The organism is Acinetobacter sp. YH1901134 (assembly GCF_013416965.1).
Taxonomy (GTDB): Bacteria; Pseudomonadota; Gammaproteobacteria; order Pseudomonadales; family Moraxellaceae; genus Acinetobacter; species Acinetobacter amyesii.
The window spans coordinates 1-46,446 of record NZ_VPEW01000022.1; the positions used below are offsets into that span (position 1 = coordinate 1).

The window sequence follows — 46,446 nt, forward strand, 5'->3', positions numbered from 1 at the left end:
AGAAGTGAAACCTCTTAGCGCTGATGGTAGTGTGGGGTTACCCATGTGAGAGTAAGTCATCGCCAGCTCATTATTCGAAAACACCCCCTGATATCTCAGGGGGTGTTTTTTTATGTGCGGAGAAAAGGGGGGAAAGAAGAAAAGCAGAAGAATAGAATAGGAAAATGAATAAGTTAAAGTGACGAATAAATGAATATTTCTGAATCAAATATAAAGTTAATAGTCTTCAATATTTCTATAAAGTTTATTGATCCGCTGAAATAATTGATTGCGTTGCAGCTTTAAGCATATATAAGATTTGGCCTAATAAAATGTCCTTATCTGTCAATGCTACAATAATCATGGGATGATTTTGTGCAGCAACAGATGCAAGTATCGCTTTTCCATTTTCGGCATCTAAGGTTATATTTTGACAACCGACCAAATGAATTTCTTTAATAAATGCTGACACCATTGCAAGGATAGAGCTGCTAACCGCAGCTAACTTGCTATTGTTATATTGCCCACGTTTGTAAACACTTGTTAGCTCAAATCCATCTGTTGAACACACCATGATGAAATGAACGCCTCGTGCATTGTTAATAATATTATTTATTAGTTCACGGGCATGTTGTATTAACTCATTCGAAGCGGTGCGTTTTGTGACATTAAACATTGATAACTCCTTATGCGGTAATGTAGTGATTTACTTCGATTGAGGTAATTAAAGCTTCAAGTAGCAGTAAAACGTCAGATTTTTTGCGACAGTCAATAAAGAATAGGGGCGAATATAAGTCCTGACTAATCAGCCAATCTTTGTAGATAGCAGTATTCGTTGAACTTGTGATTTCGTCTGTATGGGTAATTCCAATGGCTATGTTATCTGTATAGTTTTGGAAGGTTTCTAAGTAGCTTTCGAGTTCACTTAGGGGATCATTAACATTATGATCAATCAAAATAATTGCACCGATTGCGCCTTGACAAATCACAGGCCAAATAAAATCAAAACGACTTTGTCCAGGGGTACCATATAAACCTATTTTTAAACCATCTTCTAAGGTCACTTCTCCGTAGTCGATACCTACTGTAGTTTCAAGTTTTTGATGGCTGGTTTGATCTGTATTAAACGCCTCGGTCAGTAGAACTGGGATATCAGAAAGTGAACGGATCGCTTCAGTTTTTCCAGCACCCATAGAACCAGCAAAGACAATTTTATAATGCTGAAGAATCATGTTTGATGTCCTATTCTAAAATCCAAATTTACGGCGTAATTTACGAAAGAAGTTTTGCACAAAGTTCTTTTCTTCTGTTGGTTCATGCGTTTCAGGTGGCGTGTAATGTTTATCCCAAAGATTTATTTTTTTAATATTCAGTGATGCCATATTCGCAGCAATGAACTGCCGAACGGTGCTGAGGGGTATATCATATTGTTCTGCAATCGTTGATATCTTTGCGCCCTGTATAAAGCATGCAGAAAGTTGAAAAATTTGTTTATGAGATAAATGTTCAGCAGGTTTTGGCCAGCTTAAAATTCGAAAATGGCCATCTTCAGGAACTGTTTGGTAAAAATTCGGAGTTTGCCAAAATAGATTCCATATCCAGTCTTGAAGGATGACGGGGTGCTTTCGACTTACATGGGTCATATCTTCAATTGATGCGAAATCATATTTAAAACTAGCATCTGTGTGTTGAAGTTGACGCTCGAGGTTGAGCCAAGCTATATTTTGCGCGGTATCGATTACCGCTATTGTGCCTAGATCATCATATAGGTGTAATTTTTCATGATTATCTTCTGCATACATTTTTTTGAAGTAATCATCCTCCAAATTAAAATCGCTAAAGCTCTGGATTTGATCATGCTGAGCATGCTCTATGGATTCGTTAAGGCCATTATGGCTGACGAGATGTTTATCAATCCATTGATTGAGCTCTTGATTGTCGTCCACGGGAAGGAACAGCGTATTGTTTCTAACGCGCCCTGATTGTTGGTTGTCTTTCGAGATCTTGAGCCAAGGTAAAGCGCGGCGAGTTAATATTTTTTGAATTCCTTCGGTGTCAAAAAAACGCTCATGAATAAATAAGCAATCGAGATTCACATCAGATGCACTTTTCCATTGGATATTAAAGTGCTGTGGAAAAATTGCGTAAAGCTGATGTTTGAGTTGATCTGAATCATGAATACTTAATCCTGCAATGCCGATATTGATATATTGCTTATTCATGGTGTTCCTCGACTAATTTTATTCAAACCTGTAAAACATTTTGGGAATAAAAAACCCTCTTATTGGCATAAGAGGGTTGGGTGAAATTAAGCAAAATCTAAATTTTTTTCATAGGTTTTTAATTCGTGTCGAGCCATGGCTAGGTTTGCTTTGGCACGATCAAGTACTAAATATAAGAACACGGATTCATTATTTTCCAGTGGACGAATCAAGTGATACTGCTTTCCTAAGGTAATTAAAATATCGACAATGTGATCATCTAAATTGAGTGACTGAGCGACACGTCTTTTGGAGCGAACCACTTCAGTATTTCCAGCAGCTGCTAATTCTAAATCAATATCTCCACCGCCTTGTGTCGCCATAGCTAGGCCACTTTCACCGTCTACCAGTGCCGCTGCATGAAAACCGTCGATTGTTGTGAGTGATTCTAATGAAACTTTAGCCATTTTTATGCCCCTCTTTTAGGTTATACATGATTATTATTTGTAGATATTTAGGTAATTAAACTAGCGTTTTTAACTACATAATTTAATTATAGGAAGCGTAAGGGGCTTTGCAATAAAATTAATTTTTTGCCTTAAAAGGATAATATTTTCTAAATATAGCGTTAAGTTTTAGGATTTAAAAAATGTGATTTAATTTGCTATATATATTTTTTATGTATTTTAGAACTTTATTTTTGATATAAAATTTACCAAAAATTCAAATGTAATATTTTGTAAATGGTGTGACAAAACTCAATTTTTGCAGAATAAAGCTGACCGATTTACATAAAGAAAACAAAAAGTGATCTAAAGGCGTGTAATTTAGAATATTCGATTTAAAAAAACCTGCTTAAAAAGCAGGTCATTGTTTTAGACAAATGAAGCCACTTAAGAAAAAATATTACAAGCTGCAGATGCCAGAATCCATAAAATCACCACTGCAACGATAGGCTCTACAATTTTTGACCAAGTTGGCACTTGTACTTCAGTTGTCACATCTTCTTGAGTATGTTGTTGATTAACCATTTGATTGAACTCCTTCATTGATGCTTCTAATGATATCTCTTCTTGCAGATTTGGTTTAGAACCAAGAAGCTCTGTTAGGTTGTTTGTTGACCAAACCCAATCATCCGCTTGACCAGAAAGGTGTTCAATTTGTCCATTGAGTAATTCTTGAATGCTTTGTGGTGAGTGTGAGCCGGTATCATGAAGTTGCTTTAATTCATTTAATTGTAAATGAAAAATTTCAGTTGTTAGGTGTTCAAGTTCAGAGCGTTCTAATATTGATGCATTCGATGGATTGGTGGTCAGATGGCGTGAAACTTCTTGAATATAGAGTTCATCAGGATGAGTAATTTCTTGATAAACCTTTTGAGCATTATTGCGGAGCTGATGAATCAATTCACCTAAAGTTAATGCATTAATTTCACGTATATGTTGACGTTTTTCTTCACGATTTAAATGACTTAAAAGCGTAGGCTTTTGAGATTCTATTTGTTCGACAAAATATTGTACTAAATCAAAAGCCATTATTCGCTTCCTTATTCTTTAATCGAGCAACCTTAAACCTGGTTTTTTCTTCGGCTGCTCTTGTTGTTCTTGGTCGTTTGATTTTAAAGCATTTTGATCATTCTGAATACCTTCATATTCTTGAGGATCGAAGAACATGCCTTGACCATTTTCACGTGCATAGATACCTAGAACAGCAGAAAAGGGGATATAGAGGTTTTGCGAAACGCCACCAAAGCGTGCAGAGAAAGTAATCGTCTCATTGCTCATGTGTAGCGCATGCGTTGCATGAGGTGCGATATTCAGGACAATTTGGCCATCTTGGATATATTGAACTGGCACCATCGTACCATTCTGTGTCGCATCAACAAGTAGGTACGGTGTAAGTTGATTGTCACAAATCCATTCATAAAGTGCCCGTGTTAAGTATGGACGCGTTGGAGTGAGTTGTAGTTCTTGTTCAGACATAATGCTTACTCGAATATTAATGGGAAATTAATTTTTTGCTAAAAGCTCGCTATAGCGATTTTTTTCCTGCAATGTCATTGATTTGATAAATGCAGGACGGCTAAAGATGCGTTGGCAATAGAGAAATATAGGGCGGCATTGCTGTTTGGGAAGCTCAATCCCCATGGCTTTTAGGCGCAGAAATACAGGTGCGAGCATACAGTCTAACATGCTAAATTGTTCAGACATAAAATAAGGATAATGCTGAAACAAGGGGGTTAGTGAAATGAGTGTATCACGCAATTGTTTTTGTGCTTTTTGCTTGGCTTTTTCATTGAGGGTATCGGGATGGCGAAGCATAATATCGGCAAGTCTTAACCAATCTTGTTCGAAGCGCCATACATATTGACGTTGCTCTGCACGAGGCATGGGTGCATCTGCATACAGTTTATTTTGACGATATCGGTCATCCAGATATTCGGCGATAATACTGCTGTTATAGAGTTTTAGGCCATTTTCAATCATCATCGGAAGTTGATTGTAGGGATTTAAACTTGCAAGATCTTCGTCTTCATCATCAGCAATAATTAAATTATGTTTGATTTGCTTCTCTGCAAGTACATAACGTATCCAGTGTGAGCGAAAGTCATCCGCATGACTGTAAAGCGTAATCCCTTGGAGAGGTGCATTTTCGACTGACATAATCCGAGACGATGAGAAATGAATAAGATAGGATACTAAAATTAGACAGTAAAATCACGGGGACTTTAGCAATATCAATGCAGCTACAGTGAAAATTACAGTTTTGTTTTATTTGATTTTATCTGATAGCTTTTCATGTCATTCATTTACCTGATCGTCACCGCATGATGACCATTGCACTTGTAAAAAAATTATTATTTTTAGCTGCTGTTATTTTTATGGGCATTGGCTTTTATACGGCACTCGCTGGAGGTTATGCCTCTGATTATGGAGCAGAGGATGATAGCCTAGAACAACAAAGCAAAATGACCATCTGTACAATTACACTAACACTGTCAGTTATATGCTTAATTGCGAGTTTTAGTCTTTTTGTTTATCGGATCGTTATTCTATTTGCATCATCTTCATAAAAATTAAGACATAAAAAAACCTTGGCATAAGCCAAGGTTTTTTGTCCGATTCGGTAAACGAATTAACGTTTAGAGAATTGAGGACGTTTACGAGCTTTACGTAAACCAAGTTTCTTACGTTCAACTTCACGAGCATCACGAGTAACGAAACCAGCTTGACGAAGAGCAGGTTTAAGAGTTTCGTCAGAAGCAATCAATGCACGAGTAATACCGTGACGGATAGCGCCTGCTTGACCACCGATACCACCACCAGCAACAGTGATGTAAAGGTCATATTTCTCAGTAGCTTCTAAAAGCTCAAGTGGTTGGTTAACAACCATACGAGCAGTTTCACGACCGAAATATTGTTCTAAAGAACGGTTGTTGATTACGAGTTTACCAGTACCAGCTGATAGGAAAACACGTGCAGTTGCGGTCTTACGGCGACCTGTACCATAGTTAGTAGCCATGTGCTGTATCCCTTAGATGTCCAAAACTTGTGGCTGTTGAGCAGTATGTGGATGCTCAGTACCAGCGTACACTTTCATTTTCTTGATCATTGCATAACCAAGAGGACCTTTTGGCAACATGCCTTTTACAGCACGTTCGAAGATTTCTTCTGGTTTGTGAGCAACTAATTTTTCGAAATTAGTTTCACGAATACCACCAGGGAAACCAGTGTGGCGATAATATTTCTTATCAAGTGATTTTTTACCAGTCACTTGAACTTGCTCAGCATTGATAACAACGATGTAGTCGCCAGTGTCAACGTGAGGAGTATAAGAAGTTTTGTGCTTACCGCGTAAACGACGAGCGATTTCAGTCGCAAGGCGACCTAAAGTTTTGCCAGAAGCATCAACAACGTACCAGTCGTGTTGAACTTCAGCTGGCTTAGCGCTGAGAGTTTTCATTAAACCACTACCTATTATAGTTGGTTTGGACTATGGAAGCTGTCCAAACAAAAGGAGACGCGATTCTATACGAATACGTGAAGAATCACAAATGAAAATATAAAATTTCAAGCGCTGTATTGTAGTATATTTCTTCAGCAATAAACAGCAGATAATCCAGAAATTATAAAAAAAAACGGATGAAAGTAAATCATGTCGAATTCTAATCTGTTAAAAAACACATCTGAACCCTCATTCTGGCGGCAATGGTTGCAATTAATGGGCTTATATAGCGCCTTAGTTTTAAGCCCAACTTTTTTGTATTTGGTGTATTTGCACGGGGCGGATGGTGCGATCATCGTTTTGTTAATGATGCTCACTTTATTTTTCCTTAGTTATTTATTGGTTTATCTGTTGATTGGATTATTGCTTCTGGGTGGTATGTCTTTTTGGCTGATAACGAAGTACCCGCAACATGTGTCAGCCGTTCAGCGCGGCATTGTAATTCTTATTGCATTGATTTGGATCATTGGCATTTCAGGTTTTGCTTTCGATTTCATTCCATACAATGTCGCAAAACGCGCTTATTTTTGAGTTTTAGTCCGATATTTTTAGTCAATAAAATTAGGTCTGTCATGTGCATCACACAGTATAATAATGCTATTGCACACACAGGATAGACCCATGCTGCCTTTATATATCACGAGCGGTGAACCCGCAGGTATCGGACCTGATATTTGTTTGAGCTTAGCCAATCGAATAGATGAAAGGCCACTTGTGGTTCTTATTGATAAAGATTTGCTGATCAAGCGCGCTCAACAGTTAAAGCTCGAAGTTGAACTGATTGACTATGTTGGGCAGGAGGGTTCGGCAGCTCTAGGTCAGCTTTATGTGGAACATGTACCTGTAACTACACCTGTTATTGCAGGTCAGTTAGATGTGAATAATGCAGCCTATGTGTTGGAACAATTACGTCGTTCTGCAGATTATGCGATGTCTGGCAAAAGTGTAGGTGTTGCAACTGCACCTGTGCAAAAGTCGATTATTAATGATGCCGGTATCCATTTCAGCGGACATACGGAGTTTTATCAAGAATTTGCAGGCGTTGATCGTGTCGTGATGATGCTTGCGACCAAAACGCTCCGTGTCGCATTGGCAACTACACATTTACCGCTTCGTGATGTAGCCGATGCCATTACTCAAGAACGTTTGCATCAAGTCATTGATATTGTAATTCATGATTTAAAAACCAAATTTAAAAAAGATCATCCGCATATTTTAGTCTGCGGTTTAAATCCGCATGCGGGTGAAGATGGCTATTTGGGCATGGAGGAGATTGAAGTGATCAATCCGGTGCTAGAGCGTTATCGCGCTCAAGGGGTGAATATGAGCCTGAGCTTACCTGCTGATACCTTATTTACCCCTGAAAATTTAAAAGATGCCGATGCGGTTTTGGCGATGTATCACGATCAGGGCTTACCTGTGTTAAAGTCGCAGGGCTTTGGCGAAGCCATCAATATCACTTTGGGCTTACCGTTTATTCGGACTTCAGTGGATCACGGCACAGCACTGTCACTGGCTGGAACTGGTCTTGCTAAAAGTTCGAGTTTACAGGTGGCGGTTGATTTGGCTTTAGAATTAGCACGTGCGAAAAATAACGAAACTTAATAATAAAGGTTTGAATTTTATATGAATAATTGTAAAAAATTATCAAAAATAAAACAGGAAAATAACAAGATGCTTAGGGCGAAATCGATCATTCGCCCATTTTTTGGGATTGCGTTAGCGTTGATGCTGTCAGCATGTTCAACGCTCGCTACAGATCATCATTTTTGTGAATTAAAAGTATTATCGCTGCAAATTCCAAAACAGACGGAAGGATTTATACGTTTTGCATCACCGGGTGCCGTGGATGGCTTTAAACATAATCAGCAAAAATTTAATCAAGCGCTGACCGCGATGCATAAAAAATATGCGAATCGTGGCGGTGCTGATAAAATGCTTCAAGATGGACAGGCAATCAATGCTAATATTGATCTGCTTGTACAGCATCAAAATAGCCTGAGTGCGCTATATGAATATCAACTTCTTGTAAGTGAAACCATTCCAGGTATTCAAGCTGAATATAACCTTCTGGCTGATATGATGGCTAGAGCAAACAATTCAGCTATTCAAGCAATGATTGCCAAAAATCAAGTCTATATTGCGGGACGACTGTTGGATTCTTTGCTGAAGTTAACTGATGTGAATTCTATTCATCCAGACGATTTAGATGACTTTTTAGCAGATTTTGAAACTTTCAATATTTATTTGAAGGCTCAACTGAATGGTAATCCCGAACTGGGTGTAGAGCGCGTAAACAATGCTGAAATGCGTGAAAGTTTGCTCTCCATTCAGGCTGAAACTGAAGAAATGATGAAATCTGAAACAATGGCTTTGTTGCAACAAAGAGAGCCATTGCTCAGTGTAATTAAAGCGGCTCGGGATAATGTGACCAAGTCCGAAGAAATTTTTGCTCGCTTGAGTGAATTTGAATCAAGTCAGTAATCGTTGTAATAAACCTATGCGGAGAATTTTATGTATCAAATTAATGCCCTAAACCCAAAAGATGAAGGGCATCACACGCGTAAGCGGTTTGGACAGAATTTCTTACATGATCAACGTGTTATTGCCAAAATTGTACGTTCCGTAAATCCGCGTACTGGTGACAATATTGTCGAAATTGGTCCCGGTCTTGCTGCGCTTACATCGCCTTTAATTGGTGAATGCGATGCTCTAACTGTGGTTGAGCTGGACCGTGACTTAGCTGCAGGTTTGCCGGGCCGTGTGCCGCATCCTGAGCGCTTGACCATTGTTGAAACCGACGCGCTGAAATATGACTTTACCGAGCTGTTTGCCGAAGGCCGTCCTCTGCGCGTGGTTGGCAACTTGCCGTATAACATCTCGACTCCGCTGCTGTTTCATCTCTTGGAGTTTGGCGACAAAGTCAAAGACATGCACTTCATGCTGCAAAAAGAAGTCGTGGACCGTATTACCGCTTCACCGAATACTAAAGAATACGGCCGTTTATCGGTGATGATCCAATACTTCTGTAAACCGACGTTTTTATTTGAAGTGCCGCCGGGTTCGTTTAATCCGCCGCCAAAAGTCACCTCTGCGGTATTCCGTTTAGAGCCTTATGCCGTTAAACCGATTGTGGCGAAAAATGAAAAAGCGCTTGCGCGTTTGGTTTCACATGTCTTTACTCAACGCCGTAAGACGTTACGCAACAGCTTAAAAGGCATGTTGGTTGAAGATGGTTTTGAAAATGCAGGGGTTGATCCAATGGCGCGTCCTGAAACCCTAACACTTGCAGAATTTGTCGCATTAGCAGATCAAATGGTGGCTTAAATAATTATGACTCGCAATATTCGCTATAACTATGTCATTGGTGATGTTCAAGGCTGTTTTGAAGCATTAAAAGCTTTACTGAAAGAGATAAAGTTTGATGCAGACCAAGATTTTATATGGTTTGCCGGTGATCTCGTCGCACGGGGTGAAAACTCGATAGGCGCTTTGCGGTTCATCAAAAAATTAGTGGATAGTGAAGTTGCGGCGACGGTACTGGGCAATCATGATCTGACTTTGCTGGCATGCGCTCGCGGTATTAAGGATATCAATCCTAAAGACAATATCGATGATGTGATTCACGCTTTAGAAAGTGATGATTTGATTGATTGGTTACGCAAGCAGCCGCTGTGTCTATTTCCGAATGAGCAAACCATTTTGACTCATGCGGGTATTCCTTTGAATTGGACTGCGCAGCAAACCGCTGATTTGGCAAAAGAAGTGGAAGCGGTGATTGGTCATGACGACTTTGATGTGGTCGATGCGTTTCTTCAAGTGATGTACGGTAAAGAGCCGAACCTATGGTCGGATGATTTGTCTGGTCATGCGCGCTTACGTTGTATTACCAACTATTTGACCCGCATGCGCTTAACCGATGCAGAAGGTCGTTTAGAGTTCAGTTTTAAAGACTCACTCGATGACCCTATGCCGAAGGGTTTTCAACCATGGTTTGAGTTTGAGTCACAAGCAGCGCAGACCCATCAAATTCTTTTTGGTCATTGGGCCGCTTTACAAGGAAAAAGCATTTCAGCAAAAATCCAAAATGTGGATGGCGGATGTGTTTGGGGCAATCAGTTGATGGCCTATCGTTTAGAAGATCAGCACATGTTTGCGGTCGATAATCCTGTGATGTAAGTATTTAAAAATAAAAAAGCCGCATTGATGCGGCTTTTTTATTGGTGTGAGGATTAGTCTAAACGAATCCAAGTTTGGTTACGACCTAAGACTGAAACGCCAATACTTGCACGGATCGAAATACGTTTTCCTGTGCTGTTTAAGCGCACTTTAGCATCATAAACTTTGCCAGAAAGAGGGTCGATAATACGACCTTTTTCATAATTATTTGTATTATTAATCTGCTTTAAACCTTTAACAATTTCCATGCCGAGAATCGGTTGGTTGGTATAAGGCGCAGGGCACTTATTACAGTTTTTTTGTGGTGTATAGCCAGGACGTGGTGTAATTTTAATAATTTTACCGGTATAGGTATTATTGGATTCTTTGTGAATCGAAATAATCGCTTTGGCCGCTCCTGTTTTATCGTCAATTTGTTGCCACGTGCCAGTAATGTCATTTGCAAATGCGACATTCATCAATCCGAATGTGCAAAGGCTGAATAATATTTTTTTAAACATAATCGCTTTTCCCCTAGAAGCGTGATTTATGAGCACGTATGTTAGAAAGTTTACGAGAATAGTCAACTTTATTTTTAAAATAATTTGAATATCTTAGGCATAAAAAAACCGCCATGGCGGCGGTTTTTATAACATTGAACTTATTCTTGGCGAATCCAAGTTTGGCTACGACCGAGTGCTGATACACCCATATAGCCACGCAGCGTGAGACGTTTTCCGCTGGCATTTAAGCGAACTTTTGTGTCGTAAATTTTGCCAGAAAGTGGGTCAATAATACGGCCTTTGTCGTAATTATTGGTCCCTTCAATATGTTTTAAACCAGTTAACACATCAAGGCCTAAAATCGGTTTGTTTTTATAAGGTGCAGGGCAGTTTACGCAGGTGTCACGTGGCGTATAACCCGGACGCGGCGTCACTTTAATGATTTTACCCACGAATGTTCCATTACTTTCTTTACGGATTTCAATAATGGCTTTTTGTGAACCTGTTTTATCATCAATTTGTTGCCAAGTCCCTGAAAGGTCTTGAGCAAAAGCTGAACCACTCATTACAGCAGCTAAGAATAAGAGGCTCACTTTTAATTTTTTCATCAGATATTCCCTGTAGGTGGTTCACCTATATCAAATCAATTTACTGAATAAATTTAAAATTTATTCAACGCGAATCCATGTCTGTGTACGACCAATCGCGGAAATCCCCAGATATCCACGTAAATGTAAGCGCTTACCATTGGCAGAAATTTTGCCTTTTAAGCTGTAAATTTTGCCTGCTAAAGGATCAATAATTTTTCCTTGAGAGTAGGTATTTTCACTTTCAAGTTTCAGCCCCTTAAATACATCCATCCCTAAAATAGGCTGGTTGGTATAAGGTGCAGGGCAATTCACACATTTTTCCTTTGGTGTATAACCCGGACGTGGCGTCACTTTGACAATTTTGCCGGTATAGGTGTCTTTGGCATCTTTTCGAATTTCGATCAGTGCTTTAGGCGAACCGGTTTTATCGTCAATTTGTTGCCAAGTCCCTGTAAGATCTTGAGCATAGAGTGCAGAGCTTGTTACTACAGCACCGAATAATGCAGCCCATTTCAAACTTTTTTCGATCATATTAATAATCCTTTATCAATACACTTTGTGAGGGTTTATTGATCATACTAGGTAATATCTGAACTTAGAGCAACTACTCTAAGCATAAATATTTACATTTTATTCGGGAAAGTTGACATGTTGCACAAAAGTGACTTTACCAAAAATGTAACATCCACAGCACATCATTCAATGTGTTGTGGCGTACCCTTGAATTTATATTAAGTTTATTTTTTATACAAAACAATCATTTAAAAGTGATTGCTCAGTCACATATTTTGTAGATAGAGTATGAAAGTTGGCAACCAGATTGCTGTGAAGACTGCATTTACCGCCATGCCAAATGCCGCATAGCGCCCAGCAATGCTGCCGCGCTGCCAAGCTTGAGCTGTGCCAATCGCATGTGCAGCAAGTCCTAAGGCGAGTCCTGATGCACGTTCATCATGAATATTTTTGAGTATGATGGGTGAAAATGCTGCGCCAATCACCCCTGATAAAATCACAATCAAAATCACCAAAGGAATCGGGGAATGCAGCAGCGTCGCAATGTTGATGGCAATTGGGGTGGTCACTGCCCGTGTAGCAAAAGCCATAATGGTTGGATCTGACAAATGCAGCAAATAAGCCAGCCCCATAGGGAGGGCAACGGCACTGATACTGGCAAAGACTAAAATCCCGCCCACGGCTTTTAAAGGTAAATCATCGTAGCGCATCGCTGCTAAAGGAATGGCCAAGGCCACTGTGACATAGCCGAGTAAGTTATTGAACAGTGGATTCACCTGTGCCATATAACTTTCATAGGAAATGCCAAAAAGATAGAGCATACCAATAACGAAAAACATCCCAATCACAATTACAGGGATTTGCGGTAATTTTTTATTAATAGGTTTTGCGACAAGATAGGCGATCAGGGTAATGATGAATCCAGAGATGATTGAAAGCATGTTGATTCTCCTTATAGCCATTTCTTAGACATTTTTGCGTAGACCCACAGCGGTATGAGGGTGCTGACAAAGAGAACAATCAAAAACATCGGAATTTCATCGCCTAAATGCATCATCATTAGCAATGAGCCTGCACTAATAGGTAGGAAGGCAAAGGCACTTTCTTTCATAATTTTATTATTGGTATCGACCAAACTGGCTGGAATTTTGTTGAATTTTCTCCAAAATGAAAGCACGATCAGTAAGCTAATCAGACCGACTAGATTGCCTAATTCTGGGTGATTGAATTGCTTCATGACCCAGACCGCGCCTTCACGGAAAATAATAATTAATGCAATAGTGCCTATCCAGGCTTTCCAATCGATGCGCTTGATCCAGTCCATTTTTGTCTTTCGTTAAAATTATACTAATCAAGTTTTAACCGATTTAGTCTTTAATTTCAAATTCTTCAAGTGGACGTTGAAATTGTTGCGCACGCGTTCCCAAGATTTCTTCGATGGGTAAATGCGCCTGTTTAATCAGTTGTTCTAACTTATGCGGGGCAATGATGACGTGCAAAATTAAGTTGCCTTGTTCATCATAACTTTCATTTTGGATCACATTGAGCGCATACAGTTGTGTTCTTAATTTGCCATAAGCCGGTTTTAGACGGACTTCAAAGCTTTGAATCTGTCCCATTAAGCATTCTTGAACCGCTTGGCGTAATAAAGGAAGACCTTTACCACTATGTGCTGAGACATAGACACGTTCCGGCTGATGTGGCTTGCCATAGATGATTTTAGGATCTTCGCCACTGACATCAATTTTGTTATAAACGCGCAGAATCGGAACATCGACACCAATTTCTTTCAGGACTTTTTCGACAGCCTCGATTTGTTCCATCATGTCCGGACTGCTGGAGTCAATGACATGTAACAATAAGGTCGCCTCCAACGTTTCTTCTAAGGTGGCTTTAAATGACTCGACCAATGAGTGCGATAAATTACGCACAAACCCTACAGTATCTGCGAGCACTAAGTTACCGATCCCATCCCAATGTAGACGGCGTAAGGTCGGGTCAAGTGTCGCAAAAAGTTGGTCTGCTGCATAGACATCACTTTTTGCTAAATTATTAAATAAGGTCGATTTACCCGCATTGGTATAACCCACCAATGACACAGTTGGAACAGCGGCTTTTTGACGTGCCACACGACCTTGCATACGTGTTTGACGGACTTTCTCAAGTTTCGCTTTGAGTTGCCCCATACGCAGCTTGAGTAGACGACGGTCGGTTTCCAGCAGGGTTTCGCCCGGGCCACGTAAGCCAATCCCGCCTTTTTGGCTATCGAGATCGCCACGACTACGAATCAGCCGTGAAGCCATATGCTGTAATTGGGCCAATTCAACTTGCAATTTACCTTCATAGGTACGTGCGCGTTGGGCAAAAATATCTAAAATTAATTCTGTACGATCGACCACACGACAACGCATGATGCGTTCAAGATTACGTGCTTGGGCAGGGGTGAGAGCATGGTCAAAGATGACCAATTCGGCTTCATATTCTGCGACTACTTCTGCAATTTCTTCAGCTTTCCCTGAGCCGATAAATAATTTGGCATCAGGCTTAATACGCTGAGCATGCACATGTTGCAGAATATTGGCACCTGCAGATTGAGCAAGTAAGTGGAATTCTTCGGCATCAAGGTCTGCAAGCATTTGTACTGCCACACTGACTAAAATTACGCGTTCACCGCTCGCTTGATGTTGATTTAAATTTTCCACTCAGCACACACTCCTGTTTAAAGATTCATTTTAGGCGAAAATGCAGTGCGAGGGTTAATCTAAGTGATGGATTAATGGCAAAGTTGCTGTACGACCTGCAGTTCAATTAGAGAAAGCTGCGAAAGCTCAGTGCCAGTAAAAAAAGCACACTCACATATATCAATGAAAAACCAGCAATGGCTTTTAACGCTTGCCATGAAGAAATAGGGGGATTGTCTGAATATGAATGATTCATAATTTTAACCTTTAAAACCGATATAAAAATAATATTTGATTTTTAAAAACGATTAAAATGGGAAAATATTATCTTCGACTTCGGTTTTTATGATCAATGCAAAAAAACTGTCTTCGGTATATGATGATGAAAATTTACGCCAAATTGTGGCACCGTGTCCTTTTAGTGAACCGTTTATGAATCAACCTCAAATCGTCAATACACCGCAAATTAATGTGTTTTCAAAATTTTATTTGTATTGTAAAAAAGTCGGTGCTGCAGCTGTTGCCGTGACGCAGGGTTTTTATTTGGTTTATCGTCATCAATTGTATAAAGACCCGAATAACCCGCAAAATACCCGCTATGTGCAGTATTTTTGTCGCAAGTTATGCAAAGTATTTAATCTTGAAGTCAAAGTGCATGGCGAAATTCCACGTCAACCAGCCCTTTGGGTAAGTAATCATATTTCATGGTTAGATGTGGCAGTTTTGGGTTCTGGCGCACGTGTTTTCTTTTTGGCGAAAGCTGAAATTGAAAAATGGCCAGTGCTGGGTAAATTGGCGAAAGGCGGTGGCACCTTATTTATTAAGCGTGGCTCTGGCGACTCGATTAAAATTAAAGAACAAATTACGGGCTTCTTAAAACAAGATACGCCGGTACTCTTTTTCCCAGAAGCCACCACTTCAGATGGCAGCAAAATTAAAAAAATTCATGGTCGTATTTTAGGTGCGGCAATTGAAGCCGAACGTCCAGTCCAAATTTGCTTAATTTGCTATGTGAATCAGGACGGTGAACTCGATAATATTGCGCCCTATGTCGGAGACATTAGCTTTGATCGACATGTCAAAAATGTCTTAGAAATGCCGAAAGTCACAGCGCATCTCATGACATTGCCCGCAATTGATTCGGCAGGTCATACTGTTGACAGTCTGACACAAGAAGTGCAGCAAAAAATGAATCAGGGATTAGCAGAGCTTCAAGCTAAAGTTCTTAAAGCGCCAGTTCCAGTTGAAGCTAAATAATTTAATGATACAGGCTGCAAGGGGATGCCTTTGCAGCATAATCCTTACATAAAGCCTTCGAGCGGCAACCAAGAGATAAATTTCACCCCTGCTTTTTGCCACCACTTGATTTTCGGTTCACGTGGATAAATACGCGTTTGACCATTTGACAGCTTAATTTTCCAATTGATCTGTTGGTCTGCATTGAGCACTAACTTATAGGCATATTTACTTAAATTTTCATCCATGGTGTAGTGGACGGCTTTGGCTAAGCGTGGGCTATTCAGTAATACCCCAATTTCAGTATTTAAATATGCTGAACGTGGATCAAAGTTAAATGAGCCGATAAAGACTTGTTTTTCATCAATTGCCATCAGTTTGGCATGCAGGCTTGAACGGCTTAAACCTTTTAGACTAACTTTAGATTTTTCCGCCAACTCTTTGGTATTGGTGTTGAGGTTTTCTGCATCAGGTCTAGAGAGAAACTCATAGAGTTGAACGTCGTGTTCCAAGAGGTCTTGACGATATTTGCTATAAAAAGCATGAACCAATGGTACGTCATTGGCCTGGAATGAGTTGGTCAAGACTCTGACTTTTACGCCATCTGCACGAAGGTTTTTTAGGCGTTCAGCCCCTTTTTTTTCTGGGACAAAGTAGGCTGAAACGATATCGACACTTTGTTCCGGTTTATCTAAACGGTTGAGGAGCTGAAAGTTGAGATGCTCTTCTTTTTTGGCTTTAGATTTGATTTTGCTCGGGGAGTCTTTGACGACTTCGGCTTTGACCCAGTCAAATTGGATTTTATTGTTGAGCCAGTCATCAAAGGCATGTGAACGATTGGCTAAGTCCAAATAATTAACCACAGTGGCTTCTTGGTTATAGTCATCGAGTTGTCGTTTGAGACTGTCAAAACGCAAACTATAGTGGCGTGGATTGACCAATTGGCGTACTGGAAAGGCATAGTCATCATTCCAATATTCGTCAAAAGAATGAATGATTTCATCGGACGCCGCACCGACCAACATGACGTCGACATCGGAAAATTGATAGTTATCACTGACGTTATAGTATTGGTTACTCATATTGCGACCACCAATCAGAGCAATTTGATTGTCTGCAATAAAGCTTTTGTTGTGCATACGACGGTTGATGCGTTTTAGATCCAGTACCATATCGACAGGGCGGAAATGTCGGAAGCGGTACGGGTTATACAGTTTGACATCAATATTGGCATGTTGGTCGAGTGCCATATAAATGCCTTCCATTTTTTTGGCATTGTTGTCATCGACCAATAAACGAATTTTCACCCCACGATCTGCAGCTTTGATCATGGCATGCAGGGCCAAAGCACCAATTTTGTCGTTATCCCAAATATAGTATTGTAGATCTAAACTTTTTTCGGCTTTATTGATCAGTTCGATTCGAGCCGCTAAGGCTTCTAATGGGTCATATAGAACATGATAACCAGTTAAGTTGGGATTTTGTTCACGTAGCGGCAGCACAATTTTCGCAAGGCTAGTATCGTCTGTCGGGGTATTAAAAGCATATTCCACAGGTTGAGTTTGCTGTTTAGGCAAGGTACTACATGCAGATAAAGTCAAAACAAGGCTACAACTCAGCAAAACCGCCTTAGTGTGGTTGTGTATGAAGGGCAAATTTTGCTGTTTCGGTGTAGCTGAGTTCATACTGTTAGACATACTAAAAAATTTGATTTGAGTATAAGTGTCAGCTGTGAAAAGATAAATATAGTGACCGAGTTTTCTCGTTAGGCAAATTGTAGAGCAAATGTATGTGGGAATTAGATTCCGTAGTGATGTATTTTTATATCGGGTTGGCTGTGCTGGGCGTTTGGGCAATTTCTCAAGCTTGGTTAAGTCAGTCGCGCACGGAAACGATTCATCCGTTTAAAGCCTTCGTACATTTGTTGGCATTCTATCTTTCGTATTTACTTATCCCTTTATTCTTCTTTAGCTTTTATGCAGGCTGGAGTGGCTATTATTCACTACATGAAGCGATTTTTGTCGGTGCTGTTACGGGGCTTTTGTGCTATGCCCGATTTATCGAGCCGCACATGATTCAGGTGAAAAAATGTCAATATCAATTGCATGAAACACGACAGTTATTAAAGCCTGTACGCATTGCCTTAATTGGTGATTTACATATTGGTTTATTTTCGGGTCATGAACGTCAGTTAAAAATGATCGTCGATAAAATCAATGCGCAAAATCCTGATTTGGTCGTGGTTGCAGGCGATTGGACTTACGAGCCAGAAAATAAGTTGGCTGAAGAGCTGGCCGTACTAAAAAAAATTATTGCTCCGATTTATTCGGTGAATGGTAATCATGATGAGCAATATCCCGGTCCGCCTATTCAAGCGCTGTTAAAACATGCATTAGAAAGTAACCATGTGGTGGATATCGAAGGGCAGGTGGTTGAGTTTAATGAGTTTCGTTTATTAGGTGTTGGGGACTTATGGGCTGGTAAAGCCGATATGCGCTATTTGCCAGAATTGCCACAAGATAAACCTTGGATCATTTTGTCGCATAATCCAGATACCGTCGATATGGTACCTAAACTTACGGGAAGACCATTGATGTTGTCGGGTCATACCCATGGCGGGCAGGTACAACTGCCATGGTTGACTGATTATGTAATGAAAAAAGTGTCGATTTTAGGCCATAAAAAAGGGCTATATCAGCATGACAATGCAGATGTCTTTGTCACTGTTGGTACGGGCATGGTTGGGGTACCTTTCCGTTTTCTTGTGCCACCGACCATTGATATTATCGAGTTGGTTTAATCAAAAATACCGTTTATTATCGCTAAACGGTTTGGTGACTGTTCCTCTTGATGAAGAGCTACAAACCTTGTTTTGTTAATAAAATTGAATCGTGCCATGAAACATTTGTAGTTTGAAGTTGAGTGAATGACCGTGTCTTGCAACATAAGATGTGTATTGCTACTCAGTGGGATCTAAGCTGCATGCATGAATTTAATTATTTAAAATGCTGTCAACTACAGAGTATTCATCAGTTCATTGACTCAATTTGAGACATAAAAAAGCCAGCAATATGTGCTGGCTTTTTTATTATGTGCAGATTAAACCTGATTATTCACATCATCATTTTTAGTTTCGCGAATCATTAAGAACGCGATCAATGAAAGGATTGATGCCGCAGTTAGGTAGTAACCTACTGCATATAAACCATAGCCAGTTGCAAGTTTAGTTGCGATCAATGGCGCGAAAGATGCACCAAAAATACCAGCCATGTTAAAGGTTAAAGCTGAACCTGTGTAACGTACAGACGTTGGGAAGATTTCAGACAATACCGTACCAATTGGACCATAGGTTAAACCCATGATCGCAAGACCGATACATAGGAATAAGAACACCATCGCAGTACTGCCAGACTCAAGCATGCTTGAGAAGACTAAGCCAAACAATGCAGATACAACACATACCGCAATCGAAGTCGTTTTACGACCAAATTTTTCAGCAAATACAGCAGAAAGTGGAATGAAGGCAGCGAAACAAAGTGTGGCAACCAGTTGAAGTTTTAAAAATTCTTCACGTGTGTAACCAAGCTGGGTTGTACCCCATTGTAAAGCGAATACTGTGGTTAAGTAGAACACAACGAATGTACAAATCGCGGCAATCGTACCGAGAATTAACATCCCCCAGTGCTTAGTGATCACTTCTTTGAACGGAATATTTACTTCTTTTTGCTTATCCAAAACTTTTTGGAACGCTGGTGTTTCATGTAATTTTAAACGAATCCACAGACCGACAATAACCAATAGCGCACTTGCAATGAATGGAATACGCCAACCCCATTGCATAAACTCAGCTTCAGACATGAAGTGACCTAAGGTCAAGAATGAGCCTGTTGCAAGAATAAAGCCGATTGGCGCGCCCAATTGAGGGAACATACCATACCAAGCACGTTTGCCTTCTGGCGCATTTTCAGTTGCAAGCAGCACGGCACCTGACCATTCACCACCTAAACCAAGACCTTGACCTAAGCGACAAAGTGCAAGCATGAGCGGAGCAGCGATACCAATTTGAGCATAGGTTGGAAGCAAGCCGATACATACTGTAGAAATCCCCATGGTGAGGAGAGCGGCAACTAATGTGGCTTTACGACCGATACGGTCACCTAAATGGCCAAAGAATGTTGCACCAATCGGGCGAGCAATAAAGGCAATCGCAAACGTTGCTAAAGATTGAATTGTTGCGGTTGTTGGATCTGTACTTGCAGGGAAGAACAGATGCGGGAAGATAATTACAGCCGCAGTTGCATAGATGTAGAAATCGAAGAATTCGATTGTGGTACCTACAAGACTTGCTGTAAGTACGCGGAATTTTGAATTTGTTGGTTGCTGTTCAGTGGCAGCAGCACTTGAAGACGCCATGGTGGACCTTACACTTACTAAAAATAATTGAACTTAGTTTTAAAAGCGTAATCTTTTTAAAAAAGGCGTAATTTCTTAAAAAAATACGAAATACCAACTTACGGACTGCGGAATTAGGGTCACTAAAGAATGCAGTGTCAGTGGGTTATATCACGTAGAGATAAATCGACAGGAAATGTGATCCTGCACCTATCAATACAAAAATATGCCAGATAGCGTGTGTATATCTTACCTTTTTTAAGGCATAAAACAATGCACCGATTGTATAAGATAGCCCGCCAATGATCAGGTAGGTTAAAGCTTGATCAGATAAAAAGCGTTGCATATCATCCATTACCAGTACTGCAAGCCATCCCATCACCAAATAGGCAATCAACGAAATCTTTTGAAAACGATGAATGAAAATTAATTTGAATAGTGTTCCAATTGCAGCAATGACCCACAGTGCAATGAGTAAATAATGCGCTTTTGCGGTAGGCAATGCGATTGCCAGAAACGGGGTGTAAGTACCTGCAATTAAATAATAGATTGCGGTATGGTCGAGTTTTTTGTACCAACCACGGCGCTCAGGAGATTCTGCGAAGTGATATAGACTCGAGGCTGAAAACAATAACAGCATACTGAATGCATACACCCAAAGTGCAAGCCATTGTCCAGTTGGAAGATATGATCCTTTTAAAATCAGTAGGATACCTGCGATGGCAGACAACGCTGCACCGAAAGCATGGGTATAGAAATTCAGTCTTTCTTCAGCTGGGTCATAAGCTAAAAGATGGGGAGCATTCATAACGTATCTTTTATAATAATTTAAATATACAAGTGTATAATAATTCAATTTTGCTTTTGGTGTAAGAAGATTTAAAATTGTTTTGCAAATTTATCTAGGTTTATATTATGTCATCTTTGGCTTCTCCCTCTACACAAGAGCAGCAATTTTTAGCAGCCTTTCAGCAAGCCATTGAAACACAGCGTTTTGATCGCATGATCTTGAGTCAGTATAAAGGTGAATTAGACCAATTAGAAAAAATGACCTTGCGAGTCATTTCGCTGCAAGGTGAGTCATTTCTTAGCTGTTTATATCGTTATAAAACCCAAGACATCACCAAAAATTATCCAATGGCAGCTGCATATCAACAAGTCGAAAGTTTATTGAGCTGTTGTAAGCAAGCCAACCTGATGACCTTGGATGAAGAAATTCAGCTTAAGAAAAATAAAAAGAAAGCCATGCTAAGCATTAGCAAAAAGCAGCCTGCTTTAGGGAAAAATCCTACGGAGCAGCAAGGGCATGATCGAGCAAAACATCGCTATGTCGATCAAGACAGTTATTTCTTACAGCCACTCGGTATTACGGATGCCAAATCACAAATTATTCCGAGCATGGCGCGTAAATGGAAACAAATTAATAAATTTGTAGAAATTTTTTCAGGCGCTTTAAGTCAGATTAAAGAGACTGATCAATCTCTACATGTTGTAGATTTTGGTTCACGCAAGGGATATCTAACTTTTGCATTATATGATTATTTAGCAAAACACCAGCAAGTGCCTAAAGTGACTGGGGTTGAGCTGAATCCAAAAATGGTGGAATTTTGCCAAAGCGTTGCTCAGCAGTCGAATTTCAGCCAACTGGATTTTTTCCAAGGCGATGTTCGTACCTATGCGCCTGAGCGCTTAGATGTCATGATTGCGCTGCACGCCTGTGATGTGGCAACGGACTTTGCGATTCATACCGGTATTCGATTAAATGCGCAAATGATCATGTGTGCGCCGTGTTGTCATAAAGAACTGCGTCCGCAATTGAAAGCGCCGCAAGTACTTGCACCGATGTTGCAATTTGGTATTCATGCAGGCCAGCAAGCAGAGATGCTTACTGACACGATTCGTGCACTTTTATTGAAAGCATATGGTTATGAAACCAAAGTCTTTGAATTTGTGGCACTTGAACATACCAGTAAAAATAAAATGATCTTGGCAACCAAACGTGCAGACTATGTCGAACCTGATCAAGCGGTATTGGCGCAGATCCAAGCTTTAAAAGACATGTATGGCATTCAAAAGCATTCGTTAGAATTATTGTTGAATGATCAATGGGACCAGCAAGATATTGGCTGTAAATGCTAAAGGATGAAGGGATGCAGCAGTTAAATATTCAATTTGGTCCGTGGGAGCAACTGGCATCTGCAGCTCGGCCGATACGTGAACAGGTCTTTATTTTAGAACAGCAGATATCGCCCGAAGATGAATGGGATGCAGAAGATGCGATTTCACTGCATTTTATTGTTCATGATGGGATGAAAGCTATTGCAACTGCACGTTTGTTGAAAAATAACAGTATAGGTCGTGTTGCTGTTTTAAAGGCCTATCGCGGTCAGGGTATTGGTAAAATCTTGATGCAAGCTATCATCGAACAAGCGAAATTAGAGCAACGTGAATATTTAAAACTATCATCACAAGTGCATGCTATACCGTTTTATGCAGCTTTAGGTTTTGTTGTTGAAGGTGATGAATATTTAGATTGTGGTATTCCGCATCAAGATATGTACATGGCTTTGGCTTAAATACGTAAAATTGGACATCTATAAATAAAAAAACGCTTAATATTTTAAGCGTTTTTTTTATATAGATGAGGTCAAAGCTTAGTGACCATGATCATTCGATGCAGTAGGTTCAGGGCTCATGTCATCCATATGTGCATGTTGTTCTTCAGTCATCTGCATATCTGCTGCAGTCGGCGCAGAAGCTTCACGAGCTGCTTGATCAGCTTGCGCCTTTTTCAACGCTTCTTCTGACATCACAGGGGCATTTTTAAATGCATGCTGTTGAGTATTGTCTTTTTTCTGTTGGCTCGGCATATAGTCTGGTTCATTGGTCACAGCAAGCCAGAAAATACCCATGAATAGCGTACCTAAAATACAGAAAATAATCAGTGCTTTCCAGCCCCATGGTGATTTTTCAGGAGAAGTATGATCAGTCATAACAAGCTACTCAATCGGATAAAAAGAAATCAAAAAACTTGTTACTTTATAACATAAAACAGATGAGAGTTAGCGTAAAATCTAGATTTGTTTGCAAACACGCGAATGCGAAGGAAAATTAAAAGGAGCCGAAGCTCCTTTTGCTGTTCAAAATGAATAATTAAATCTGCTCAGCTTTCGCCACTTTGTCTTTCAGTAATTTCGGTGCTTTGAAGCGTTCGCCATATTTTGCTTCTAGTGTATTGGCACGTAATAGCGCTTTTTCCAAACCATATTGGTTTAAAAATTGAAGTGCACCACCTGTCCAAGGGGCAAAACCAATCCCGAAGATTGATCCGACATTGCCATCAACAGTCGATTCCAAAACACCTTCTTCTAGGCAGCGTAAGGTATCGAGTGACTGTACAAACAGGAAGCGGTCAATCATTTCCTGTTCAGAAATAGCATTATCATTCTGCCATTTGCTCAAGCCATCCCAGAGGTGCTTTTTACCGCCTTCAGGATATTCATAAAAACCTGCGCCGGCAGCTTTACCTTTACGTCCGAACTCATGAATCATTGTCTGAATCACCTCATCCGCACCTGAACGTGGTAGGTCTTTGCCTTCGGTTTGTAGGGCTTTACGGGTCTCAGCAGCAACATGCTCAGACAACGTTAAAGACACTTCATCTTGAATCGCCAATGGGCCTACAGGCATGCCGGCTTTTAGTGCAGCCATTTCAATGCGGGCAGGGTGTACGCCTTCAGCCAATAGACGTAAACCTTCTTGCACAAAGGTGCCAAAGACACGGCTGGTAAAGAAGCCGCGGCTGTCATTCACCACAATTGGCGTTTTGCCAATTTGCTGCACAAAGTCAAAGGCTTTAGCCAAAGTGTCTGCTGATGTATTTTTGCCTTTAATGATTTCGACCAATTGCATTTTGTCGACAGGACTAAAGAAATGTAGACCGATAAATTTAGCTTGATCTTGAGATGCATTGGCTAAGCCTGAAATTGGCAAAGTTGAGGTATTGGATGCAAAAATACCGCCATCTGCCAAATAGGCTTCTGCTTCTTGTGTCACTTTGGCTTTGATTTCGACATTTTCAAATACCGCTTCAATGATCAAGTCGCAGCCTTGTAAGTCGGCAGCATCTGCAGTGGCATGAATCAGTCCTAAAACTTGATCACGTTTTTCTGCACTTAAACGGCCTTGAGTTACTTTTTTATCCAGCAGTTTTTGGCTATAGGCTTTGCCTTTTTCAGCAGCTTCTACAGAGATATCTTTAAGTACAACTGCAATGCCTTTTGATGCTGTGGCATAAGCGATGCCTGCACCCATCATGCCTGCGCCTAAAATACCAACTTTGGTGGCTTGCCATTTCGCGACGTCTTTTGGACGACTTGTACCAGACTTAATAGCGTTGAGACCATGCCAGAAGGTGCCGATCATATTTTTAGAAATTTGACCGGTTGCAAGGTAAGTAAAGTAACGTGATTCAATCGTGAGCGCCGTATCAACATCGACCTGAGCGCCTTCAACCGCAGCTGACATAATGGCTTCAGGCGCAGGGTAACAGCCCTTGGTTTTGTCACGCAGCATAGCAGGGGCAATGGCGAGCATTTGCGCCACCGCTGGAGTCGATGGTGTGCCGCCCGGAATTTTATAGCCTTTTACATCATAGGGCTGCTGTGATTTTGGATTGGCTTTGACCCACGCAATGGCTTTGTCCATCAATTCTTCAAGGCTATCTGCAGTGTCTTGAATCAGCCCCAATGATTTGGCTTTTTCGACACCAATTTGTTTGCCTTCCATCAAGAGCGGAAATGCATTTTGCAGACCCAATAAACGGACCATACGAACAATACCGCCACCACCCGGCAGTAAACCTAAGGTTACTTCAGGTAAGCCAAATTTCGCTTTAGCATCATTAAGGGCGATTCGATAATGACAGCCAAGAGCTAACTCCCAACCACCGCCAAGCGCCGTGCCATTTAAAGCTGCAACAACAGGAATGCCACGGGTTTCGATATAACGCAGTTTGGCTTTCATCTCTTCAATCATATTAAAGAATTCAGTTGCATGCTCAGGTGTAGCTTGAATCAGTTCGTCTAAGTCGCCGCCGGCAAAGAAGGTTTTTTTTGCGGAACGGAAAATAATCCCTGCAATATTTTCATCTGCTTGCAGTTTGTCTACCGTTTCAGCCAGTGCAGCACGGAAATCTGCATTCATGGTGTTGGCAGATTGGTTTGGAGAATCTAAAGTTAAAATGACGATATTGTCGGCATTTTTTTCAAATTGAATTGCGCTCATTTTTATTCTCCTTATACCAACTCAATAATCGTTGCGATGCCCATACCGCCACCCACGCAAAGTGTTGCTAAGCCGCGTTTTTTACCTTGGCGTTCCAGTTCATCCATCAGGGTGCCTAAAATCATGGCGCCTGTTGCACCCAGCGGATGTCCTAATGCAATTGCACCGCCATTCACATTGACTTTGGTAGGGTCAACCTTGAGTTCGGTAATAAAACGCATCACGACTGCTGCAAAAGCTTCGTTCACTTCAAATAGGTCAATATCATCAATGGTTAAGCCAGCTTTAGCTAAGGCTTTACGTGCAGCAGGTGCAGGGCCAGTCAGCATAATGGTTGGGTCTGCACCCACCAATGCAGTGGCAAGCACTTTGGCACGCGGTTTTAGGCCTTGTTCTTTGATCGCTTTTTCAGAGGCAAGCAATACTACGGCAGCACCATCAACGATGCCCGATGAGTTCCCTGCATGGTGTACATGGTTGACTGCGCCGACTTCAGGATATTTTTGCAAGGCAATGGCATCAAAGCCCATTTGCCCCATCATGGCAAAACTTGGGTTGAGCTTGCCTAAGCCTTCTGCTGTGGTCGTTGGTTTAATAAATTCATCTTTGGCTAAAACTGTCACGCCTGCTTTGTCTTTAACAGGAACGACAGATTTGTCAAAATAACCCTTGGCTTGGGCTGCTGCGGCTTTTTGCTGAGAGTTGGCTGCAAAGGCATCCACATCTGCTCGGCTGTAACCGTCAATGGTGGCAATTAAATCTGCCCCAATGCCTTGCGGAATAAAATCACAGGCCATATTGGTTTCAGGGTCGAGCGCCCAAGGGCCGCCATCTGAGCCCATTGGCACACGAGACATCGACTCTACACCGCCAGCCACCACAAGGTCTTCCCAACCAGAGCGGACCTTTTGCGCTGCCATATTCACAGCTTCTAAACCTGATGCACAAAAACGGTTGATTTGAACGCCTGCCACATCATTGTCCCAACCTGCTGCAATGGCTGCGGTTTTGGCAATGTCTGCGCCTTGGTCACCAATGGGGGTTACACAGCCCAGTACAATGTCGTCAACTGCAGCGGTGTCAAATTGATGTCGGTTTTGTAATTCGTTCAATAAACCGGTCAGTAGGCTAATCGGTTTAACGGCATGTAGTGAACCGTCTTTTTTTCCTTTGCCGCGCGGTGTGCGAATGGCATCAATGATGTAAGCCTCGCTCATAATCCTGTCCTTATGATCTATAAATTTTTATTGGTTTTTTGAGTGTACGGATTAATCAACCCAGTGCAATGATGAGAACGGGTGAGTCGTTTGATATTTTTGGTCAACGCTTGCTGCTGAATAAGATAAAAATCAACCTGCATATTGAAAGCGAGGATCGGTTAAGATCAGTTGCTATCGATTTAGTTCAAATTGAAGATCTGCTTATGCATAAAAATGTGAAGCGAGTGTTGAAAGGTCTGGCTTGGCTAGTACTAGTAGGCTGCTTAGGTTTTGTATGCATGATCGGTTTTTATGTTTATATGATCTATGGCATTCATCCCTCAGATGAGGGGATGGGCGGTTTAGCCTGTGAGTATGATCGAAATGATCATGTGACCAAGGCAGAAATGTATCGGATACAGGATGGCAAACGCGTGATCACGCCCGTCGATCCATTGCTTTGTCAAAAACAACGTGCAGATTTTCCGAAATAAAAAAACCTGATCGAGATCAGGTTTTAGAGAATGGTATTTTTGAATATTGCTTAATGATAACCATGTAATTGGCGATATAGGCCTGGTGTTACACCGGTCCACTTTTTAAAGGCACGGTGGAAAGTACTGGTTTCACTAAAACCGACTTGCTGTGCAACATCTTCAAGCGTTAAGTCTGGATTAAGCAATAAGTGAATTGCAGCATCACGACGTAAGGCATCTTTCACACCTTGGTAGCTCTTACCTTCAGCGGCTAAACGACGACGTAGTGTTTGCGGCGATAGATACAGCATTGAAGCAACATCGTTCAAGGTTGGCATTTCTTCGCCAATTTGACTCTTCAGCACATCACGGATACGAGATGTTAATGAATTGGTATTTTTAAATTTAACCAATAACTGTGCAGGAGCCGCTTTTAAGAATTCTTCAAGCGTTTCTTCGTTTTGACGAATGGGTAAATCTAAATAATCCGCTGCAAATGTAATTTCAGTTCGTGGTGTATCAAACTGCATGACAGGTGCAAAAAACAAGGCATCATATTCGTCAGCATGTTCAGGACGTTCATAACCGAAGTGAACACGCTCTAAAGGCAGACGACGTTCAATCAACCAAGAAGCGAGACCATGCCAAATCATCAGCATACTTTCTGTAATGAAATGGTCTGGGTCCATAGATTTTGGAATTTGAGGAACTAAACGTGCTTCGTGCTTATCACGTTCTAGTGTCACCGACCATTCATCACCAAACAGTTTGTAGAACTGCGAAGACAATTCGAGTGCATCACCGAGGGTTTTTGCATGAATAATCAATTGGCACATAATGGCAAAAGTACCCAAGCGGCGCGGTTGAATATCAAAACCGACATGTTCGTCTTGAGTCACCATCCACAACATTTTAATAAAACGTGTGTATTGTTCAGGTGAAATACGCGCTTTGGGTTGGCGTAGAAGTTCAGCCTCAATGCCAACATGAGACAATAAAGTTTCGACATCCATGCCGAGACGTCTCACACCAGTTAAGGCTGCATTGACGAAATGGATACTGATCGTATCACGACTCATGTTTAATCCTTCAGTCTCTTTAATGTTCACAAATGTTTGACCTAAATGACGCTAAAAAAAGAAATCATGGCAATTTACAACAGCGGTTTTGCCATTTTTACATGGTAAATTGCCGAAACTATCAAGGTAAATGGCTGAACATGACATTGTTTTAATCATTTTATATTTCTACCATGGATAAAAAATCTACACAATTAGAGAAAAATATCCATGGAAGCTGCTTTAAAAGGATTGAAAGTACTCGACTTTTCGACATTACTCCCAGGGCCATTTGCGACCTTGTATTTGGCTGACATGGGTGCGGAAGTTGTGCATATTGAGTCACCGACGCGTCCCGATCTGGTTCGTTTGATGCCACCTTATGCCAATGGGCAAGCCACAGCGCATAGTTATTTAAATCGCAATAAACAATCCATCGCATTAGATTTAAAAGATCCGAAAAGTATTGAATTGATCAAAGCCAAAATTTCAGATTTTGATATTGTGGTAGAACAATTTCGTCCAGGTGTTATGCAACGCTTGGGTTTGGATTATGCAGATTTGGCCGAAATTAATCCGCGACTTATTTACTGCTCGATTACGGGTTATGGTCAAACCGGACATTACAAAGACCGTGCAGGGCATGACATCAATTACTTGGCTTTATCAGGCATTTCAGGTCATAGCGGACGCCAAGATAGTGGCCCGCCACCGATGGGGATTCAAATTGCCGATGTAGCAGGTGGATCAATGCATGCAATTACTGGCATCTTAGCTGCGGTGATTGAGCGTTATCGTAGCGGCTTAGGGCAATATATTGATATTTCCATGACCGATTGCGCTGTTGCATTGAACAATATGGCTGCAGCTGGCGTATTGGCTGCCAATGCTGTAACAGCCGCAGAAACTGCACATCTGAATGGCGGCAGTTTCTATGATTATTATCGAACCCAAGATGGTCGTTATCTGTCTATAGGTGGTTTGGAGCCACAGTTTTTACATGGATTGGCGCAAATTCTAGATGTACCCGCTTTAGCGACGCAAGGCATGTCATTTGATCCACAGGATCAGACTGAAATTAAGCATGCAGTTGCCCGAAAAATACTAACCAAAACATGGGCTGAGTGGAAAAAGATTTTTGCCTCTCAAGATGTCTGTGTGGAACCAGTTTTAAGTTTGGACGAAGCTCTAAATTCACAATTGGCCCAAGAGCGGCATTGGTGTGTTGAAGTTCCGCTACAAGAAGGCGACACAATGACACAAACTCAACTGGCATGTCCGATTAAATTTTCTAGATCAGCATTGATTTATACCCATGTGGGTAAAACTTTAGGTGCGGATAATTGGTTATGAATGGTATAAAAAAAGGTGATAAGTTAAACAATAAAACCTTTAAAATCTCTTAATTAGATAAACATCTATGTGAATATTGAGAGTTGTTAACAAAAAAATAAATAAATTATACAAATGTGAGAGTATTATATGAACTATTAACACAATTGGTATATAGGTCTCCAAATGAAAATAGCTGTGAGTAAACTTGGATCTTTATATCTTAGCCTCGGAATAATGCTTGCGGGTTCAGCAACCCAAGCGGCAACTGCTGCAGATGCTTTCAGTTCTGAAAGCCCATGGATGTTCGGTGATTGGGACGGTCAACGAATAGCGCTTCAACAGAAAGGTTACGATTTTAGTTTTAGTTATGGTGGCGAATTAGCTACTTTGTTAGATGCAAAGCATGCTTCAAGTCATGGCACTGAATATGCGGACCAATTCACGATCGGGGCACATCTCGATTTAGAAAAAATAGCGGGTTGGAAAGATACCGAAGCGCAAATCAATATCACTGAACGTAATGGTCGTTCATTGTCTCAAACTTCAGATGCATTAAATGGTCATTTAAGTGCAACACAAGAAGTTTGGGGGCGTGGTCAAACTTGGCGTTTGACTGATTTTTGGATCAAGAAAAAACTCTTAGACCAAAAATTAGATATTAAAGTCGGTCGCTTCGGTGAAGGTGAAGATTTCAATAGCTTTGACTGTGACTTTCAAAACCTAGCACTTTGTGGTTCACAAGTGGGTAACTGGGTTGGTGACCAATGGTACAACTGGCCAGTTAGCCAATGGGCTGCTCGCGTGAAATATAACATTCAGCCTGAACTCTACGCACAAGTCGGGGTTTATGAATACAACCCTGAAAATCTAAAACGTGGTAAAGGTTGGAACTTGAGTACCGATGGTTCAAAAGGTGCGATTATTCCTGCTGAAGTAGTGTGGACTCCAAAAGTGGGGACACAAAAGCTTCCGGGTGAATACCGTGCAGGTTACTACTACAGTACCGCTGATGCCGATGTCATTGATAGCCCAATAAATGAAAAAGATCACCATCAAGGTGGTTGGATTGTGGCGAAACAACAACTGACAGCACACAAAGACGATGCTTCACGTGGCTTAAGTGGTTTTGTGAATGTCACCGTGCATGACTCAGACACCAATAATGTGAGTGATATGCAAAACATTGGCTTGGTCTACAAAGGTGCATTCGATGCACGTCCTCAGGATGAAATTGCGATTGGTTTGGGTCGTATCAGTATCAATGATGATGTGAATGATGCCAATATTGCCAATAACAGCGTTGATGCACGCGGTCTACAAAGTGAAGAGTATGACGCAGAAATTTACTACGGTATTCATGCAGCAAACTGGCTGACTATTCGTCCAAATATTCAATATATCCGTCACGTCGGTGCTTACAAAAATGGTGAGAATGCGTGGGTCGGCGGTATCAAATTTCAAACAGCATTTTAATTGATGTCAAATTAGAGTTCTTATAAAAGCAATTCGGTAATTCTGAGAAAAATTACGATATTTTCCCTTGAATTGTTTTTGTAACAACTTCTCTTTGCGACATAAAAACGGTGGTGTGTTGAATGTGTTTCACGCACCAAATACAACATTCGACAATAGAGGTGGTCAACATGAGCAACCCATCTACTGGAAATGGGATGCGAACATTTACCGTCGTTGTGATGGCAATTTTCGCCTTAGTTCTATTGATTGGTGGTATCTGGCTGGCAGTCCTTGGCGGTTCTTGGTACTACATTATCGCCGGCCTGTTAATGCTGGCTTCAGCAATATACTTAAGAAAAATTCAAAACAGTTCTTTATACATTTATGCAGCGTTGATGCTGGGTACAGTGATTTGGGGACTTTGGGAGGCAGGTTCTGACTTTTGGGCACTTGCACCGCGTTTTGATATTTTAGGCTTATTGGGCCTTTGGTTACTGATTCCTGCCGTGACACGCGGTATGGAAAATGGCAAAACTGCGAAAATTACATTATCAGGCACACTGGTGATCGCGATTATCGTGATGATCTATTCAATTTTTAATGATCCGCAAGAAATTCACGGTGAAATTAAAAATGCACAACCTCAAACAGCCAAAGCGATTGAGGGTATTGCTCCTGAAGATTGGCCTGCCTATGGTCGTACACAAGGTGGTGTACGTTATTCTCCACTCACCCAAATCAATAGCGACAACGTTAAAGATTTAGAAGTAGCATGGACTTTCCGTACAGGTGAGTTACCAACAGAAAATGACTCAGGTGAAACCACAAACCAAGTCACTCCGATTAAAGTCGGCAATGACATGTTTATGTGTACAACTCACCAACGTTTAATTGCACTTGATCCTGCGACAGGTAAACAAAAATGGGCATTCGATCCAAAACTTAAAGCGGACAATACCTATCAACATTTAACATGTCGTGGTGTGTCTTATTTTGACGCAGCAAATACCACTCAGTTTGCAAAAAGCTTAGAGAACAAACGCTCGACTTCAACTGAATGTCCGCGCAAAGTGATCTTGCCTGTAAATGATGGTCGTTTGGTTGCAGTCAATGCTGACACAGGTAAAGCATGTAGTGATTTTGGTCATAACGGCGAAGTCGATCTACAAAAAGATATGCCTTATCCGTATCCGGGCGGTTATATCCCAACTTCACCTCCAGTGGTTACTGGCACAACCATTGTGATTGGCGGTTCAACTACCGATAACTTCTCGACTAAAGAGCCATCTGGTGTCATCCGTGGTTATGATGTTAATACTGGTGAATTATTGTGGATCTTTGATACAGGGGCGCAAGATCCAAATGCCATGCCAGGTGAAGGTCAAAAATACTCTGTAGCCTCACCGAATGCATGGGCACCTTTAGCATATGACGAAAAACTTGACATCGTTTATGTGCCAACAGGTGTAGGCACACCAGACATTTTTGGTGGTCACCGTACGCCATTAGATGAACGCTATGCAAACTCAATGTTGGCATTAAATGCATCAACAGGTAAATTAATTTGGAATTTCCAAACCACACATCATGATTTGTGGGATATGGATGTACCATCACAACCTTCATTGGCAGATATCAAAGATAAATCAGGTAATACTGTTCCTGCGATCTATGTCTTAACCAAAACAGGTAATGCATTCGTCCTTGACCGTCGTACCGGTAAAGCGATTGTGCCAATCACTGAAAAAGCGGTTCCACAAACTGTAAAACGTGGTCCACAAACTAAAGGTGAGCATTATTCTGCAACTCAACCATTCTCTGATTTTGATTTAGCACCAAAAGATAAATTGACTGATAAACAAATGTGGGGTGCCACTATGTTTGACCAGTTGATGTGTCGTGTGTATTTCAAATCATTAAACTACGACGGTATTTATACACCACCTTCTGAAAATGGCACATTGGTATTCCCAGGTAACCTTGGGGTATTTGAATGGGGTGGTATGTCGGTGAACCAAGACCGTCAAGTTGCTGTGATGAACCCAATTGGCTTGCCATTTGTGACTAAGTTGATTCCTACAGATCCAAACCGTGAGCAAACTGCGAAAGGTGCGGGTACTGAACAAGGCGTGCAACCGATGTATGGCGTACCTTATGGGGTGGAAATCAAAGCATTCTTGTCACCACTTGGCTTACCTTGTAAACAACCTTCATGGGGCTTTACTGCGGGTGTAGATTTAAATACACATGAAGTGGTCTGGAAAAAACGTATTGGTACAATTCGTGACAGTTTACCGAAATTGTTCCAATTACCTGCTGTGAAAATTGGTGTACCGGGTCTTGGTGGATCAATCTCGACTGCTGGTAATGTCATGTTTGTAGGCGCAACACAAGATAACTATATCCGTGCAATCAATGTAACGAATGGTGATACTTTGTGGGAAGGTCGTCTACCCGCAGGTGGTCAAGCGACTCCAATGACTTATGAAGCAAATGGTAAACAATATGTTGTGATCATGGCTGGTGGTCATGGTTCATTTGGTACAAAACTTGGTGATTACCTTGTTGCGTATGCGTTACCAGATAAAAAATAAGTGATTTTACGTCGCTAAATAAAAAGCCCGATTTATCGGGCTTTTTATTGGCTTAAATTCTTTATGTAAATTTATGCTAAGTAATGGAGAAATAATTCAATATATTAATAAATAAAAAGTAAAGGACCGAAATCCGCTATATCAGTGAAATTGCGACAGTCTTATCAATAAAATCGCTATTAAATATGTAAAAAACGCATTTTCTTGATAGATAAAATCTCGTTATGCTGTGCATTGTTATAATAGAAATTACTAGCTGTACGCCATGTATTTATATACTGATTTTGACCAGCAACTGGTTAATGAACGTGTTGCACAGTTCCGTGATCAAACGGAACGTTATTTAGCAGGTAAATTGACGGAAGATGAATACCGTCCACTGCGTCTTCAAAACGGCCTTTATGTACAACGTTATGCACCGATGCTACGTATTGCAGTACCTTATGGCCTGATGAATTCTAAACAATTACGTAAAATTGCGTCATTGGCTCAGGACTATGACCGTGGTTATGCGCACGTATCTACTCGTCAAAACATTCAGTTTAACTGGCCTGCACTAGAAAATGTGCCTGATATGTTACAAGAGCTCGCATCTGTTCAAATGCATGCGATTCAAACTTCGGGTAACTGTATTCGTAACACAACCACTGACCAATATGCAGGTGTGGTTGCGGGTGAAATTGCTGACCCACGCCCAACGTGTGAATTGATTCGTCAATGGTCAACTTTCCACCCAGAATTCGCTTTCTTGCCACGTAAGTTCAAGATTGCAGTTTCAGCACTGGAAGAAACTGATCGTGCGGCAACGTCTTTCCATGATATCGGTGTGTATATCGTGAAAAATGAAGCAGGCGAGATTGGCTATAAAATCAAAGTTGGTGGTGGTTTAGGCCGTACCCCAGTGATTGGTAGCTTTATTCGTGACTTCTTGCCACGTGAAGATTTGATTGCTTATTTAGAAGCGGTACTTCGTGTATACAACTTACACGGTCGTCGTGATAACAAATATAAAGCGCGTATCAAAATTTTGGTGAAAGCATTAACACCAGAAGTATTTGCAGAGAAAGTGGAAGCTGAATTTGCACATACCATCAAAACGTTAAAAATCGATGCTGATACCTTGGCGAAAATGGATGAGAACTTCACACCATTTGATTACCAAGATTATGCGGATGAAGATTTCGCAGAGCAATTTGCCGCAGAGCCGAAATTTAAACAATGGTTCAACATCAACACCAATGCACATAAAGTCAAAGGTTACCGCATCGTTACGATTTCTTTGAAACGTGCGGGTATTGCACCGGGCGATATGACTGTTGAAGAAATGAACCTGATTGCTGACTTGGCTGACAAATATACCTTTGGTGAGTTCCGTACCACACATGAGCAAAACATTGCGCTTGTTGATGTACCGCAAAAAGATTTGTTTGATCTATGGAAAATCCTTGATCAACATAATCTTGCACGTGCGCATATTGGGTTCTTAACCGACATCATTTGCTGCCCAGGTGGTGATTTCTGTTCATTGGCAAATGCGAAATCGATTCCAATTTCTGAAGCCATTACACGTCGTTTTGATGACTTAGATACCATTTACAATTTAGGTAAATTGGATCTGAACATCTCTGGTTGTATGAATGCGTGTGGTCACCACCATGTCGGTAATATTGGTATTTTAGGTGTAGATAAAAAGGGTGCTGAGTTCTATCAAATCACTTTGGGTGGTAATGCCGACCATGATGCATCAATTGGTGACATCTTAGGCCCATCATTTGCAGCCGAAGTTGTACCAGACATCATTGAAGAAATCTTAAATACTTATCTAGACCTTCGTGCAGAAGGCGAAGAGTTTATTGATACTTACCGCCGTGTTGGCATCCAACCATTTAAGGAGCGTGCATATGCTTAATACAGCACTACAAGTCCTCTCTAAAGATGGCTCGATTGCAGACAATACTTACCAAGTCATTGGTGAAGATGGTGTGTTGCCCCAAGGTGACGTGGTTTTAACAGTTGAGCAGTTAGATCAACTTGCGAATGTAAGTGGTAAAAAAGCACTTTTCGTAACGGTGGATGCTTCACCTGAAACCAATGAATTCCCGCTTGATCAATTAGATGCAATCTTTATCGAGTTTGCTGGTTTTAACGATGGTCGTGGCTATTCATTTGCTGCGTTGTTACGTCGCCAAGGTTTTCAAGGCGAGCTACGTGCAACAGGTGATGTATTCAAAGATGTGTTGAACTACATGAAGCGTTCAGGTTTCGATACTTTTGTAGTGAAAGAAGGTAAAGATATTGCTGAAGCTGCTTCAGGCTTAGGTGATTTTACCAATCCATATCAAGCTTCAACTGCAGTGCCGCAAGCGCATTATCAAACTGGTGCTTAAGTGCCATGATTGATTAAAAAAGCCTCCGTTCGGAGGCTTTTTTTATTGATCGAAATACTTTTAATGAGTGATTATTCGTTTTCAAGCTGGCAATTGACCATCCATTTAATACCGAACTGATCGGTAAATGCGCCATAGAGTGCACCCCAAAAGGTCTTTTCGATAGGCGTTTCTATAGAGCCACCTTTGGACAATGCATCAAACAGTCGTTTGGCTTCAGCTTGTTCACTACTGTCTAAATTAATCGAAATATAATGATTGCTGCCTACGGTAAAGGGTTGGTTGGTTTGAGCACAAAATTGTTCGCTGACATCTGAGGCCATCAGCACGGTAAATTCATTGATCGGTAGGGAAATATGCATAATCTTTTGCTGATCTGCATCGGATAGTGAAATGCCTTCCTCGGCAGGCATATCGCCATAATGCATCACATTGATGAATTCTCCACCAAATACGGAACGATAAAAATTAAAGGCTGCTTCGGTATTGCCTAGAAAATTCAAGTAGTGATTGAGCTGCATGGTGGTCATCCATTTTTATTATGTCGACATTTATTTTAAGAGCCTTGGCTGAGCTGTATGTGAACAATTTATGTATAAAATGTAAGCATAAAAAATCCCTCTTACAGAGGGGTTTTCAGTCTCCCTCCTTTATTAAAGGAGGGGTTAGGGGAGGATTAAAGAATATTCCCTCTAAATAGCCCTTTGTGAAGGGAGTCTACAGAGCATTAAAGCAATTCAATCGCCACAGCAGTTGCTTCACCACCACCAATACACAGCGCTGCAATACCACGCTTACCACCTGTACGTTTTAATGCATGGATCAGCGTTAAGATAATGCGTGAACCTGTAGAACCAACAGGATGTCCAAGCGCACAAGCACCCCCGTTGATATTTACTTTTTCAGCATCTAATTTAAATTCATCAATAGGGCACATCGTGACCATGGCAAAAGCTTCATTAATTTCCCATAAATCGACATCAGCAACATTCCAACCCGATTTATCTAGAACTTTCTGAATTGCGCCTACAGGTGCAATAGTAAATTCTGAAGGATGCTGTGAATTTGATGCATAAGCCACAATTTTCGCTAGTGGATTTAAGCCCTTTGCTGAAGCTAGATCTGCTGATGTTAAAACTAAAGCAGATGCACCATCAGAAATAGAACTAGCATTGGCAGCGGTAATGGTTCCATCTTTAGCAAAAGCAGGGCGCAGTGTTGGAATTTTTTCGATATTAGCGTTAAAAGGCTGTTCATCTTTATCGATAATCACATCGCCTTTACGACTCGAAACAGTGACAGGCACGATTTCGTCAGCAAAATAACCCTCAGTAATTGCAGTTTGAGCACGTTTAAGCGAGCGAATGGCGAAGTCATCCATTTGTTCACGTGTATAGCCTTTTGTGTTTGCCATATCCTGCGCAAAAGACCCCATGAGTCGGCCCGTTTCTGCATCTTCTAGGCCATCTAAGAACATATGATCTTTAACGTCACCGTGGCCCATACGGTAGCCAGCTCGTGCTTTGGTCAAAACATAAGGGGCATTGGTCATTGATTCCATACCACCTGCAACTACGACTTGAGCTGATCCTGCCTTGATCATATCCGCCGCTTGCATAACAGCTTTCATACCTGAACCACACAGCTTATTGATGGTTACGGCACCAGTTGAATCTGGAAGACCAGCCTGACGCATCGCTTGACGGGCAGGACCTTGTTTCAGGCCAGCCGGAAGCACACAACCCATAATGACTTCTTCAACATCTATCGGTTGTAAACCCGCGCGTTCGATGGCTGCTTTAATCGTAACTGCGCCTAATTCTGGTGCAGTGACAGCGGCTAAACTCCCTTGAAAACCACCCATTGCAGTACGGGCTCCATTCACGATGACGATATCAGTCATTACATATCTCCATTTTCTTATACATTAATTTTTGAATACGTCAGCAGTATAAGTAAAATTGAACAGGAATAAAGCAAATTTAAAAGGCTGCTTTGGACTCACCGGTTCTCAAATTAGCAACTGGTTGGGTTTTCAAATCGGATATGTCCCATTCGACTTAAGACTGCTCGGATCGGTTGAAGCGTTGATTTCGAACAGTAGTAGAAACTACCATTTGAACCATTGGGTAAACCGGAGCTAGCCTGAAAGGTGAGACTTGGAATGTGTAGAGTCCCACGCCAAGACAGATCGCCATATTTTAAATTGAGTTTATCTTGCAGCAATATTTTTTCATTTGCGTCGACTTGACGGTTTTTATTACTGTCAATAAATATGATCAGACCACTGTTCCAGTTGTTAGGTTGGCAAAGTTTAAAGTTAAGACTAGGACAAATCACAATATTGGAATGATAAATAGTGGCCTGAGCCCGTGCGAATGCATTGTGATTCTGAATAGTCAATTTGATGTTATTCGCTTCTCGCTGCGCCATTAAATTGTTGAAATGTGGTAAAGCTATCGTCACGATAATGACCATAATCGCAATTGAGACCAAAAGTTCAAATAACGTAAAGCCGGTTTCTTTATTGTAAAGCATTGATTTAATCCAAAATTTAATATTATTTTTATATGTCTAATGTTATATGTGTTTTTAATGGCGATATTAATTTTGAGTATAGAATTTTATTACTCAATTTTAGATAAAGCTGTTAAAATGAAAATAGCAAGTGACAATAGGCGATTCACTGCTCAAAATTGAGTAAAAATTTACCGAATTACAACGGAAATTGTAAGTAATTTTGTCAATAATTTACTTGATTAGATTAATCAAGCACTTGGAAAAAGAAAAAAGTGTTTGTATGATTCAGCGTGAATAGCTTAAAAAAAAAACTGGGGTATAAGAAAGCCTATCTCAGGATAGCCAATTTTTCGGCTTGAGCTTGAACAACAATTGTTATCTCTGGAGGATAAATCCATGAAAATGAGTCGTATTGCATTAGCAATGCTCGTAGCTGCTCCTTTAGCAGCTGCAAACGCAGGCGTAACTGTTACTCCATTAATGCTTGGTTACACTTTCCAAGATTCTGAACACAACAACAGCCGTGGCAACCTTACTGAAGGTCCAGAGCTACAAGACGACTTGTTTGTTGGTGCAGCACTTGGTGTTGAATTAACTCCATGGTTAGGTTTCGAAGCTGAATACAACCAAGTTAAAGGCGATGTAGACGTTGATCACGGCGAATACAAACAAACCCAAATTAACGGTAACTTCTATGCTACCTCTGATTTGATCACTAAAAACTATGATAGCAAAGTTAAGCCATATGTGTTGTTAGGTGCAGGTCACTACAAATACAAATTTGACGAAGCTCGTGCTCGTGGTGTTGCTGGTGTAGATCGTGGTACTACTGAAGAAGGTACTTTGGGTAATGCTGGTCTAGGTGCTTTCTGGCGCTTAAACGATGCTTTATCTCTACGTACTGAAGCTCGTGCTACTTACAACATCGATGAAGATTTCTGGAACTACACAGCTTTAGCTGGTCTTAACGTAGTTCTTGGCGGTCACTTGAAACCTGCTGCTCCTGTAGTTGAAGTTGCTCCTGTAACTCCAGTTGCTCCAGTTGCTCCAGCTCCTCAAGAGTTGACTGAAGATCTTAACATGGAACTTCGTGTGTTCTTTGATACAAACAAATCTAACATCAAAGATCAATACAAACCTGAAATTGCTAAAGTAGCTGAAAAATTAGGCGAATACCCTAATGCTACAGCTAACATCGAAGGTCACACAGATAACACTGGTCCACGTGCTCTAAACGAACGTTTATCACTAGCTCGTGCTAACTCTGTTAAATCTTCACTTGTTAACGAATACAACGTTGACCCAGCTCGTTTATCTACTCAAGGTTTCGCGTGGGATCAACCGATCGCTGACAACAACACTAAAGAAGGCCGTGCTATGAACCGTCGCGTATTCGCTACGATTTCTGGTAGCCGTACTGTAGTGGCTCAACCTGGTCAAGCTCAATAATTTGAGTTTAACTTCGGTTAGAAAAAAGCGGCTCTTTTGAGTCGCTTTTTTTTTTAAATTTAAAAAAGGGACTTAAATTTGGCTAACAGGCACTAACTAAAATGCGTTATTAACTTTTGAATAATTTTTGGATGTAAAAGGATTTATCTATTCATGTGGCAATTAAGCATGTAAAAATTCAAACTATTTGTATATTAATTAATCATTTATTTGCCTAAGAGCTTTAAATTGAACATACACAGATTGTATTTATTTTTTTATAAAAGCAATAAAAAACAATTATTTACATTTGTATTATCTACAATTTATAAAAAATGAATATTTATATTTTTCATTAAAAAGATATAATTATCGGGATTCATGATGCAGTTAAGAATTATTCTAAATATAATAATGATTCTTATTCAAATAAATTAAGCGTTCAACAATGATCAATTTTCCAAAAACTCATTTAGTCCGTGCGATTTCAATCGCGATCTTAGGGGTGGGCACATCTGCAGTAGTAAATGCAGCAGAGCGAACCGTGCTTGAAACAATTGAAATTGAGGTACCTGCAGAAAAGCAACTTGCAAATGGTAAGTTGAAAGCGCAGACAGAACTTGGTGCTTTGGGAAATAAAAAAATTGTTGATACGCCATTTAGCGTTGCTGCATATAGTGAAAAGTTAATTGAAGAACAGCAGGCTACGACTGTTGGTGAAGTATTAAAAAATGATGCGAGTATCCGTATTACAACCAACCAAGGTCATTTAAACGAAAACTTTAATATTCGTGGCTTTGACATCAATCACGATGACATTGCACTCAATGGTATGTACGGTATGGCGCCTTATGGACGCGTACCGACTGAATTTCTAGATTCGGTAACGGTTTTAAAAGGCCCGAATGCCTTGGTTGCAGGTATGTCGCCTGCTGGCGGGGTCGGTGGTGTGGTCATCGCTAAAACTAAGCGTGCAGATAAAGAAAAAACTCAAGTTTCAGCTTCAATGGAAGAAGGTGGTTTTTACCAATCAGGTTTTGACGTTTCGCGACGTTTTGGTGCTGAAAAAGAATTTGGTCTACGTGTGAATGGTGCTTATGGTCAAGGTGAGCACATTATTGAAGGCATGGAAGATAAACATGCATCAGGTGCAATTGCTGCAGACTATACAACGGATAAGTTAAAACTTAATTTTGATGCCTATGCGGTACGTGATGATCGTAATGGTGGTTCACCTGCGATGGTAGGCTTCATTTCATGTGAAGGAATTACTAATCCCAAAAAATGCACTAAGCCTTTACGATTAATGGACGCTCCTGAGGGGGATACTAATTATTTCTCTAATTTAGAAGGTCACACCAATACACAATTTGCGGGGTTATCAGGAGAATATAAATTTAATGATACGTTGCAATTTAATGCTGGTGTTGGTCAAGTCGAGAAAAAATATCGTGGTCATATCTTTGGTACACGCTTTATTGTAAATGATAGTAATACTGGCGATGCAACTTCTCAATATTACCGTGTAGGTATGAATGAGAAGAACACAACTGCGAATTTTGGAGTAGTTAGTAATTTCAGTACCGCTGCAATAAAACATACTTTGGGTTTACGCGCAGACTATTTGGAACGCAAAACGAGCCAGCATAGCGGGCAAGGTGCAACACCAGTAGAGTATCCGACTAATATTTATGATCCTAGCTCTAATGAAATGATGCCTGAAGGTAAGCCACTTATGGCTTCATTATTGGATAATAAATATATTAGTTATACTCTTACTGATCAGCTTTCCCTGTTAGATGATAAATTGCAGCTGATTGTCGGTGCACGCTATCAGGATATCGATACCAAGAATTTACAAAGAAAGACTGGCTATCAAGATGATAAAATTTCGCCTAGCTTAGGTGTTGTGGTTAAACCTTTTGGAGAGAATCTTTCTATTTATGCAAACTATGTAGAGGGACTCTCTGAAGGGGTAACGGTGAATAACGTTGCAGATGCTAACAATAATGTTACTTTCGCGCCATTTCAAACTAAGCAATATGAATTGGGTGCAAAATATCAAGCAGGTTCTTGGTTGAATACATTTGCCCTTTATCAAATTGAAAAACCATCGACCATGGTATCTTCATATTCTGATGGTCAACCCAATAGTAAAATCAATCAAATTACTACAGATGATGCTGAAACACGTTCGCGTGGTGTGGAGTGGGCATTTTCAGGAGAGATTTATACAGGTCTAAATCTGATGGGGAGTTTGGCTTATATCGATGCTGAATATACCAAAGCAGCGGTGAAAAATGGTGTAACTAATCAAGGCAATACGGTATATGGTATTCCTGACTTTACCGCAACGCTTGGCTTAGATTATGCGGTACCTTATGTAGATGGTTTAAATGTGAATGCGCGTGCAAATTATGTGAGTGAACAATATTTAAATGAAACTAATAGTCTTAAACTACCAGACTATACAATCTTAGATTTAGGTGCGCGTTATAAAACCAATTTGGGTGGTGTAAATACTACATTCTTAGCCAATGTTGATAACGTGACTGATGAGAAATATTGGGAAGGTACATTCAACTCAGGTTATGCCTTAGTGGGTGGTCCACGTACCTATAAAGTCGGCGTGACTTTTGATTTCTAAGTTAGATTAGTTTTTTTAATATAAAAAGCCACCTATTCAAGGTGGCTTTTTTGCAAATGAATGATTTACGGAATATATTGCTTAACCACACCGTCATCGAGTAATTGTTGGAAATGTTCAACCACACTTTGTTGAATATCTCGGTACTCAATGCCCAATTCTTTTTTACTTTTTTCAGCATTAAAGTAAATCGGGTAACCCATATTCAGTTCAACAAACTTTCGTGGGAAACCTGCAAGAGGGCCAAATGCTTTAAAGGCAAACTTCGGTAAGGTATTGCGTGGAAAAGGAAATTTATTACCAAAATGCGAGCGTAATATTTCCCCCATTTCTAATAAACTTAAAGTACCACCGCTAATGATATAACGACCTGATGCTTTAGGGTTTAATGCTGCTTGTACGTGCGCTTCGGCGACATCACGGACATCGACAATTCCATTCCACATTGGTGGAACACCGGCCAAAGTCATACCATTGGCAAACTGTTGTAGAACTTCAACGCTTCCTGACTGTGTTGACGCTGTTAAAGATGGCCCCATGACCAGTGCTGGATTAATACAGACCAGATCCCAACGGTTTTGTGCTTTTTGCATTTCCCACGCTTTGCGCTCAGCCATCACTTTTGAATATGGATAAGGCTGATGCGTCTCAGAGCTAGAAGTGTTCCAATGCGATTCATCAAACTGATTATGTTTGGTTTGCAAAATATCAATTGCATCACCATAAGTTGATGCAATACTTGACGTTACCACCACTCGCTTAACGGATTCAGTTTTATTTACACTATTGAGTACATTTTCAGTGCCTATAACCGCAGGCTCAATAATGTCTTTAATTGCGTCTTTATAGTTGGTCACAACAAAAGGGGATGCCATATGGACCACAATGTCACAACCTTGCATGGCTGAATCAAATGCACCCTCATCCAATAAATTGGCTTGAAACAGTTTTAAAGCGCCAGTTGTTTTAGCTGCAATTTTTTCGAGATGTGCAAATCCTGATGTTTTATTCAGATCTCGAACTGTGGCATGCACTGTATGACCTAATTCAAGTAAGTTTTTAATGACCCAACTGGCAATATAGCCTGTCGCGCCTGTGACGAGTATCTGTCTTGTTGTCTTGCTATTCATATTCTTCAACTTTAATTGACGCATTTTTTTATCATATTGAGAATATTTAGTTTTGTCTTTGATTAATTTGAAAAAATAGGTTTTTATTGTTGAGTTTATTTTGCTCTAAATTCAGCAGAAAACTCATGTGAACGCTACAAAAGTGATTTTTTATTGATTTCAAAAACGCGAATATGGGATGAATGTTGGATAGATGTATATTCTTATGAGTATGGATGCAAAATCTCACAGAAAAATGGACAAAGAGTCATATCTAACTTGTGAGCTTTAATTTAAAGCCTAGATAAGAGTTATAGGCTTCTTCATTTCGTATAACAGCCATTATGTTAAATAGTTTATTTCTATTAGCTTCTGTAAAGCTCAATAGTAAATTAAGCTAGTTTCTTAATGTGACAGAACCTTATTATTTGCAGGAATGTATTTGAGATTTTGGTAAGTAGATCAGAAATTATGGAACAAAGAACAAAACGTAAGAGAATTAAAGAAGGTGATGTGATTGCAATTAATTTGGGGAATCTAAGCTATGCCTATGGCATAGTTTTAAAATCTCCATTGGCAGGGTTCTACAATTTACAGACGAAAAATTTAGAATTGAATGTTAATTTCATAACATCACATTCGATTTTGTTTAAAGTACCTGTCATGAATTACGCATTTAAATCCGAGAAATGGCATATTATTGGGAATGTAGAATTAAATGACGATTTAAAACAGAAGGTTTACTTCTTTAAGCAAGATATGTTTGATCATTCAATTTCTATTTATTATGAAGATGGAACTGAAGGTATCGATATTCCAGCAACATATGAAGAAGTAAAAGATTTGGAACGTGCTGCTGTATGGGATCCTGAACATGTAGAAGATCGTTTAAGAGATCATTTTAATGGTGTTCCGAATGAGTGGGTTAAACAATTACGCCCTAAACCCTCTGCATCTTAAAATTAACATAATACACGCTATACGAAATCCTATTTTTATTTGATATAAATCGTTGCTTTATGCTGGTGCGAAAAACCCAGACATCACCGAGTGGAATTTTTTTTGATTCTTCATGTTCCGCGACTATTATTTAATCAATGTTCCAAGGTTTTGTTTAATGATATAGCAAACAAAAATGTCTAGCTAAAATAAGCATAAATATCCTAGTCGTTATTAATTTTGCAGATAGATAAATAAAAGGATTGGGGCGTCATTACGGTCAAATTCACGTACAATATTGACTAATTTGCAGGTATAGATCCTGCCTTATCAGATGATTCTGTTCTCCCGTTAAATATTGGCATACACATGGCGCAAGTAAAGAAATCTTTTCCGCAGCAAAAATCGGAATTACATGCACGAAATCTGCATCGCAGTCGTTACGATTTTCCTCAACTCATTAAGAGTTGTCCGGAACTTGCACCTTTTGTCAGCCCAAATAAATATAATGATTTATCGGTAGATTTTTCTGATCCACACGCTGTGAAAATGCTCAATAAAGCATTGCTTAAGCATTTTTATGGCATTCAATATTGGGATATTCCCAAAGATTTTCTTTGCCCGCCTATTCCGGGCAGGGCTGATTATATTCACTATTTGGCGGACTTGTTAAGTGCCAACAACAAAGGGCAGATTCCAACAGGACACACCGTTCAAGTCTTAGATATTGGGGTTGGTGCGAACTGTATTTATCCGATTATTGGTCATCGCAGCTATGGCTGGAAATTTGTAGGCTCAGACATACATGCTGCATCGGTTAAAAGTGCTCAATTTATTGTGGAGGCAAATCCGAATCTGCGTAAAGGCATTGAGATTCGATTGCAAAAAAAAGCGAGCAATATTTTTAATGGTGTGATTAAACCTTCAGATCGTTTTGATTTGACCATGTGTAATCCACCATTTCATGCCTCGCAAGATGAAGCCAACGCGACAGCAACGCAAAAATTAAGAAAACTGGGCAAGCCAGTTGATCGGAGCAAGGTGGTATTAAACTTTGGCGGTCAAAAGAACGAACTCTGGTGTGATGGCGGCGAAGAGCGATTTGTCTGCCAAATGGTACAAGAGAGCATCCAGTTTGCTGAACAATGTCTTTGGTTTAGTACGCTGGTTTCCAAGAAAACAACATTGCCAGTGCTTTTAAAGGCCTTAGCGAAGAGCGGTGCAGTGGATGTGAAAACCATTAAAATGACGCAGGGACAAAAAGAAAGCCGTTTTGTCGCTTGGACTTTTCTAGATTTAAGGCAACAGCAAGCGTGGAAGAATGCACGTTGGACTTCAGCTTAAGTCTGTCTTCGTTGGAGATTTTCGCCTTGTCTTTGACAGCAATGCATAGGGCATCAATATAAAGTTTCCCATAGCGATAAGCTCAGTGTGTTGAATCAATCTGGAGATATTTTTGCTAAACAAGACGCATTGTTAATTGTTACAAAAAACAGCATCCAGCGATTTTTGATTATTTCGTGTTCTAAATGCATTGAATATTCTGCAAGGGCTTCTTTTATATGTGAAAAATGCGCGGAATTGAACTGCAAATGCGTATGTTTATCATTTAAATTTTATATAAATCATCTCTGTACACGACAAATTTCATAGGATCCTTGTCCTATCAGGCTTTTTCTTTCTTAAAATTGCTAGCACTTTCTTAAATTCTTCTTTTTTTCCAAAACCAATCAAACGTAGAATAGCCATTTGAAC

General features: G+C 40.4%; 46 protein-coding genes. 20 read left to right on the forward strand and 26 right to left on the reverse strand.

Features of this window, described 5'->3' with window-relative positions; genetic code table 11:
- Positions 1–244 precede the first annotated feature (244 nt).
- The 7 genes from FTV50_RS15470 to FTV50_RS15500 all read right to left on the reverse strand — a co-directional run bounded on the left by FTV50_RS15470 (position 245) and on the right by FTV50_RS15500 (position 4,843).
- Complete coding sequence (locus FTV50_RS15470) at positions 245–655, reverse strand: roadblock/LC7 domain-containing protein (protein WP_180024983.1); 411 nt, start codon at positions 653–655, stop codon at positions 245–247.
- A 10-nt stretch (positions 656–665) separates the two neighbouring features.
- Positions 666–1,211, reverse strand: coding sequence for an ATP/GTP-binding protein (locus FTV50_RS15475; RefSeq protein WP_180024984.1), 546 nt, complete (start codon positions 1,209–1,211; stop codon positions 666–668).
- 15 nt (positions 1,212–1,226) lie between these two features.
- Complete coding sequence (locus FTV50_RS15480; protein ID WP_180024985.1) at positions 1,227–2,201, reverse strand: hypothetical protein; 975 nt, start codon at positions 2,199–2,201, stop codon at positions 1,227–1,229.
- 86 nt (positions 2,202–2,287) lie between these two features.
- Complete coding sequence (locus tag FTV50_RS15485) at positions 2,288–2,647, reverse strand: roadblock/LC7 domain-containing protein (RefSeq protein ID WP_180022868.1); 360 nt, start codon at positions 2,645–2,647, stop codon at positions 2,288–2,290.
- Positions 2,648–3,073: 426 nt separating this feature from the next.
- A complete protein-coding gene (locus tag FTV50_RS15490; protein ID WP_180009225.1) occupies positions 3,074–3,715 on the reverse strand; it encodes a hypothetical protein in 642 nt (213 codons plus the stop codon).
- A gap of 18 nt (positions 3,716–3,733) precedes the next feature.
- Positions 3,734–4,162, reverse strand: a complete 429-nt coding sequence (locus FTV50_RS15495) for a ClpXP protease specificity-enhancing factor (protein ID WP_078194278.1) — start codon at positions 4,160–4,162, stop codon at positions 3,734–3,736.
- Between the two features lie 27 nt (positions 4,163–4,189).
- Positions 4,190–4,843 carry a glutathione S-transferase N-terminal domain-containing protein gene (locus FTV50_RS15500; protein ID WP_180024986.1) on the reverse strand — a complete coding sequence of 218 codons (654 nt, stop codon included), beginning with the start codon at positions 4,841–4,843 and terminating at the stop codon, positions 4,190–4,192.
- 164 nt (positions 4,844–5,007) lie between these two features.
- Between FTV50_RS15500 and FTV50_RS15505 the strand changes: the two genes are divergently transcribed.
- Positions 5,008–5,253 (forward strand): hypothetical protein, encoded by a 246-nt coding sequence (locus tag FTV50_RS15505; RefSeq protein WP_180024987.1) that lies wholly within the window; start codon positions 5,008–5,010, stop codon positions 5,251–5,253.
- Between the two features lie 62 nt (positions 5,254–5,315).
- Here FTV50_RS15505 and rpsI read toward each other — a convergent pair whose 3' ends face one another.
- Both rpsI and rplM read right to left on the reverse strand, forming a co-directional pair.
- Positions 5,316–5,702 (reverse strand): 30S ribosomal protein S9, encoded by a 387-nt coding sequence (gene rpsI, locus FTV50_RS15510; RefSeq protein ID WP_078190115.1) that lies wholly within the window; start codon positions 5,700–5,702, stop codon positions 5,316–5,318.
- 12 nt (positions 5,703–5,714) lie between these two features.
- Complete coding sequence (gene rplM / locus FTV50_RS15515) at positions 5,715–6,143, reverse strand: 50S ribosomal protein L13 (protein ID WP_004722943.1); 429 nt, start codon at positions 6,141–6,143, stop codon at positions 5,715–5,717.
- A gap of 192 nt (positions 6,144–6,335) precedes the next feature.
- Here rplM and FTV50_RS15520 point away from each other — a divergent pair, with 192 nt between their 5' ends.
- The 5 genes from FTV50_RS15520 (at position 6,336) to FTV50_RS15540 (ending at position 10,364) form a co-directional block, all read left to right on the forward strand.
- Positions 6,336–6,716, forward strand: a complete 381-nt coding sequence (locus FTV50_RS15520) for a hypothetical protein (protein ID WP_180024988.1) — start codon at positions 6,336–6,338, stop codon at positions 6,714–6,716.
- A gap of 90 nt (positions 6,717–6,806) precedes the next feature.
- Positions 6,807–7,790: a 4-hydroxythreonine-4-phosphate dehydrogenase PdxA gene (pdxA, locus tag FTV50_RS15525; RefSeq protein WP_180024989.1), complete on the forward strand. Its 984-nt coding sequence runs from the start codon at positions 6,807–6,809 to the stop codon at positions 7,788–7,790.
- 69 nt (positions 7,791–7,859) lie between these two features.
- A complete protein-coding gene (locus FTV50_RS15530; protein ID WP_180024990.1) occupies positions 7,860–8,669 on the forward strand; it encodes a pilus assembly protein PilJ in 810 nt (269 codons plus the stop codon).
- A gap of 30 nt (positions 8,670–8,699) precedes the next feature.
- Positions 8,700–9,512 (forward strand): 16S rRNA (adenine(1518)-N(6)/adenine(1519)-N(6))-dimethyltransferase RsmA, encoded by an 813-nt coding sequence (rsmA, locus tag FTV50_RS15535; RefSeq protein ID WP_180024991.1) that lies wholly within the window; start codon positions 8,700–8,702, stop codon positions 9,510–9,512.
- Between the two features lie 6 nt (positions 9,513–9,518).
- The gene (locus FTV50_RS15540) at positions 9,519–10,364 is read left to right on the forward strand and encodes a symmetrical bis(5'-nucleosyl)-tetraphosphatase (protein ID WP_180024992.1); all 846 of its coding nucleotides are present in this window, start codon (positions 9,519–9,521) and stop codon (positions 10,362–10,364) included.
- A 53-nt stretch (positions 10,365–10,417) separates the two neighbouring features.
- Here FTV50_RS15540 and FTV50_RS15545 read toward each other — a convergent pair whose 3' ends face one another.
- From FTV50_RS15545 to hflX, 6 genes are all read right to left on the reverse strand, one after another.
- Positions 10,418–10,864 (reverse strand): DUF2147 domain-containing protein, encoded by a 447-nt coding sequence (locus FTV50_RS15545; RefSeq protein WP_180024993.1) that lies wholly within the window; start codon positions 10,862–10,864, stop codon positions 10,418–10,420.
- Between the two features lie 140 nt (positions 10,865–11,004).
- Positions 11,005–11,454, reverse strand: coding sequence for a DUF2147 domain-containing protein (locus tag FTV50_RS15550; protein ID WP_180024994.1), 450 nt, complete (start codon positions 11,452–11,454; stop codon positions 11,005–11,007).
- A 60-nt stretch (positions 11,455–11,514) separates the two neighbouring features.
- Positions 11,515–11,967, reverse strand: coding sequence for a DUF2147 domain-containing protein (locus FTV50_RS15555; RefSeq protein WP_180024995.1), 453 nt, complete (start codon positions 11,965–11,967; stop codon positions 11,515–11,517).
- Positions 11,968–12,215: 248 nt separating this feature from the next.
- Entirely contained in the window at positions 12,216–12,890 is a 675-nt protein-coding gene (locus tag FTV50_RS15560) for an LrgB family protein (RefSeq protein ID WP_078190106.1), read from the reverse strand.
- A gap of 11 nt (positions 12,891–12,901) precedes the next feature.
- A complete protein-coding gene (locus FTV50_RS15565) occupies positions 12,902–13,273 on the reverse strand; it encodes a hypothetical protein (protein ID WP_078190105.1) in 372 nt (123 codons plus the stop codon).
- 43 nt (positions 13,274–13,316) lie between these two features.
- Positions 13,317–14,651, reverse strand: coding sequence for a ribosome rescue GTPase HflX (gene hflX / locus FTV50_RS15570; protein ID WP_111885001.1), 1,335 nt, complete (start codon positions 14,649–14,651; stop codon positions 13,317–13,319).
- 411 nt (positions 14,652–15,062) lie between these two features.
- On the opposite strand from hflX, the gene FTV50_RS15575 reads away from it, so the two are divergent.
- Complete coding sequence (locus FTV50_RS15575; protein WP_180025015.1) at positions 15,063–15,887, forward strand: 1-acyl-sn-glycerol-3-phosphate acyltransferase; 825 nt, start codon at positions 15,063–15,065, stop codon at positions 15,885–15,887.
- A gap of 44 nt (positions 15,888–15,931) precedes the next feature.
- Here FTV50_RS15575 and FTV50_RS15580 read toward each other — a convergent pair whose 3' ends face one another.
- Positions 15,932–17,551 (reverse strand): phospholipase D family protein, encoded by a 1,620-nt coding sequence (locus tag FTV50_RS15580; RefSeq protein WP_257223939.1) that lies wholly within the window; start codon positions 17,549–17,551, stop codon positions 15,932–15,934.
- 104 nt (positions 17,552–17,655) lie between these two features.
- Between FTV50_RS15580 and FTV50_RS15585 the strand changes: the two genes are divergently transcribed.
- A complete protein-coding gene (locus tag FTV50_RS15585) occupies positions 17,656–18,666 on the forward strand; it encodes a metallophosphoesterase (protein ID WP_180024997.1) in 1,011 nt (336 codons plus the stop codon).
- 299 nt (positions 18,667–18,965) lie between these two features.
- Here the strand turns inward: FTV50_RS15585 and FTV50_RS15590 are convergent, their stop codons facing one another.
- A complete protein-coding gene (locus tag FTV50_RS15590; protein WP_078194265.1) occupies positions 18,966–20,279 on the reverse strand; it encodes an MFS transporter in 1,314 nt (437 codons plus the stop codon).
- Between the two features lie 145 nt (positions 20,280–20,424).
- Positions 20,425–21,066 carry a hemolysin III family protein gene (locus FTV50_RS15595; protein WP_180011623.1) on the reverse strand — a complete coding sequence of 214 codons (642 nt, stop codon included), beginning with the start codon at positions 21,064–21,066 and terminating at the stop codon, positions 20,425–20,427.
- Positions 21,067–21,173: 107 nt separating this feature from the next.
- On the opposite strand from FTV50_RS15595, the gene FTV50_RS15600 reads away from it, so the two are divergent.
- The gene (locus tag FTV50_RS15600; RefSeq protein ID WP_180024998.1) at positions 21,174–22,397 is read left to right on the forward strand and encodes an SAM-dependent methyltransferase; all 1,224 of its coding nucleotides are present in this window, start codon (positions 21,174–21,176) and stop codon (positions 22,395–22,397) included.
- Positions 22,398–22,408: 11 nt separating this feature from the next.
- The gene (locus FTV50_RS15605; RefSeq protein ID WP_249733326.1) at positions 22,409–22,834 is read left to right on the forward strand and encodes a GNAT family N-acetyltransferase; all 426 of its coding nucleotides are present in this window, start codon (positions 22,409–22,411) and stop codon (positions 22,832–22,834) included.
- Between the two features lie 78 nt (positions 22,835–22,912).
- Here FTV50_RS15605 and FTV50_RS15610 read toward each other — a convergent pair whose 3' ends face one another.
- From FTV50_RS15610 to FTV50_RS15620, 3 genes are all read right to left on the reverse strand, one after another.
- Complete coding sequence (locus FTV50_RS15610) at positions 22,913–23,251, reverse strand: hypothetical protein (RefSeq protein WP_180025000.1); 339 nt, start codon at positions 23,249–23,251, stop codon at positions 22,913–22,915.
- Between the two features lie 160 nt (positions 23,252–23,411).
- Positions 23,412–25,544: a 3-hydroxyacyl-CoA dehydrogenase NAD-binding domain-containing protein gene (locus FTV50_RS15615; RefSeq protein WP_180025001.1), complete on the reverse strand. Its 2,133-nt coding sequence runs from the start codon at positions 25,542–25,544 to the stop codon at positions 23,412–23,414.
- A gap of 11 nt (positions 25,545–25,555) precedes the next feature.
- The gene (locus FTV50_RS15620) at positions 25,556–26,761 is read right to left on the reverse strand and encodes an acetyl-CoA C-acetyltransferase (protein ID WP_180025002.1); all 1,206 of its coding nucleotides are present in this window, start codon (positions 26,759–26,761) and stop codon (positions 25,556–25,558) included.
- A 68-nt stretch (positions 26,762–26,829) separates the two neighbouring features.
- Between FTV50_RS15620 and FTV50_RS15625 the strand changes: the two genes are divergently transcribed.
- Complete coding sequence (locus FTV50_RS15625; protein WP_257223940.1) at positions 26,830–27,237, forward strand: hypothetical protein; 408 nt, start codon at positions 26,830–26,832, stop codon at positions 27,235–27,237.
- Between the two features lie 50 nt (positions 27,238–27,287).
- Here the strand turns inward: FTV50_RS15625 and FTV50_RS15630 are convergent, their stop codons facing one another.
- Complete coding sequence (locus tag FTV50_RS15630) at positions 27,288–28,298, reverse strand: AraC family transcriptional regulator (protein ID WP_180005120.1); 1,011 nt, start codon at positions 28,296–28,298, stop codon at positions 27,288–27,290.
- 210 nt (positions 28,299–28,508) lie between these two features.
- On the opposite strand from FTV50_RS15630, the gene FTV50_RS15635 reads away from it, so the two are divergent.
- The 5 genes from FTV50_RS15635 (at position 28,509) to FTV50_RS15655 (ending at position 36,048) form a co-directional block, all read left to right on the forward strand.
- Positions 28,509–29,630 (forward strand): CaiB/BaiF CoA-transferase family protein, encoded by a 1,122-nt coding sequence (locus tag FTV50_RS15635; protein ID WP_180025003.1) that lies wholly within the window; start codon positions 28,509–28,511, stop codon positions 29,628–29,630.
- Positions 29,631–29,846: 216 nt separating this feature from the next.
- The gene (locus FTV50_RS15640) at positions 29,847–31,085 is read left to right on the forward strand and encodes a carbohydrate porin (RefSeq protein WP_257223941.1); all 1,239 of its coding nucleotides are present in this window, start codon (positions 29,847–29,849) and stop codon (positions 31,083–31,085) included.
- Positions 31,086–31,255: 170 nt separating this feature from the next.
- Positions 31,256–33,661: a glucose/quinate/shikimate family membrane-bound PQQ-dependent dehydrogenase gene (locus FTV50_RS15645; protein ID WP_180025005.1), complete on the forward strand. Its 2,406-nt coding sequence runs from the start codon at positions 31,256–31,258 to the stop codon at positions 33,659–33,661.
- A gap of 265 nt (positions 33,662–33,926) precedes the next feature.
- The gene (locus FTV50_RS15650) at positions 33,927–35,570 is read left to right on the forward strand and encodes a nitrite/sulfite reductase (protein WP_078194255.1); all 1,644 of its coding nucleotides are present in this window, start codon (positions 33,927–33,929) and stop codon (positions 35,568–35,570) included.
- Positions 35,563–36,048, forward strand: a complete 486-nt coding sequence (locus FTV50_RS15655) for a DUF934 domain-containing protein (protein ID WP_180025006.1) — start codon at positions 35,563–35,565, stop codon at positions 36,046–36,048. Before FTV50_RS15650 ends, FTV50_RS15655 begins: the two co-directional genes overlap by 8 nt.
- A 71-nt stretch (positions 36,049–36,119) precedes the next feature.
- Here FTV50_RS15655 and FTV50_RS15660 read toward each other — a convergent pair whose 3' ends face one another.
- From FTV50_RS15660 to FTV50_RS15670, 3 genes are all read right to left on the reverse strand, one after another.
- Entirely contained in the window at positions 36,120–36,569 is a 450-nt protein-coding gene (locus tag FTV50_RS15660) for a VOC family protein (RefSeq protein ID WP_180025007.1), read from the reverse strand.
- 206 nt (positions 36,570–36,775) lie between these two features.
- The gene (locus FTV50_RS15665; RefSeq protein ID WP_180025008.1) at positions 36,776–37,951 is read right to left on the reverse strand and encodes an acetyl-CoA C-acyltransferase; all 1,176 of its coding nucleotides are present in this window, start codon (positions 37,949–37,951) and stop codon (positions 36,776–36,778) included.
- Positions 37,952–38,064: 113 nt separating this feature from the next.
- A complete protein-coding gene (locus tag FTV50_RS15670; RefSeq protein WP_180025009.1) occupies positions 38,065–38,586 on the reverse strand; it encodes a GspH/FimT family pseudopilin in 522 nt (173 codons plus the stop codon).
- A gap of 378 nt (positions 38,587–38,964) precedes the next feature.
- On the opposite strand from FTV50_RS15670, the gene omp38 reads away from it, so the two are divergent.
- Together omp38 and FTV50_RS15680 are read left to right on the forward strand one after the other, a co-directional pair.
- Positions 38,965–40,017 carry an outer membrane protein Omp38 gene (gene omp38 / locus FTV50_RS15675; protein ID WP_180025010.1) on the forward strand — a complete coding sequence of 351 codons (1,053 nt, stop codon included), beginning with the start codon at positions 38,965–38,967 and terminating at the stop codon, positions 40,015–40,017.
- A 427-nt stretch (positions 40,018–40,444) separates the two neighbouring features.
- Positions 40,445–42,643 (forward strand): TonB-dependent siderophore receptor, encoded by a 2,199-nt coding sequence (locus FTV50_RS15680; RefSeq protein ID WP_180025011.1) that lies wholly within the window; start codon positions 40,445–40,447, stop codon positions 42,641–42,643.
- A gap of 65 nt (positions 42,644–42,708) precedes the next feature.
- Here FTV50_RS15680 and FTV50_RS15685 read toward each other — a convergent pair whose 3' ends face one another.
- Positions 42,709–43,797: an aldehyde reductase gene (locus tag FTV50_RS15685; RefSeq protein ID WP_180025012.1), complete on the reverse strand. Its 1,089-nt coding sequence runs from the start codon at positions 43,795–43,797 to the stop codon at positions 42,709–42,711.
- 426 nt (positions 43,798–44,223) lie between these two features.
- On the opposite strand from FTV50_RS15685, the gene FTV50_RS15690 reads away from it, so the two are divergent.
- Positions 44,224–44,712, forward strand: coding sequence for an immunity 26/phosphotriesterase HocA family protein (locus FTV50_RS15690; protein ID WP_180025013.1), 489 nt, complete (start codon positions 44,224–44,226; stop codon positions 44,710–44,712).
- Between the two features lie 348 nt (positions 44,713–45,060).
- Positions 45,061–46,035, forward strand: coding sequence for a 23S rRNA (adenine(1618)-N(6))-methyltransferase RlmF (gene rlmF, locus FTV50_RS15695; RefSeq protein WP_180025014.1), 975 nt, complete (start codon positions 45,061–45,063; stop codon positions 46,033–46,035).
- Positions 46,036–46,446 lie beyond the last annotated feature (411 nt).

Excerpts from the sequence above, each read along its gene's own strand:
- FTV50_RS15470 (WP_180024983.1), bottom strand. The coding sequence starts at position 655 with ATGTTTAATGTCACAAAACGCACCGCTTCGAATGAGTTAATACAACAT.
- FTV50_RS15475 (WP_180024984.1), bottom strand. The coding sequence starts at position 1,211 with ATGATTCTTCAGCATTATAAAATTGTCTTTGCTGGTTCTATGGGTGCT.
- FTV50_RS15480 (WP_180024985.1), bottom strand. The coding sequence starts at position 2,201 with ATGAATAAGCAATATATCAATATCGGCATTGCAGGATTAAGTATTCAT.
- FTV50_RS15485 (WP_180022868.1), bottom strand. The coding sequence starts at position 2,647 with ATGGCTAAAGTTTCATTAGAATCACTCACAACAATCGACGGTTTTCAT.
- FTV50_RS15490 (WP_180009225.1), bottom strand. The coding sequence starts at position 3,715 with ATGGCTTTTGATTTAGTACAATATTTTGTCGAACAAATAGAATCTCAA.
- FTV50_RS15495 (WP_078194278.1), bottom strand. The coding sequence starts at position 4,162 with ATGTCTGAACAAGAACTACAACTCACTCCAACGCGTCCATACTTAACA.
- FTV50_RS15500 (WP_180024986.1), bottom strand. The coding sequence starts at position 4,843 with ATGTCAGTCGAAAATGCACCTCTCCAAGGGATTACGCTTTACAGTCAT.
- FTV50_RS15505 (WP_180024987.1), top strand. The coding sequence starts at position 5,008 with ATGATGACCATTGCACTTGTAAAAAAATTATTATTTTTAGCTGCTGTT.
- rpsI (WP_078190115.1), bottom strand. The coding sequence starts at position 5,702 with ATGGCTACTAACTATGGTACAGGTCGCCGTAAGACCGCAACTGCACGT.
- rplM (WP_004722943.1), bottom strand. The coding sequence starts at position 6,143 with ATGAAAACTCTCAGCGCTAAGCCAGCTGAAGTTCAACACGACTGGTAC.
- FTV50_RS15520 (WP_180024988.1), top strand. The coding sequence starts at position 6,336 with ATGTCGAATTCTAATCTGTTAAAAAACACATCTGAACCCTCATTCTGG.
- pdxA (WP_180024989.1), top strand. The coding sequence starts at position 6,807 with ATGCTGCCTTTATATATCACGAGCGGTGAACCCGCAGGTATCGGACCT.
- FTV50_RS15530 (WP_180024990.1), top strand. The coding sequence starts at position 7,860 with ATGCTTAGGGCGAAATCGATCATTCGCCCATTTTTTGGGATTGCGTTA.
- rsmA (WP_180024991.1), top strand. The coding sequence starts at position 8,700 with ATGTATCAAATTAATGCCCTAAACCCAAAAGATGAAGGGCATCACACG.
- FTV50_RS15540 (WP_180024992.1), top strand. The coding sequence starts at position 9,519 with ATGACTCGCAATATTCGCTATAACTATGTCATTGGTGATGTTCAAGGC.
- FTV50_RS15545 (WP_180024993.1), bottom strand. The coding sequence starts at position 10,864 with ATGTTTAAAAAAATATTATTCAGCCTTTGCACATTCGGATTGATGAAT.
- FTV50_RS15550 (WP_180024994.1), bottom strand. The coding sequence starts at position 11,454 with ATGAAAAAATTAAAAGTGAGCCTCTTATTCTTAGCTGCTGTAATGAGT.
- FTV50_RS15555 (WP_180024995.1), bottom strand. The coding sequence starts at position 11,967 with ATGATCGAAAAAAGTTTGAAATGGGCTGCATTATTCGGTGCTGTAGTA.
- FTV50_RS15560 (WP_078190106.1), bottom strand. The coding sequence starts at position 12,890 with ATGCTTTCAATCATCTCTGGATTCATCATTACCCTGATCGCCTATCTT.
- FTV50_RS15565 (WP_078190105.1), bottom strand. The coding sequence starts at position 13,273 with ATGGACTGGATCAAGCGCATCGATTGGAAAGCCTGGATAGGCACTATT.
- FTV50_RS15575 (WP_180025015.1), top strand. The coding sequence starts at position 15,063 with ATGAATCAACCTCAAATCGTCAATACACCGCAAATTAATGTGTTTTCA.
- FTV50_RS15580 (WP_257223939.1), bottom strand. The coding sequence starts at position 17,551 with ATGAACTCAGCTACACCGAAACAGCAAAATTTGCCCTTCATACACAAC.
- FTV50_RS15585 (WP_180024997.1), top strand. The coding sequence starts at position 17,656 with ATGTGGGAATTAGATTCCGTAGTGATGTATTTTTATATCGGGTTGGCT.
- FTV50_RS15590 (WP_078194265.1), bottom strand. The coding sequence starts at position 20,279 with ATGGCGTCTTCAAGTGCTGCTGCCACTGAACAGCAACCAACAAATTCA.
- FTV50_RS15595 (WP_180011623.1), bottom strand. The coding sequence starts at position 21,066 with ATGAATGCTCCCCATCTTTTAGCTTATGACCCAGCTGAAGAAAGACTG.
- FTV50_RS15600 (WP_180024998.1), top strand. The coding sequence starts at position 21,174 with ATGTCATCTTTGGCTTCTCCCTCTACACAAGAGCAGCAATTTTTAGCA.
- FTV50_RS15605 (WP_249733326.1), top strand. The coding sequence starts at position 22,409 with ATGCAGCAGTTAAATATTCAATTTGGTCCGTGGGAGCAACTGGCATCT.
- FTV50_RS15610 (WP_180025000.1), bottom strand. The coding sequence starts at position 23,251 with ATGACTGATCATACTTCTCCTGAAAAATCACCATGGGGCTGGAAAGCA.
- FTV50_RS15615 (WP_180025001.1), bottom strand. The coding sequence starts at position 25,544 with ATGAGCGCAATTCAATTTGAAAAAAATGCCGACAATATCGTCATTTTA.
- FTV50_RS15620 (WP_180025002.1), bottom strand. The coding sequence starts at position 26,761 with ATGAGCGAGGCTTACATCATTGATGCCATTCGCACACCGCGCGGCAAA.
- FTV50_RS15625 (WP_257223940.1), top strand. The coding sequence starts at position 26,830 with ATGATGAGAACGGGTGAGTCGTTTGATATTTTTGGTCAACGCTTGCTG.
- FTV50_RS15630 (WP_180005120.1), bottom strand. The coding sequence starts at position 28,298 with ATGAGTCGTGATACGATCAGTATCCATTTCGTCAATGCAGCCTTAACT.
- FTV50_RS15635 (WP_180025003.1), top strand. The coding sequence starts at position 28,509 with ATGGAAGCTGCTTTAAAAGGATTGAAAGTACTCGACTTTTCGACATTA.
- FTV50_RS15640 (WP_257223941.1), top strand. The coding sequence starts at position 29,847 with ATGCTTGCGGGTTCAGCAACCCAAGCGGCAACTGCTGCAGATGCTTTC.
- FTV50_RS15645 (WP_180025005.1), top strand. The coding sequence starts at position 31,256 with ATGAGCAACCCATCTACTGGAAATGGGATGCGAACATTTACCGTCGTT.
- FTV50_RS15650 (WP_078194255.1), top strand. The coding sequence starts at position 33,927 with ATGTATTTATATACTGATTTTGACCAGCAACTGGTTAATGAACGTGTT.
- FTV50_RS15655 (WP_180025006.1), top strand. The coding sequence starts at position 35,563 with ATGCTTAATACAGCACTACAAGTCCTCTCTAAAGATGGCTCGATTGCA.
- FTV50_RS15660 (WP_180025007.1), bottom strand. The coding sequence starts at position 36,569 with ATGCAGCTCAATCACTACTTGAATTTTCTAGGCAATACCGAAGCAGCC.
- FTV50_RS15665 (WP_180025008.1), bottom strand. The coding sequence starts at position 37,951 with ATGACTGATATCGTCATCGTGAATGGAGCCCGTACTGCAATGGGTGGT.
- FTV50_RS15670 (WP_180025009.1), bottom strand. The coding sequence starts at position 38,586 with ATGCTTTACAATAAAGAAACCGGCTTTACGTTATTTGAACTTTTGGTC.
- omp38 (WP_180025010.1), top strand. The coding sequence starts at position 38,965 with ATGAAAATGAGTCGTATTGCATTAGCAATGCTCGTAGCTGCTCCTTTA.
- FTV50_RS15680 (WP_180025011.1), top strand. The coding sequence starts at position 40,445 with ATGATCAATTTTCCAAAAACTCATTTAGTCCGTGCGATTTCAATCGCG.
- FTV50_RS15685 (WP_180025012.1), bottom strand. The coding sequence starts at position 43,797 with ATGCGTCAATTAAAGTTGAAGAATATGAATAGCAAGACAACAAGACAG.
- FTV50_RS15690 (WP_180025013.1), top strand. The coding sequence starts at position 44,224 with ATGGAACAAAGAACAAAACGTAAGAGAATTAAAGAAGGTGATGTGATT.
- rlmF (WP_180025014.1), top strand. The coding sequence starts at position 45,061 with ATGGCGCAAGTAAAGAAATCTTTTCCGCAGCAAAAATCGGAATTACAT.